General features: G+C 65.4%; 53 protein-coding genes and 1 pseudogene (2 of these 54 only partly in view). 37 read left to right on the top strand and 17 right to left on the bottom strand.

The window, feature by feature from the left end:
* A protein-coding gene (locus tag BBJ41_RS25530; protein ID WP_069750372.1) for a tetratricopeptide repeat protein crosses the window boundary here: on the bottom strand, nt 1-741 show its 5' portion. The gene continues 12 nt to the left of window position 1, outside the view; only the first 741 of its 753 coding nucleotides appear in the window; the start codon lies at nt 739-741; its stop codon lies off the left edge, out of view.
* A gap of 246 nt (nt 742-987) precedes the next feature.
* A pseudogene (locus BBJ41_RS25525) lies at nt 988-2,408 on the bottom strand (aminotransferase-like domain-containing protein).
* 272 nt (nt 2,409-2,680) lie between these two features.
* Here BBJ41_RS25525 and BBJ41_RS25520 point away from each other — a divergent pair.
* Complete coding sequence (locus tag BBJ41_RS25520; RefSeq protein WP_069749023.1) at nt 2,681-4,093, top strand: discoidin domain-containing protein; 1,413 nt, start codon at nt 2,681-2,683, stop codon at nt 4,091-4,093.
* A 232-nt stretch (nt 4,094-4,325) separates the two neighbouring features.
* Here the strand turns inward: BBJ41_RS25520 and BBJ41_RS39595 are convergent, their stop codons facing one another.
* From BBJ41_RS39595 to BBJ41_RS39585, 3 genes are read right to left on the bottom strand one after another with little or no spacing between them, the layout of a single operon-like run.
* Nucleotides 4,326-4,790 carry an OmpA family protein gene (locus BBJ41_RS39595; protein ID WP_236872070.1) on the bottom strand — a complete coding sequence of 155 codons (465 nt, stop codon included), beginning with the start codon at nt 4,788-4,790 and terminating at the stop codon, nt 4,326-4,328.
* Nucleotides 4,777-5,424: a M35 family metalloendopeptidase gene (locus BBJ41_RS39590; RefSeq protein WP_083281975.1), complete on the bottom strand. Its 648-nt coding sequence runs from the start codon at nt 5,422-5,424 to the stop codon at nt 4,777-4,779. The genes BBJ41_RS39595 and BBJ41_RS39590 overlap by 14 nt, the downstream gene beginning before the upstream one ends.
* 4 nt (nt 5,425-5,428) lie before the next feature.
* The gene (locus tag BBJ41_RS39585; protein ID WP_083281974.1) at nt 5,429-5,965 is read right to left on the bottom strand and encodes a PAAR domain-containing protein; all 537 of its coding nucleotides are present in this window, start codon (nt 5,963-5,965) and stop codon (nt 5,429-5,431) included.
* Between the two features lie 317 nt (nt 5,966-6,282).
* On the opposite strand from BBJ41_RS39585, the gene BBJ41_RS40645 reads away from it, so the two are divergent.
* Complete coding sequence (locus tag BBJ41_RS40645; RefSeq protein WP_156814869.1) at nt 6,283-6,504, top strand: hypothetical protein; 222 nt, start codon at nt 6,283-6,285, stop codon at nt 6,502-6,504.
* Between the two features lie 456 nt (nt 6,505-6,960).
* On the opposite strand, the gene BBJ41_RS25515 is transcribed toward BBJ41_RS40645, so the two are convergent.
* A complete protein-coding gene (locus BBJ41_RS25515) occupies nt 6,961-7,986 on the bottom strand; it encodes a GlxA family transcriptional regulator (protein WP_069749022.1) in 1,026 nt (341 codons plus the stop codon).
* 447 nt (nt 7,987-8,433) lie between these two features.
* Between BBJ41_RS25515 and BBJ41_RS25510 the strand changes: the two genes are divergently transcribed.
* From BBJ41_RS25510 to BBJ41_RS25450, 13 genes are all read left to right on the top strand, one after another.
* Nucleotides 8,434-9,708, top strand: coding sequence for a serine hydroxymethyltransferase (locus BBJ41_RS25510; RefSeq protein WP_069749021.1), 1,275 nt, complete (start codon nt 8,434-8,436; stop codon nt 9,706-9,708).
* A gap of 42 nt (nt 9,709-9,750) precedes the next feature.
* Nucleotides 9,751-10,722 carry a dipeptidase gene (locus BBJ41_RS25505; protein WP_069749020.1) on the top strand — a complete coding sequence of 324 codons (972 nt, stop codon included), beginning with the start codon at nt 9,751-9,753 and terminating at the stop codon, nt 10,720-10,722.
* Between the two features lie 140 nt (nt 10,723-10,862).
* A complete protein-coding gene (locus tag BBJ41_RS25500; protein WP_069749019.1) occupies nt 10,863-11,396 on the top strand; it encodes a DUF5943 domain-containing protein in 534 nt (177 codons plus the stop codon).
* 68 nt (nt 11,397-11,464) lie between these two features.
* A complete protein-coding gene (locus BBJ41_RS25495) occupies nt 11,465-13,528 on the top strand; it encodes an NADH:flavin oxidoreductase (RefSeq protein ID WP_069749018.1) in 2,064 nt (687 codons plus the stop codon).
* 3 nt (nt 13,529-13,531) lie between these two features.
* Nucleotides 13,532-15,457 (top strand): (Fe-S)-binding protein, encoded by a 1,926-nt coding sequence (locus tag BBJ41_RS25490; protein WP_069749017.1) that lies wholly within the window; start codon nt 13,532-13,534, stop codon nt 15,455-15,457.
* Nucleotides 15,458-15,461: 4 nt separating this feature from the next.
* A complete protein-coding gene (locus tag BBJ41_RS25485; protein ID WP_069749016.1) occupies nt 15,462-16,628 on the top strand; it encodes an electron transfer flavoprotein subunit alpha/FixB family protein in 1,167 nt (388 codons plus the stop codon).
* Entirely contained in the window at nt 16,625-17,410 is a 786-nt protein-coding gene (locus BBJ41_RS25480; protein WP_069749015.1) for an electron transfer flavoprotein subunit beta/FixA family protein, read from the top strand. Before BBJ41_RS25485 ends, BBJ41_RS25480 begins: the two co-directional genes overlap by 4 nt.
* A 52-nt stretch (nt 17,411-17,462) precedes the next feature.
* Nucleotides 17,463-18,704, top strand: a complete 1,242-nt coding sequence (locus BBJ41_RS25475) for an aromatic ring-hydroxylating oxygenase subunit alpha (protein ID WP_069749014.1) — start codon at nt 17,463-17,465, stop codon at nt 18,702-18,704.
* Between the two features lie 31 nt (nt 18,705-18,735).
* Nucleotides 18,736-19,884, top strand: a complete 1,149-nt coding sequence (locus tag BBJ41_RS25470) for an FAD-binding oxidoreductase (protein WP_069749013.1) — start codon at nt 18,736-18,738, stop codon at nt 19,882-19,884.
* Between the two features lie 134 nt (nt 19,885-20,018).
* Nucleotides 20,019-20,882 (top strand): glycine betaine ABC transporter substrate-binding protein, encoded by an 864-nt coding sequence (locus BBJ41_RS25465; protein ID WP_069749012.1) that lies wholly within the window; start codon nt 20,019-20,021, stop codon nt 20,880-20,882.
* Between the two features lie 226 nt (nt 20,883-21,108).
* Nucleotides 21,109-22,764: an APC family permease gene (locus BBJ41_RS25460; protein ID WP_069749011.1), complete on the top strand. Its 1,656-nt coding sequence runs from the start codon at nt 21,109-21,111 to the stop codon at nt 22,762-22,764.
* A gap of 206 nt (nt 22,765-22,970) precedes the next feature.
* Nucleotides 22,971-23,588, top strand: coding sequence for a TetR/AcrR family transcriptional regulator (locus BBJ41_RS25455; protein WP_069749010.1), 618 nt, complete (start codon nt 22,971-22,973; stop codon nt 23,586-23,588).
* Between the two features lie 166 nt (nt 23,589-23,754).
* Complete coding sequence (locus BBJ41_RS25450; protein ID WP_069749009.1) at nt 23,755-24,747, top strand: DMT family transporter; 993 nt, start codon at nt 23,755-23,757, stop codon at nt 24,745-24,747.
* Nucleotides 24,748-24,780: 33 nt separating this feature from the next.
* Here the strand turns inward: BBJ41_RS25450 and purU are convergent, their stop codons facing one another.
* Entirely contained in the window at nt 24,781-25,665 is an 885-nt protein-coding gene (purU, locus tag BBJ41_RS25445; RefSeq protein WP_069749008.1) for a formyltetrahydrofolate deformylase, read from the bottom strand.
* Between the two features lie 164 nt (nt 25,666-25,829).
* Nucleotides 25,830-26,735, bottom strand: coding sequence for a choline sulfate utilization transcriptional regulator (locus BBJ41_RS25440; protein WP_069749007.1), 906 nt, complete (start codon nt 26,733-26,735; stop codon nt 25,830-25,832).
* Between the two features lie 239 nt (nt 26,736-26,974).
* Here BBJ41_RS25440 and betC point away from each other — a divergent pair, with 239 nt between their 5' ends.
* From betC to BBJ41_RS25420, 4 genes are all read left to right on the top strand, one after another.
* Nucleotides 26,975-28,510 carry a choline-sulfatase gene (gene betC / locus BBJ41_RS25435; protein ID WP_069749006.1) on the top strand — a complete coding sequence of 512 codons (1,536 nt, stop codon included), beginning with the start codon at nt 26,975-26,977 and terminating at the stop codon, nt 28,508-28,510.
* A gap of 45 nt (nt 28,511-28,555) precedes the next feature.
* On the top strand, nt 28,556-29,521 hold the full coding sequence (gene choX / locus BBJ41_RS25430; protein WP_069749005.1) for a choline ABC transporter substrate-binding protein: 966 nt from the start codon (nt 28,556-28,558) through the stop codon (nt 29,519-29,521).
* Between the two features lie 257 nt (nt 29,522-29,778).
* Nucleotides 29,779-30,918 carry a porin gene (locus tag BBJ41_RS25425; protein WP_069749004.1) on the top strand — a complete coding sequence of 380 codons (1,140 nt, stop codon included), beginning with the start codon at nt 29,779-29,781 and terminating at the stop codon, nt 30,916-30,918.
* A gap of 328 nt (nt 30,919-31,246) precedes the next feature.
* A complete protein-coding gene (locus tag BBJ41_RS25420) occupies nt 31,247-32,497 on the top strand; it encodes an MFS transporter (RefSeq protein WP_069749003.1) in 1,251 nt (416 codons plus the stop codon).
* Between the two features lie 6 nt (nt 32,498-32,503).
* Here BBJ41_RS25420 and BBJ41_RS25415 read toward each other — a convergent pair whose 3' ends face one another.
* The 5 genes from BBJ41_RS25415 to BBJ41_RS25395 form a co-directional block, all read right to left on the bottom strand.
* Nucleotides 32,504-32,866, bottom strand: coding sequence for a YbjQ family protein (locus BBJ41_RS25415; protein ID WP_069749002.1), 363 nt, complete (start codon nt 32,864-32,866; stop codon nt 32,504-32,506).
* 129 nt (nt 32,867-32,995) lie between these two features.
* Nucleotides 32,996-34,249 carry a M20/M25/M40 family metallo-hydrolase gene (locus tag BBJ41_RS25410; RefSeq protein ID WP_069749001.1) on the bottom strand — a complete coding sequence of 418 codons (1,254 nt, stop codon included), beginning with the start codon at nt 34,247-34,249 and terminating at the stop codon, nt 32,996-32,998.
* A 79-nt stretch (nt 34,250-34,328) separates the two neighbouring features.
* Nucleotides 34,329-36,041 carry a M36 family metallopeptidase gene (locus BBJ41_RS25405; protein WP_069749000.1) on the bottom strand — a complete coding sequence of 571 codons (1,713 nt, stop codon included), beginning with the start codon at nt 36,039-36,041 and terminating at the stop codon, nt 34,329-34,331.
* Nucleotides 36,042-36,522: 481 nt separating this feature from the next.
* A complete protein-coding gene (locus BBJ41_RS25400) occupies nt 36,523-37,467 on the bottom strand; it encodes a GlxA family transcriptional regulator (RefSeq protein ID WP_069748999.1) in 945 nt (314 codons plus the stop codon).
* 127 nt (nt 37,468-37,594) lie between these two features.
* On the bottom strand, nt 37,595-38,557 hold the full coding sequence (locus BBJ41_RS25395; protein WP_069748998.1) for a helix-turn-helix domain-containing protein: 963 nt from the start codon (nt 38,555-38,557) through the stop codon (nt 37,595-37,597).
* Between the two features lie 243 nt (nt 38,558-38,800).
* Here BBJ41_RS25395 and BBJ41_RS25390 point away from each other — a divergent pair, with 243 nt between their 5' ends.
* The 13 genes from BBJ41_RS25390 to csgH all read left to right on the top strand — a co-directional run bounded on the left by BBJ41_RS25390 (nt 38,801) and on the right by csgH (nt 49,603).
* Nucleotides 38,801-39,958, top strand: coding sequence for an amine dehydrogenase large subunit (locus BBJ41_RS25390; RefSeq protein ID WP_069748997.1), 1,158 nt, complete (start codon nt 38,801-38,803; stop codon nt 39,956-39,958).
* 7 nt (nt 39,959-39,965) lie between these two features.
* Nucleotides 39,966-40,526 carry a MauE/DoxX family redox-associated membrane protein gene (locus BBJ41_RS25385; protein ID WP_069748996.1) on the top strand — a complete coding sequence of 187 codons (561 nt, stop codon included), beginning with the start codon at nt 39,966-39,968 and terminating at the stop codon, nt 40,524-40,526.
* Nucleotides 40,523-41,149, top strand: a complete 627-nt coding sequence (gene mauD / locus BBJ41_RS25380; protein ID WP_069748995.1) for a methylamine dehydrogenase accessory protein MauD — start codon at nt 40,523-40,525, stop codon at nt 41,147-41,149. Before BBJ41_RS25385 ends, mauD begins: the two co-directional genes overlap by 4 nt.
* Before the next feature lie 39 nt (nt 41,150-41,188).
* Complete coding sequence (locus tag BBJ41_RS25375) at nt 41,189-41,737, top strand: methylamine dehydrogenase light chain (RefSeq protein WP_069748994.1); 549 nt, start codon at nt 41,189-41,191, stop codon at nt 41,735-41,737.
* On the top strand, nt 41,734-42,234 hold the full coding sequence (locus tag BBJ41_RS25370) for a c-type cytochrome (protein WP_069748993.1): 501 nt from the start codon (nt 41,734-41,736) through the stop codon (nt 42,232-42,234). The genes BBJ41_RS25375 and BBJ41_RS25370 overlap by 4 nt, the downstream gene beginning before the upstream one ends.
* 32 nt (nt 42,235-42,266) lie before the next feature.
* Nucleotides 42,267-42,770 carry a c-type cytochrome gene (locus BBJ41_RS25365; protein ID WP_069750371.1) on the top strand — a complete coding sequence of 168 codons (504 nt, stop codon included), beginning with the start codon at nt 42,267-42,269 and terminating at the stop codon, nt 42,768-42,770.
* Between the two features lie 25 nt (nt 42,771-42,795).
* A complete protein-coding gene (locus BBJ41_RS25360) occupies nt 42,796-44,301 on the top strand; it encodes an aldehyde dehydrogenase family protein (protein ID WP_069748992.1) in 1,506 nt (501 codons plus the stop codon).
* An 832-nt stretch (nt 44,302-45,133) separates the two neighbouring features.
* Nucleotides 45,134-45,697: a CsgE family curli-type amyloid fiber assembly protein gene (locus tag BBJ41_RS25355; RefSeq protein ID WP_167362219.1), complete on the top strand. Its 564-nt coding sequence runs from the start codon at nt 45,134-45,136 to the stop codon at nt 45,695-45,697.
* 37 nt (nt 45,698-45,734) lie between these two features.
* On the top strand, nt 45,735-46,163 hold the full coding sequence (locus BBJ41_RS25350) for a curli assembly protein CsgF (protein WP_069748990.1): 429 nt from the start codon (nt 45,735-45,737) through the stop codon (nt 46,161-46,163).
* A gap of 101 nt (nt 46,164-46,264) precedes the next feature.
* Nucleotides 46,265-47,125, top strand: coding sequence for a CsgG/HfaB family protein (locus BBJ41_RS25345; protein WP_083281972.1), 861 nt, complete (start codon nt 46,265-46,267; stop codon nt 47,123-47,125).
* A 26-nt stretch (nt 47,126-47,151) separates the two neighbouring features.
* Nucleotides 47,152-47,688 carry a hypothetical protein gene (locus BBJ41_RS25340; protein ID WP_156814868.1) on the top strand — a complete coding sequence of 179 codons (537 nt, stop codon included), beginning with the start codon at nt 47,152-47,154 and terminating at the stop codon, nt 47,686-47,688.
* Between the two features lie 105 nt (nt 47,689-47,793).
* Complete coding sequence (locus BBJ41_RS25335; RefSeq protein ID WP_083281971.1) at nt 47,794-49,167, top strand: beta strand repeat-containing protein; 1,374 nt, start codon at nt 47,794-47,796, stop codon at nt 49,165-49,167.
* Nucleotides 49,168-49,282: 115 nt separating this feature from the next.
* Complete coding sequence (gene csgH / locus BBJ41_RS25330; RefSeq protein ID WP_069748986.1) at nt 49,283-49,603, top strand: curli-like amyloid fiber formation chaperone CsgH; 321 nt, start codon at nt 49,283-49,285, stop codon at nt 49,601-49,603.
* Between the two features lie 55 nt (nt 49,604-49,658).
* Here csgH and BBJ41_RS25325 read toward each other — a convergent pair whose 3' ends face one another.
* Complete coding sequence (locus BBJ41_RS25325) at nt 49,659-50,108, bottom strand: DMT family transporter (RefSeq protein ID WP_069748985.1); 450 nt, start codon at nt 50,106-50,108, stop codon at nt 49,659-49,661.
* A 126-nt stretch (nt 50,109-50,234) separates the two neighbouring features.
* Between BBJ41_RS25325 and BBJ41_RS25320 the strand changes: the two genes are divergently transcribed.
* The gene (locus tag BBJ41_RS25320; RefSeq protein ID WP_069748984.1) at nt 50,235-51,125 is read left to right on the top strand and encodes a LysR family transcriptional regulator; all 891 of its coding nucleotides are present in this window, start codon (nt 50,235-50,237) and stop codon (nt 51,123-51,125) included.
* A gap of 304 nt (nt 51,126-51,429) precedes the next feature.
* Here the strand turns inward: BBJ41_RS25320 and BBJ41_RS25315 are convergent, their stop codons facing one another.
* On the bottom strand, nt 51,430-51,735 hold the full coding sequence (locus tag BBJ41_RS25315; protein ID WP_069748983.1) for a DUF4148 domain-containing protein: 306 nt from the start codon (nt 51,733-51,735) through the stop codon (nt 51,430-51,432).
* A 277-nt stretch (nt 51,736-52,012) separates the two neighbouring features.
* On the opposite strand from BBJ41_RS25315, the gene BBJ41_RS25310 reads away from it, so the two are divergent.
* The 4 genes from BBJ41_RS25310 (at nt 52,013) to BBJ41_RS25295 (ending at nt 55,407) form a co-directional block, all read left to right on the top strand.
* Nucleotides 52,013-52,222, top strand: coding sequence for a hypothetical protein (locus BBJ41_RS25310; protein WP_069750370.1), 210 nt, complete (start codon nt 52,013-52,015; stop codon nt 52,220-52,222).
* 354 nt (nt 52,223-52,576) lie between these two features.
* Complete coding sequence (locus BBJ41_RS25305) at nt 52,577-53,254, top strand: response regulator transcription factor (RefSeq protein ID WP_069748982.1); 678 nt, start codon at nt 52,577-52,579, stop codon at nt 53,252-53,254.
* Between the two features lie 79 nt (nt 53,255-53,333).
* A complete protein-coding gene (locus BBJ41_RS25300; protein ID WP_236872149.1) occupies nt 53,334-54,665 on the top strand; it encodes a HAMP domain-containing sensor histidine kinase in 1,332 nt (443 codons plus the stop codon).
* Between the two features lie 58 nt (nt 54,666-54,723).
* The gene (locus tag BBJ41_RS25295; RefSeq protein ID WP_069748980.1) at nt 54,724-55,407 is read left to right on the top strand and encodes a response regulator transcription factor; all 684 of its coding nucleotides are present in this window, start codon (nt 54,724-54,726) and stop codon (nt 55,405-55,407) included.
* A gap of 86 nt (nt 55,408-55,493) precedes the next feature.
* Here BBJ41_RS25295 and BBJ41_RS41265 read toward each other — a convergent pair whose 3' ends face one another.
* Nucleotides 55,494-55,649, bottom strand: a complete 156-nt coding sequence (locus BBJ41_RS41265) for a hypothetical protein (protein ID WP_167362218.1) — start codon at nt 55,647-55,649, stop codon at nt 55,494-55,496.
* A 94-nt stretch (nt 55,650-55,743) separates the two neighbouring features.
* Nucleotides 55,744-55,880: the 3' portion of a DUF4148 domain-containing protein gene (locus BBJ41_RS25290; protein ID WP_069748979.1), read on the bottom strand. The gene runs 136 nt beyond the window's last position; the window shows 137 of its 273 coding nt (coding positions 137-273); its start codon lies beyond the right edge, outside the window — the gene reads right to left on this strand; its stop codon occupies nt 55,744-55,746.

The raw sequence follows: 55,880 nt of genomic DNA, 5'->3' as shown, positions 1-55,880 counted from the left end.
ATAGAGCTTCGCGATGTCCGCGTTGCTGGGCACGGTGTGCCGTGCATGGCTCGCGTGCACGCTCACACGGCGGATCGCATGCGTGCGATGCGCGGGATCGTGATTGCCTCGCCAGTCCGCCACGCGCACCGCGCCGGCGTGCTTCCGGTCAGGTTCGCGCATCGGCGGCGCGGCCTGCGCGACCGCAATCCGGCCGGCGTGTTCGCCGGCATTCGCGATGTCGCGCCGAGCGGCCGCTGCCTGCGTTCCGTCAGTCGAATGAAACGGATAGACAGGCGCGGGCAGGACCGGCAGCGCCGGATCGTTCGAGGCAAGGAGGCCACTGCCGATCACTGCCGCCGGCGTACCTGCGCCGCGACAAACGGGATCGGCCTTGCACGTCCGGTCGACCGTCACGTAGCCGCCGACCAGCAGCACAAGCGTCACGATACTCAGGAGCGGCGCGCTCGATGCGCGAGGGCGCCGGAAGGCCGCGTTGCGAAGTGTCCGCGCGATGCGCGACGACCACCTCTGGAAGGGCGGCAGCGCATGCGTCGCGTGTTTGGGGGCCGACGTGTTGCGAACCGGATCGAATGGCCCGTTCCATTGTTTGCAGACCGGGCAGTGCTCGAATGCGCGGAACGCCACGAAGCCGCATTCCCGGCAGCGGCAGCACGCGGCGCGTCGCGATTCGACACGCGCAATCAGCACGGCGCGCCAGACATCGCGCGTGTGGGCATTCCGGTTGGGCAGGACGCGCATCGTCGGAAGCGGGCAGGTGTTGTCAGCGGTGCGAACGATCGCCGGCCGCCGAGACTTCCGGTCCGCGCGCGCGGGCTGCATACGACGCTCGTTCGCATTCGGTGCTCAAGTGATTCTCCATAGCGTCGGACACGCGGAACGCGTTCGTCCGGGGTTGTCTTCCGCTTCATTCTTTGTCGCTCGCGCGCGAAACGCAAGGCGCACGTCCGTCATCGCGATCCGCGCAGGCCGATCGCAAGTTCCGTGCTAATCGTTCTGCCGCTGCCGGGTGGCGAGCGTCCCGATGGTCTGCATCGCGCGCTCGACTGCCGGCGTCCACGGCCGGCCGTAGTTGAGCCGCAGATAACGGCGGAATCCGCCGGTGGCTGAAAAGATCGGGCCGGGCGCGATGCTGACGCCGCTTTCCATTGCATCGCCGAACAGGTGCATCGCATCCACGCGTGGCGGCAGTTCGATCCACAGGAAATATCCGCCGTGCGGCGTGAACACTTCGGTTCCGGCCGGAAAATAGGCGCGAACGGCGGCGAGCATCTGCGCCTGGTGCGCGGCGAGGTTGCGCCGCAACTTGCGCAGGAAGCGGTCGTATGCGCCGTCGCGCAGGTAGCTCGAGATCGCCATCTGCGCAGGCACGTCGGCCGACGGCGCGCTCGCGCCTTTCGCTTGCCGGATCTGCCGCACGTAGCGCCCGGCCGCGACCCAGCCGATCCGGAACCCGGGTGCGAGACACTTCGAGAACGAACCGCAATGCAGGACGAGCCCGCTGTCGTCATACAGTTTCGCGGGACGCGTGGGGACCGTGCCGAAGTGCAATTCTCCATACACGTCGTCCTCGATCAACGGCACGCCGCGCGACGCGAGCAGGTCGATCAGCGCGCGCTTGCGTTCGTCGGACAACGTCGCGCCGGTCGGATTGTGGAACGACGTCATGAACCAGCAGGCGCGCACCGGGTGCGTGTCGAGCGCCTCGGCGAGCGCGTCGAGGTCGAGGCCCGTGCGCGGGTCGACCGGGATTCGACGGCCTTCAGATGCAGGCGCTGTACGGCCTGCAGCACCGCGTGGAAGGCCGGCCGCTCGATCGCGACGATGTCGCCCGGCCGCGTCAGCGCCTGCAGGCTGAGCGTCAGCGCTTCGAGCGCGCCGGTCGTGATCACGATCTCGTCCATCGGCAAGGCCGTGCCCGCGTTCAGGTAGCGCAACGCGATTTCGCGGCGCAGCGCGTCGTGGCCGGGCGGCAATCCGGACAGCAGTTTCGTGCGGTCCATGGTGCGAGCCGCCGACGCCACATAGCGCCACAGGCTGCTCATCGGAAACAGCGAATAGCTGGCGAATGCCGAGCCGAGCGGGACGATGTCCTCGCATTTCAGGGAATCGAGCAGGCGGAACAGCGGATCGCCGTTGCCGGTTGGTGCGGCGGCCGATTTGCGCGGCGGCTCGTGGCCGAACCTGACGTGTTTGTCTTCGAGGTTCGCAACGAAATAACCGGACCGTGCACGTGCGACGATCAGACCCTCGCTTTCGAGCGCGTAGTACGCACGAAATACGGTGGACGGGCTCACGCCATACGCGCGGCAGGCCGCGCGCACGGTAGGGATGCGCGTGCCGGCCGCCAGGTCGCCGCGCCGGATCGCATCGGCGATCGTCTGTGCCAGCGCCGCATATCGCTTCATGCCAGCCCTCCGGCCACTCGGGCGTTGCTGAAAAAAGAGTAGCACGGCACCCGTCGTGCGCAATCGCGCCCCAAGCGCTGATCCGCATGTTTTTGACGCGCTGTGATCCTTTTCTTTCGTCTGACGAGCGGGCATCCTCTCACATCGCAAATCTTGTTCCCGATGTCCGACTCATGCGGAGTTCGCGCTGCCCGACAGCGGATCCGCAGCGCCCGTGCGTCCTGCGCGGGATCTTGTCCGAGGCGTCCTGACCCTACCCGGAATCATTCAGCGTGAAATCGAAGACCCTCGTCGCCGGCCTGGTGGCTGGCATCGCCGTCAGCCTGTCCGGCGGCAACGTGCAAGCCGCGTGCATCAACAATCCCGCAGCCCAGCCGAACGCATCGTTTCCCGCTGCGTTGACCGGCAAGCTCGTCTATCACAGCTACGTCAAATACGGCGACGGCACGAGCCAGTTGTTCCTTTACGACTTTGCGGCGCATACGCTCACGCAACTGAGCAAGAGCGCGTGGGGCATCACCGATCCGATGAACGGCGTGTTCAGCCCCGACGGCAAGTGGCTCGCGTTCATGGGCATCAGCAACGGCGCATGGAACGTGTTCATGCTCCAGCTCGGCGCCGGCACGCCGCCCGTCAACATGACGAACAGCACGGGCGCCACGCGCAACGAGGACCCGAAATTCAGCGCGGACGGCAAGACGCTCGTGTTCAAGCAGAACGGCGACGTCAAGCAGGCGACGCTGTCGTACACGAGTGCGGGCCCGGTGTTCACGTCGGTCGTGAGCCTGACGAACGCGCCGGCCGGCGCCGAATACTCGATGCCGTTTCTCGCGCCGGACGCGAGCGCCGTGTACTACGCGACCGGCACCGGCGCGAACATGGGGCTGATGAAGCGCACGATCGCGACCGGCGCGACCGCCGTGTTCGATCATCCCGCCGGGCTGCAGACGTACTACCCGATCGTGCGCGCGGACGGCACGGTGTTCTATGCGCGCTGGAAGGATGCGGGCCAGGCCGACCAGATCTATACGAAGACCGCGGACCCGGCTTCGACGCCGAACCAGCTGGCGATCAACGACTGCGTGAGCAACAACTCGGACCCGGCGCCGGTGAACGGCACGAACTACGTGTTCTTCTCGTCGACGACGGCGGGCGGCTATCAGCTCTACGTCGGCGACGTGACGACCGGCCAGCGCTGGAGCCTGTCGCAGTTCGGCGTGAATGCCGATACGACGAAGGCCAAGCTCGGCTCGAGCTACTACGGCGGCCCGGCTGCCGCGCAGCCGACGCTGCTGTCGCAGGGGCGTCCGGCCGCCGCGTCGGCGAGCTACAACGCGTCGATGACGCCCGACAAGGCGTTCGACGGCAACACCACGGGTACGCGCTGGGATTCGCCGGAAGGCGCGGGTGTCGATCCGCAATGGATCTCGGTGGATCTCGGCGCGACGAAGCACATCGATCACGTCGATCTGTACTGGGATGCGGGCGCGCTCGTCTACCAGATCCAGACGTCGAACGACAACGTGAACTGGACGACGATCTACGCGACGAGCAACGGCGGTTCCTATAGCCACGTCACGCTGCCGAATCTCAACGGAAGCGGCCGTTACGTGCGGATGCTCGGCACGAAGCGCGCGACGCAGTGGGGCTACTCGCTCTATGAAATGCAGGTGTGGGGATCGTAAGCGAGAACTGGAAGCGGCCGTCAGTGCCTTGGCATAGTGTCGGCCCTATTGTTGCTGCGATCACTGATACGTCGCAGATTCCGGTATCGCGATAGTTCGCGAAACCGACGGGCGCGCATTCCGTCGATCCTGGGAGCCACGCTGACGGGGCGAGGAAAGACGTGTGAGAAGGCGCTGGAACGGCAGGAAGAAGACGGCCCGCCTTGCGCGGGCCGGTCTGCTTTGTGTAACGTCAGTGCGTCTTGGGTATCGGGTTTAGGTTCGGGCAACAGTGATTGGGACACCCGGGGCCGAACGTGATCTCGACGCGCCGCCCGGTATCGTCAAACTCGCTGGCGGGAAACGGCAATTTGTAGATTCTCGCAATGACGGAATTTCGTTCGCCTCGAACCGAAAATTGATCCAATGCGGTTTTGACATTCGCCGCACGCCGTTGAGCAAGGGCTTTCGGGTCTCTCTCCGTCGGTTCCGCCAAACCGACAACCGAAACCGCATCGACAATGGAAAAGCGTTGGCGCATATCGGCTGACCATACTGACAGCTTCGCCAATTCGGCGATAGATAGGTCGCTCGAATCGCTGTCGAATCGAACATCAAAATCCCAACCGGGCAAGTTCGACGGACCATCGCACGCGAATGCCGTGTGTGTGCAGCTCAACGCGAGCGCGACGGCAGTTAGCAATTTAGTCAATGTCAACGACGTACCCCGCGATGCTGTCGGCGTTGTTGATTGCCAAGTCTGGATTTGATCGCCCCCAACCGGGGAGCAACGGGGTAATCGTGTATTGGTCATCGGTTGACGACATAGTGTCGCGGAAATGGGTTGCTTCGTGAATGATAGTTGATACGTGAGAATCAGCATTAGCAGTCCACGGGCGCATCGTGCAGAATCGTGCGCTGATCGCGATCGTATGTGTCGTGGTGTCCGGCGCACATACATGAGCAGCTTCATTGGACGTCCCGCGTGGATGCGGCGTGCATCCCGTCGCCAGATCGCCATCACTGCCGCTGCGAACGACGTTGTTTTCGTTGAATGCTCGAACTACGCCAAGTACCTTAGTTAAGCCGGTGAGCAAGTGCATTCGCGTTCTCTCATCGTCTCGACCGAACCACTTGAACACTCGATCCTTGTCGTTCTGTGACCACTTTTTCAGATCCGCGATGCGGATCGTCAATCGATCGACTGCACGCCCCTGGGCCACAGAAAACATCTTGCGGAACTCCGAGTTGGTCATGTTTTCGCAGATCGGCCGCAAGTCAACGTCTGCAAAATGCAGCGATCCTTCGATGGTGTTTGTCGTTGTCTCGGCAACGGTAGTTTGATTCCCCATCTTCTCAATCCTCGATTACAAGCTTCAAAGTCTGCGCACCTTCGGTCCGCACACGCGCAGTACGACCGTGCCGATCGCTCACACCGGACGCAAGCACTGCTCCGGATCGATCCTTGATCCAATAGCGCACGTTGCTTAACAGTTGCTTTGTCCGCGCGTCGCGGATCACGAACTGATCGTCATTGATACCCGACCCGGATGCGGGTCTCGTGGGAGCGTATGCCGAGCGCGCAGCAAACGGATTTATGGCATTGCGGCCGCCGTCGCCCCCGTAGAAAATTGTGCTGTCGCTACCCGCGATTAGCCGGTTTTGCCCGCATGGGCAGAGTACGACGTCACCATCGAGAGCAACACATCGCCCGTGGTGAATCATGCGATGTGCACTGCCCAATATCAGGAATTTCCCCTCGCAATTTCCGCATGTCGCCTTGTCGCCATCCAGGGCGACCTGTTTGCCGTGATTGACCATCGTGGACGTAACGGCAATGACGACGCCGCCTGTCGTCGTCGGGTCTCCATTTCTGACTGCTCGTTTGCTCATGGCCTTTTCCTCAATCGAAATTGGTAAAGACCCAATCGGCTGAATTGGGAGCTTGGATCGCGTATTGATCGATTGCATCGGGCGAGAAGATCTGCGAGGTGTGTCGCTGCTGCACCGTCGCGTAACGCGGCATCGATAAGTGAAGAAAATATGGGAATGTGGCGTGTTTTTTTGTCATAGGCCCGGACATCTCATGTATGGACGAGCTATGGAGGGTCGCCGGTGATGATTGGTTTGTATATGGGACGTGTATGATTGTTATTAGGAATCCAACTGAAGATTGAACTCATTGACGACCAGTAAGGCGGAGAACGAGGATGAGTGCTCAATCGAGCGCTGAATTCCGCTACGTACGTGGAGACGTGCGCCGCAATCCCGGACCTGATCGTTTGCTGTCGACGCTCATCGTCCACAAGAAGATGAAAGTTGATTCATGGATCACCGATGAAACGCATTGGGGATTCGACATTCAGCGTGTGCGGCGGAATGGGGCGACGGTGATTGAGACGGGCAAGGAATGGGCTCGCTCGCCGAATTGATGAATCATTCGCGGCCAACGGCGTGTGCAACGCGGTGGTGATGGCGTCGTGAACCTGTTCCTTCAATCGCGGCTCGAACTGCACTCGGCGGCGGAAACGCAGTGATTCCAAGGAAACTGCGAACGCATGGCAGACGTGATTGCGCTTATCGTCGCGCTGGGTGACAGCGGACGAGATCGCGTGATGGACGCGGAGTTTCTACTCGGGGGAAATTCCAGGCTCGAACGGGCAGTGCGGTTCAGCGTGACGCCGCCCCGATCCCCGGCGAACGCCCCGTGACTGGAGCGAACCGGGAAGGCGGAGAGTCGTACTGCTGCAGTAATGCGGTCAGGTGAGGTGACTCAGACGCATCGCGCTGAAAGTTGTCACCTCTGCGTAGCGTTTGCGATCGTGCTTCTACAACCTCTCGGCATCAGTCTTCACGACCGCATGATGTGTTACCGCGCAACGCGCGCTTCACGCATGCAGCACATGCGCCGGAAACGCCGGCGCAGCGCTCGCCGCACCCGGTGCGAGCGGCGCAACCTGCTTGCGTCGTTCGCGCGTCGGCGCGACGCCGAATGCGTCGCGATAGCTCTTGCTGAAATGGCACGCCGACTGGAAGCCACACGCCATCGTGATGTGCATGATCGACATGTCGGTCTGCAGAAGCAGCTCGCGCGCGCGGCGCAGCCGCAGCGTCAGGTAGTAATGCGTGGGCGTCATCCCGAGGTGTTCGCGGAACAGGCGCTGCAGCTGACGTTGCGACATGTTCGCGAGCCGCGCAAGCTCCTCGCGCGACAGCGGCTCCTCGATGTTGTTCTCCATCAGCGCGATCACTTCGAACAGCGACTTGTTCGCCGAGCCGAGGCGCGCGACGAGCGGCATGCGTTGCTGCGCGCTCGTGTCGCGCACGTGTTCGACGATGAACTGTTCGGCGATCTGCGTGACGCGCGCGGTGCCCACGCGCGCGGCGATCAGGTTCAGCATCATGTCGAGCGGTGCGACGCCGCCCGTGCACGTGATGCGGTCGCGGTCGATCACGAACAGCTCCTTCAGGAAGCGCGTATCCGGAAACTCCTCCTTCAGCGCCGACATGTTCTCCCAGTGGATCGCGCAGGCGTAGCCCGCGAGCAACCCCGATTTCGCGAGCGCGTAGGTGCCCGTGCACAGGCTGCCGAGCGGGATGCCCGCACGCGCGAAGCGGCGCAGCGTCGAAAGATGGGCGGGCGTGGTCGCGCGCTGCACGTCGACGCCGCCGCACACGAACACGATGTCGGGTTGCCCGACGCATTCGGCCGGGCCCGTGTCGACCGTCAGGCCGTTGCTCGCCGTGACCGGTCCGCCGTCCGGGCTGATCACCGACCAGCGGTAGAGCGGCTGACCGCTCAGGTAGTTCGCCATCCGAAGCACCTCGATCGCATTGGTGAACGCGATCATCGTGAAGTTCGGTAACGGCATGAACGCGAAGTGGGACAGCGACGCTGTGCGGTCGGGCGACATGGGGAGCGTTCCTTGAATCTCTAATAGCTTTTCGCCCGGGGGCACGGGTCGGGCTGCGGTATTGTGGGAGCGAGCGCAACAAGCGTGCCATACGGCTAAACCCTAGCTCCATACGTTGTATGGGCGTCAGGCCGATGCTGCACTGCACCGTATCCGGGACGCGCTGCACTTCCACCGGGCGGCGAAGGCACTGCCGGAGTGCGTGTCCATAGGTGAACAGCAGGGGCCGGTTTTGTCGGTCATCCGAAAAAGCACGACCGGTCACTTGTATAAAACGGACGCGCATGGCGGAAAAGGCAAAGAACGCGTCTAAATTCATCAATCCGCCGAAAATCCGAACGACAAGAATAGAGCCGTCGGCAGCCTTGCATCGGGCAAGCAGGAAACCCAGGCAGGGCGGGCCTTGAGCTTCGGTTGCAGCCCTTTATTCTTCGTCACGGACGCACTATGTCGAATACCCAGCCTTTCTTCTCGCAGCCCCTTGCCGAGCGCGACGCGCCGGTGCGCAGCGCCATCCTGAAGGAACTCGAGCGTCAGCAGTCGCAGGTCGAGCTGATCGCGTCGGAAAACATCGTGTCGCGCGCCGTGCTCGAAGCACAGGGCTCGGTGCTGACCAACAAGTATGCGGAAGGCTATCCCGGCAAGCGCTACTACGGCGGCTGCGAATTCGCGGACGAAGTCGAGGCACTGGCGATCGAGCGCGTGAAGCAGATCTTCAACGCCGGTTATGCGAACGTGCAGCCGCACTCGGGCGCGCAGGCGAACGGTTCGGTGATGCTCGCGCTGGCGAAGCCGGGCGACACCGTGCTCGGCATGTCGCTCGACGCGGGCGGCCACCTGACGCACGGTGCGAAGCCGGCGCTGTCGGGCAAGTGGTTCAACGCGGTCCAGTACGGCGTGAACCGCGACACGATGCTGATCGATTACGACCAGGTCGAGGCGCTCGCGCAGGAACACAAGCCCAACCTGATCATCGCCGGCTTCTCGGCGTACCCGCGCGCGCTCGACTTCGCGCGCTTCCGCGCGATCGCCGACAGCGTCGGCGCGAAGCTGATGGTCGACATGGCGCACATCGCGGGCGTGATCGCCGCGGGCCGCCACGCGAACCCGGTCGAGCATGCGCACGTCGTCACGTCGACCACGCACAAGACACTGCGCGGCCCGCGCGGCGGCTTCGTGCTGACCAACGACGAGGATATCGCGAAGAAGATCAACTCGGCCGTGTTCCCCGGCCTGCAGGGCGGCCCGCTGATGCACGTGATCGCCGGCAAGGCCGTTGCGTTCGGCGAAGTGCTGCATGCGGACTTCAAGACCTACATCGACAACGTGCTCGCGAACGCGCAGGCGCTCGGCGAAGTGCTGAAGGCAGGCGGCGTCGATCTCGTCACGGGCGGCACCGACAACCACCTGCTGCTGGTCGACCTGCGTCCGAAGGGCCTGAAGGGCGCACCGGTCGAACAGGCGCTGGAGCGTGCGGGCATCACCTGCAACAAGAACGGCATTCCGTTCGACACCGAGAAGCCGACCGTCACGTCGGGCATCCGCCTCGGCACGCCGGCCGGCACGACGCGCGGCTTCGGCGTCGCGGAGTTCCGCGAAGTGGGCCGCCTGATTCTCGAAGTGTTCGACGCGCTGCGCGCGAACCCGGAAGGCGACCACGCGACCGAACAGCGCGTGCGCCGCGAGATCTTCGCGCTTTGCGAGCGCTTCCCGATTTACTGATCGACCCCCACACAAGAGCAGAGACTGGAGCGAGAGGCAGATATGAGTACGCTGCATCAGGACAGCATCATCATCGACGGATTGAACATCTCGAAGTTCGAGAAGCCGGTGTTCGAAGACATGCGCAAAGGCGGCATCACGGCCGCGAACTGCACGGTGTCGGTGTGGGAGAACTTCGCCAAGACCGTCGACAACATCGGCGTGATGAAGAAGAAGATCCGCGACAACGGCGAGCTGCTGACGCTGGTGCGCACGACGGACGACATCTTCCGCGCGAAGAAGGAAGGCAAGACCGGGATCATCCTGGGCTTCCAGAACGCGCATGCGTTCGAGGACAACCTCGGCTACATCGAGGCGTTCCACGACATGGGCGTGCGCGTCGTGCAGCTTTGCTACAACACGCAGAACCTGGTCGGCACGGGCTGCTACGAGCGCGACGGCGGCCTGTCGGATTTCGGCCGCGAAGTGATCACCGAGATGAACCGCGTCGGCATCATGGTCGACCTGTCGCACGTGGGCGGCAATACGTCGTCGGAAGCGATCACGTTCTCGAAGAAGCCGGTGTGCTACTCGCACTGCCTGCCGTCGGGCCTGAAGGAGCATCCGCGCAACAAGAGCGACGCGCAGCTGAAGGAGATCGCCGACGCAGGCGGCTTCGTCGGCGTGACGATGTTCGCGCCGTTCCTGAAGCGCGGGATCGAAGCGACGATCGACGACTACATCGAAGCGATCGATTACGTCGTGAACCTGATCGGCGAAGACGCGGTCGGCATCGGCACGGATTTCACGCAGGATTTCGCGAAGGAATTCTTCGACATGCTGACGCATGACAAGGGTCGTTATCGCCAGCTGACGAACTTCGGCAAGGTGATCAACCCGGACGGCATCCGCACGATCGGCGAATTCCCGAACCTGACCGCGGCGATGGAACGCGCCGGCTGGAAGGAGTCGCGCATCCGCAAGATCATGGGCGAGAACTGGGTGCGCGTGTTCAAGGACGTGTGGGGCGCGTAAGCGCTTCGTCGAGCCGGACCGCTTCCAGCGATTCAAACATTAAAAAATCGGGACGTGCCCACGCAAGCTGCGCGGGCGCGCGGACGATGTCGTGCCTGCGCCCGAGCTGCGCGGCCACTTTTCCTCACGGAGTCACCACGATGCAACCGCAACTGCCGATCAACGTCGATCCCGATACCGGCGTCTGGACTACCGATGCGCTGCCGATGCTGTACGTGCCGCGTCACTTCTTCACGAACAACCACGTCGCCGTCGAGGAAGCGCTCGGCGTCGAAGCCTATGCCGAGATCCTCTACAAGGCCGGCTACAAGTCCGCCTACCACTGGTGCGACAAGGAAGCGAAGCTGCACGGCCTGACCGGCATGGCGGTGTTCGAGCATTACCTGAAGCGTCTTTCGCAACGCGGCTGGGGCCTGTTCTCGATCATCGAGGCCGACCCGGCCAGCGCGCGCGCGAAGATCGAGCTGCGCCACTCGTCGTTCGTGCTCCAGCAGCCGGGCAAGGAAGGCAAGCTTTGCTACATGTTCGCCGGCTGGTTCGCCGGTGCGATGGACTGGGTCAACGACACGACGCCGGAAGGCAACGGTGCGCCGCGTGCGCATTCGAAGGAAGTGCAGTGCGCGGCCGAGCATCACGACCACTGCGTCTTCGAAGTGTCGCCGATCGCGCACTGACGCACTGACTCACCGATACAAAACAACACCCGCAACACGAGACATTCGAACGCCAGAGGTCGCCAGCGATGCGTTATCCCCACCTGTTCAAACCCATGCAGCTGAACCAGCTGACGCTGCGCAACCGGATCGTCAGCACCGCGCACGCGGAGGTGTATGCCGAGCCGGGCGGCCTGCCGGGCGACCGCTATATCCGCTACTACGAAGAAAAGGCGAAGGGTGGCGTCGGCCTGGCGATCTGCGGCGGCTCGAGCCCCGTGTCGATCGACAGCCCGCAGGGCTGGTGGAAATCGGTGAACCTGTCGACCGACAAGATCATCGATCCGCTCACGCGTCTCGCCGACACGATGCACAAGCACGGCGCGAAGATCATGATCCAGGCGACGCACATGGGCCGCCGCTCGTCGTTCCACGGCGAGCACTGGCCGCACCTGATGTCGCCGTCGGGCGTGCGCGAACCCGTGCACCGCGGCAACGCGAAGATCATCGAGATCGAGGAAATCCGCCGCATCATCGGCGATTTCGCGGCGGCTGCGAAGCGCGTGAAGGCCGCCGGCATGGACGGCATCGAAATCTCGGCCGCCCACCAGCACCTGATCGACCAGTTCTGGAGCAAGCGCTCGAACCATCGCACCGACGAGTGGGGCGGCAGCCTCGAGAATCGCCTGCGCTTCGGCATCGAAGTGCTGACGGCGGTGCGCGAGGCGGTCGGCAAGGATTTCTGCGTCGGCCTGCGCATGTGCGGCGACGAATTCCACGAGGACGGCCTCGACCACGAAGCACTGAAGGAAATCGCACAAGCGATGTCGGAGACGGGCCTGATCGACTACCTGAGCGTGGTCGGGTCCGGCGGCGACACGCACAACACGATCGCGAACTGCATGCCGCCGATGGCGCTGCCGCCGGAGCCGTTCGTGCACCTCGCGGCCGGCATCAAGTCGGTCGTGAAGATTCCGGTGATGCACGCGCAGAGCATTCGCGATGCGGGCCAGGCCGAGCGCCTGCTCGCCACCGGCATGATCGACCTGGTCGGCATGACGCGCGCGCAGATCGCCGATCCGCACATGGTGATCAAGATCCGCGACGGCCGCGAAGACGAAATCAAGCAGTGCGTCGGCGCGAACTACTGCATCGACCGCCAGTACAACGGCCTCGACGTGCTCTGCATCCAGAACGCCGCGACGTCGCGCGAATCGACGATGCCGCACGTGATCGAGAAATCGCGCGGCCCGAAGCGCAAGGTGGTGGTGGTCGGCGCGGGGCCCGCAGGCCTCGAAGCGGCGCGCGTCGCGAAGCTGCGCGGCCACGACGTGGTGCTGTTCGAGAAGAACGCGGAAGTGGGCGGGCAGGTGATGATCGCCGCGAAGGCGCCGCAGCGCGAACAGATGTCGGGGATCATCCGCTGGTTCGACATGGAAACCAAGCGCCTGGGCGTCGATCGCCGCCTGGGCGTCGCCGCCGACGAGAAGATGATCATGGCCGAGAAGCCGGACATCGTCGTGCTCGCGACGGGCGGCTCCAGCTTCACGTGGCAGGTGCCGGGCTGGGGCGTGGCCGAAGGGCTGGCCGTCAGCTCGTGGGACATCCTGACCGGCAAGGTCGAGCCGAAGCAGAACGTGCTGCTGTTTGACGGCGTGAGCACTCATGCGGGCGCAGGCGTGGCCGACTTCATGGCGAGCCGCGGCTCGAAGGTCGAGGTCGTCACGCCCGACGTGAAGGTGGCCGACGATTGCGGCGGCACGACTTTCCCGATCTTCTATCGACGTCTGTACGCGTTCGGCGTGATCCCGACGCCGAACACGATGCTCGATCGCGTTTATGAAGAAGACGGCAAGAAGATCGCCGTGCTGCGCAACGAGTACACGGAAGAACTGGAAGAGCGCGCCGTCGACCAGGTGGTGATCGAGAACGGTTCGTCGCCGAACGACGAGCTGTACTGGAAGCTCAAGCCGGAATCGCTGAACCGCGGCCAGATCGATCCGCACACGCTGTTCGCGGCCGAGCCGCAGCCGTGCCTGTCGGAAGAACTCGGCAACGGCCGCTTCCTGCTGTTCCGTGTCGGCGATTGCATCTCGATGCACAACGTCCACGGTGCGATCTACGACTCGCTGCGTCTCGTGAAGGATTTCTAAAAGATGAACCCGTCCTTCCTCATTACCGCCCTGTTGTGGCTGTCGGTGGCGGGGCTCGCGTTCGCGGTCGCGAAGCGCTCGTCCTACTGGCGGCTCGGCCGCGCCACGGCGCCCGGCTCGTTCGGCGTCGCGAACCTGTTCGCGATCCCGAAGCGTTATTTCGTCGACCTGCACCACGTGGTCGCCCGCGATCCGTACATCGCGAAGACCCACGTGGCGACGGCCGGCGGCGCGATCGGCGCGCTTGCGCTGGTGTTCATCAACTACGGCCTCGCGATCTACTCGCCGTGGCTCGACAAGCTGATCTTTCTCGCGGCGCTCGCGATGCTGGTCGGCGCGGTGTTCGTGTGGCGCCGTCGCGCGGCGAAGGATGTGCCCGCACGCCTGTCGCGCGGCCCGTGGAATACGCTGCCTTGGCTGCTCGGTTCGTTCGCGCTCGGCCTCGTGCTGTTCATGCTGGTGCCGGCCGGCGCGATGTCGGGCGCATTCGCGGTGCTCTGCGCGCTGCTGATCGGCGTCGGCGCATTCGCGATGACGGTCGGCGCGGCGAAGGGCGGCCCGATGAAGCATGCGATCGCGGGCCTGCTGCACCTCGCGTTCCACCCGCGTCAGGAGCGCTTCGCAGCCACACGCGAATCGTTCACGGGCAACGGCATGGCCACGCCGCCGACCGCGCTCAAATTGCCGGACATCGAGCACCAGGAGTACGGCGTCGCGAAGCCGGTCGAATTCCGCTGGAACCAGCTGCTGAGCTTCGACGCATGCGTGCAGTGCGGCAAGTGCGAAGCCGCGTGCCCCGCGTTCGCGTCGGGTCAGCCGCTGAACCCGAAGAAGCTGATCCAGGATCTCGTCGTCGGGATGGCGGGCGGCACCGATGCGGCCTATGCGGGCAGCCCGTCGCCGGGCCTCGCGGTCGGCCAGCATCGCGGCGAGCCGAACGGGCCGATCGTGTCGGGCCTCATCGAGGAACAGACGCTGTGGTCGTGCACGACCTGCCGCGCATGCGTGCAGGAATGCCCGATGCTGATCGAGCACGTCGACGCGATCGTCGACATGCGCCGCAACCGCACGCTCGTGCACGGCACGGTGCCGGGCAAGGGCCAGGAAGTGCTCGCGAACCTGCGCGAGACGGGCACGATGGGCGGCTACGACACGGCTGCGCGCTACGACTGGTCGGTCGACCTGAGCGCGCCCGTCGCGCAACCCGGCAAGCCGGTGGACGTGCTGTTCGTTGCGGGCGAAGGCGCGTTTGACATGCGTTACCAGCGCACGCTGCGCGCGTTCGTCAAGGTGCTGAACAAGGCCGGTGTCGACTACGCGGTGCTCGGCTCGACCGAGACCGACACGGGCGACGTCGCTCGTCGGCTCGGCGACGAAGCGACGTTCCAGCAGATGGCGAAGCGCCTGATCGGCACGCTCGGCGAGCTGTCGTACAAGCAGATCGTGACGGCCGACCCGCACGTGATGCACAGCCTGCGCAACGAATACCGTGCGCTCGGGCTGCGCGTGACGGTCAAGCATCACACGACCTATCTCGCGGAACTGGCCGAGAGCGGCAAGATCGCGCCGAAGGCCGTCGATGCGCTGCGCGAAAAGCGCACCACGTATCACGACCCGTGCTACCTCGGCCGCTACAACGGCGAGACGGAAGCGCCGCGCAAGCTGCTGAAGACGATCGGCATCCAGGTGGTCGAGATGGAACGCAACGGGATGCGCGGCCGCTGCTGCGGCGGGGGCGGCGGTGCGCCGCTGACCGACATCCCGGGCAAGCAGCGCATTCCCGACATCCGCATCGCCGACGCGCGCACGATCGGCGCGGACGTGGTCGCGGTTGCCTGCCCGAACTGCACGGCGATGCTCGAAGGCGTCGTGGGCCCGCGCCCCGATGTGCTCGACGTGGCCGAACTCGTTGCCGCCTCGCTGGAGTGAATCGATGAACACGATCAAACGAATCGATCCGCGCCGGCCGTTCATCATCACGGCCGCCGGGCTGAAGCGCATCACGCTCGGCGAGGAAGGCAGCGCCGACGCGAGCGCCGCGCACTGGTCCGCGCATGGCCACGCGGCCGCTGCGAAGCTGCCGCGCGCGGTGCAGGACCCGAAGCACGTGATGCTGGTGGTCGCGCACAGCGAACGCGGCGCGCTCGACGATCATGCGCGGCAGGCGATCGCCGCCGCCGCCTTGCTTGCCGATTCCCATACCGAAGTCGCGTTGCTCGCCTTCGGCGAACTGAAGGACGACGTGGCGGAACTGGGCGTCGACAAGCTGGTTGAACTGGCCGGTTTCGACCGCCGCGCGTTCGATCCCGAAAGCGAGTTGCAAGCCTTGCAGGCATGTGTCGCGGCACTCGCGCCGAAACACGTGTTCGTGCCCGACAACGCGACGGGCGACGGCGATCTCGGCCGGCGTTACGCGGCAGCCGCCGGCGCGAGCGTCGCGACGAACGTCGTCGAGATCGACGCGAAGCATGTCGGCGCATATGCGCAGGCCGGCCGGGCGTTCGCGACGCGCGGGCTGCCCGACGTGATCCTGCTCGCGCAGAACGCGGTCGACGCGAAGCTGCCGTTCGTCGGCGCGGGCGAGCGCCTGGCGGCCGACTTCATCCGCCCGGCAGGCGACGCCGCGCAACCGTATCGCGACCTCGGTCTCGAGGAAATCGACGCGGCGCAGGTCGCGCTCGAGGAAGCCGATTTCATCGTGTCGGCCGGCAACGGCGTGTCCGACATCGGCGCGTTCGAGCGTCTGGCCGGCGCCTTCGGCGCGGCGATCGGCGCGAGCCGCGTCGCGGTCGACAACGGCCACTTCACGCGCGACAAGCAGGTCGGCGCGACCGGCAAGACGGTGGAGGCGAGCGTGTACATCGCGTTCGGCATCTCCGGCGCGGTGCAGCACTTGCAGGGGATCAAGGACTGCCGTCACGTGATCGCGGTGAACCTCGACGGCAGCGCGCCGATCGCGAAGCGCGCGAACCTGACGGTGGTGGGCGACGCGCAGGCGACGATCGCCGCGCTGATCGAACAGGTGCAGGCCGCGCGTGCCGCGCGCGGACAATCGCCGGCCGCGGTCGGCGCCCGTGAACCGGAAGGAGTCGCAGCATGAACGCCCCCCGCCAGTTGCAACGCATCGCGGTGCTCGTGTCCGTCGGCCGGCACCCGGTCAGCGGCGTCGCGCGCTACAGCCGCAACGACGCGGCCGCGCTCGAAACCGGCCGCCAGCTCGCGGAACGGCATCGCGCGCAGCTCGACGTGATCCATGCAGGCGATCCCGCGAATGCGGCGCTTGCCGAATATCTCGCGCTCGGCGCGCGGGAGGTCGAGGTGCTGGCCTGCCGCGACGGCGATGACGCCGTGCGCGCGCTCGCCGCGCGCGTCGACGGATACGACCTCGTGCTGACCGGCACGCGCGCCGAGGGCGCGTACGACACCGGGATGCTGCCGTATCGCGTCGCGGCGGCGCTCGGCTATCCGCTCGTCGGCTCGGCCGTCGACGTGACGATCGAAGGCGGCCGCGCGGCGGTCCGGCAATTCTTGCCGAAAGGTTTGCGGCGGCGCGTCGACGCGGCATTGCCGGCGGTCGTCGCCGTTCATCCGCTCGCCAATGCCGAGCCGCGCTACGCGTATGCGCGGTTGCGCGCCGGCGCGATCCGGCCGGCGCTCGCCGCGGCCGGCGCGGACGCCGATGCGGCCGCGTGGAAGGTCGGTCCGATCGAGCGTAAACCCGTAAAACTGGTCGCCGCCGAGAAGCGCTCCGGGCATGCCCGGATGCTGTCCGCGACGACGACCGAAAGCCGTGGCGGCAACGTCGTAAATGAAGGGAGTTCGGTCGAAAAAGCACAAGTGATCCTCGCGTATTTGCGCGAGCATCAGCTCATCGACTACTGATTTTGATGCCTGTCGGCAAGAACCCAGGGATGCAAGGAATCCGGAGCAAACGATGAAAGTATCGGCAGACATTCGTGCATTGATCGAGCGGCGCAAGGAAGGGCACAGCCTCGATGCGCCGTTCTACACGAGCGAGGACATTTTCGCGCTCGACATGGAGGCGATTTTCCGCCAGCACTGGATCCAGGTGGCGATCGAGCCGGATATTCCCGAGCCGGGCGATTACGTGACCGTGGAACTGGGGAGCGATTCGATCCTGATCGTGCGTGACGACGACATGGCGATCCGCGCGTTCCACAACGTGTGTCGGCACCGCGGCGCGCGCCTGTGCAACGAAGACAAAGGCTCGGTCGGCAACATCGTGTGCCCGTACCACAGCTGGACGTACAACCTGACGGGCCAGCTGATGTTCGCCGAGCACATGGGCGAGAAGTTCGACCGTTGCAAGCACAGCCTGAAATCGGTGCACGTCGAGAACCTCGCGGGCCTGATCTTCATCTGCCTTGCCGACGAGCCGCCGGTCGACTTCGCGAAGATGCGCGCCGAGATGGAGCCGTACCTGCTGCCGCATGATCTGCCGAACACGAAGATCGCCGCGCAGATCGACATCATCGAGGAAGGCAACTGGAAGCTCACGATGGAGAACAACCGCGAGTGCTATCACTGCGTCGCGAACCATCCGGAGCTGACGATCTCGCTGTACGAATACGGCTTCGGTTACCAGCGCTCCGATGCGAATGCCGAAGGCATGGACGCGTTCGCGGAGACGTGTATCCGGCGCGGCAAGGAGTGGGCCGAGATGGGCCTGCCGTCCGCCGAGATCGAAAAGCTGCTCGACGTGACGGGCTTCCGCACGCAGCGGCTGCCGCTGGACCGCCATGGCGAATCGCAGACGCTCGATGCGAAGGTCGCGTCGAAGAAGTTGCTCGGCGGATTCGACAAGGCCGACCTCGGCGGGCTGTCGTTCTGGACGCAGCCGAACTCGTGGCACCACTTCATGAGCGATCACATCGTGACGTTCTCGGTGATCCCGCTGTCGGCCGGCAAGACGCTCGTGCGCACGAAGTGGCTCGTGCACAAGGATGCGAAGGAAGGCATCGACTACGACGTGAAGAACCTCACGGCCGTGTGGAACGCGACCAACGACCAGGATCGCGCGCTCGTCGAATTCTCGCAGCGCGGCGCGACCAGCAGCGCGTACGAGCCGGGCCCGTATTCGCCGTACACGGAAGGTCTCGTCGAAAAATTCTCGGCCTGGTACATCGGCCGGCTCGCCGAAAAAACCGGCGCATAGCAGATTAGCGGATTAGCAAGCGGAGTCAGACATGATGCGAGATGCGGCCAATTTCGAGCCGACGGAAAGTCGGGTCACGCGCCCGGCGTTCTGGAACGCCCTTCCCGAACGCTGGACGAGCGACGTCGAGGAAACGCTGGTGTGCTGCCAGGTGCGGCAGGAAACGCACGACGTGAAGAGTTTCTTCTTCCGTTCGCCGCAAGGCCGTTCGTTCTCGTTCGAGCCCGGGCAGTTCCTCACGCTCGAGCTCGACATCGACGGCGAAACGATCAACCGCTGCTACACGATCTCGTCGTCGCCCGCGCGGCCGCACACGGTGTCGATCACGGTGAAGCGCGTGCCGGGCGGCAAGGTGTCGAACTGGCTGCACGACAACCTGCAGCCGGGCGCGTCGGTGCGCGTGCTCGGCCCGGCCGGCGAATTCACGTGCGCGCGGCATCCGGCGCGCAAGTACCTGTTCCTGTCGGCCGGCTCGGGCGTCACGCCGCTGATGTCGATGAGCCGTGCGCACCATGATCTCGCGGAAGATCGCGACATCCTGTTCGTGCACAGCGCACGCACGCCGGACGACATCATCTTCGCGCGCGAGCTCGACCTGATCGCGTCGAACCATACGAATTTCCGCACGTCGTTCGTCGTCGAGCGCGTGGGCGCGCGCACGAACTGGCCGGGCGTCACGGGCTTCCTGACGCTGCCGCTGCTGAAACTGATCGCGCCGGATTTCATGGAACGCGAAATCTTCACGTGCGGCCCCGCGCCGTACATGAAGGCCGTGCGCGACCTGCTCGACGAAGCCGGTTTCGATCGCAAGCAGTATCACGAGGAAAGCTTCTCGTTCGAGACGCTCGCGCAGACTGCGAGCGACGAGCTGCTCGCCGATCTCGCACCGCCGGCCGAAGGCGGCGACGCGGCGACGAAGCAGTTCACGGTCAGCTTCGCAAAGAGCAATCGCGAAATCGCGTGCGGCTCGGAGCAGCACGTGCTCGACGCCGCGCGTCAGTCGGGCGTGCGCTTGCCCGCATCGTGCACGCAGGGCATGTGCGGTACCTGCAAGGTGAAGCTCGTGTCGGGGCAGGTCGAGATGAAACACAACGGCGGCATCCGCCAGCGCGAGATCGATCAGGGGATGGTGCTGCTGTGCTGCAGCAAGCCGCTGTCGGATCTCGTGATCGACAAGTAGTCGAAATACGCCATCGGCTGGCCCGGGGGCGTCGCCTCCGGACAAGCATCCGTCGGAAAACAACGATACCGCGGAATTGTGGTTGAAGAACCTAGAGAGACAACGCGCGCAGGCGCACATCAAGGAGATCGACCATGAAGCTGTTCGGAAAACTGTTGTGGACCGGCGCACTGTCGGCGATGGTGGCGCTGAGCGCGTCGGCGCTGGCCGATACGAAGCCGACGCTGAAGATCGGCTACGTCGAAGGCTGGGACGACAGCGTCGCGACCACGAACGTCGCAGCCCGCGTCATCGAGAAGAAGCTCGGTTATCAGGTCCAGCTCGTGCCGGTTGCCGCCGGGATCATGTGGCAGGGCGTGGCGCGCGGCGATCTCGACGCGACGCTGTCTGCGTGGCTGCCGGTCACGCACGGCTCCTACTGGGACGAGTACAAGAACAAGGTCGTCGACGTCGGCGCGAATTTCCCGGATGCGAAGATCGGCCTGATCGTGCCGGCCTATGTGAAGGCGAAGAGCATCGACGACCTGAACGCGGAGAAAGGTAACTTCGGCGGCCGGATCGTCGGCATCGATGCGGGCGCCGGCGTGATGCGCAAGACCGACGACGCGATCAAGAGCTACGGGCTGAACTACACGCTGATGCCGAGCTCGGGCAGTGCGATGGCGGCTGAGTTGTCGCGTTCGGTCAACGCGAACAAGCCGGTCATCGTCACCGGTTGGGCGCCGCACTGGATGTTCGCGAAGTGGAAGCTGCGCTTCCTCGAGGATCCGAAGAAGGTGTTCGGCGGTGCCGAGCACGTCGACAGCGTCGTGAATCCGGGGCTCGAAACGAAGGCCAAGCCGGTCGTCGCGTTCCTGAAAAAATTCCAGTGGAAGCCGGGTGAAATCGACAGCGTGATGCTGGCGATCCAGAACGGCTCGAAGCCGGAAGCGGCCGCCGATGCGTGGATCGCGGCCCATGCCGACCGCGTGAATGCGTGGACGGAAGGCGCGCAGTAAGTACACGAAGGATTCATCAGACGAACAATCAAAGAAACATGCCGGGAATGGCACGCAGGAATCCGAAATATTCGTGATGCAATGCGGCCATATCCCGGAATTGTTTTTCCGATTCTGCAAGAAAGTGCGTAAGTTGTTACACTACGACCCTTGTGCGGAGTCATCTGCTTTGCATCGGACCAGAGTAAGCGCTGAAGCGCTAACTCTGCTCGAGAGGAGGAATTGGATGAGTCAGGCAGGACTGCGTGCTAACCGCACCAGTGACGTTGAGGCAACCATCTCACATGATTCGACGGGCCATACGCTGCATCGTGGCCTGACTTGGAAAGACGCATTCTGGGTGACGAGCGGCGTGCCGGCAGGCGTGCTGTTCACGATCGGCGGCGTATGCGCGACGATCGGCCAGCCCGCGTGGGCGATCTGGATCGCCGCGATCACGATGGGGCTGATCCAGAGCGCGACTTATGCGGAAATATCGGGACTATTTCCCCATAAATCGGGTGGCGCGTCCGTGTACGGCGCGATCGGCTGGGTTCGCTACAGCAAGCTGATTGCCCCGGTTTCCGTGTGGTGTAACTGGCTCGCGTGGTCGCCGATGCTGGCGCTCGGCTGCGGTCTCGCGGCGAGCTACGCGCTCACGAGTCTCTTTCCCGCCGATGCGGCGGTGCTGCACTGGCAGCTCAAGGTTGCGGATCTCGGGTTCATCAAGCCGGGTCTGTCCCTGCGGATCAACGCGACGTTCATCATCGCGACGATCCTGCTTCTCATCACGTTCAAACTTCAGCACAGCGGCGCGTCGAAGGCTGCGCGTACGCAGCGCATTCTCGGCATCGCATCGCTCACGCCGCTGCTGATCGTCGGTATCGTGCCGTTCGTCACCGGCGACGTGCCGATGTCGAACCTGCTCCCGCTGCTGCCGCTCGGTCACGACGCGCACGGCAACGTCACGGCCGCGACGTTCGGCTCGTGGAACGGGCAGGGCGTCACGATGGCGCTCGGCGCGATGTTCATGGCCGGCTGGGCGTCGTACGGCTTCGAAACGGCCGTCTGCTACACGCGCGAATTCCGCGATCCGCGCCGCGATACCGCAAAGGCGATCTTCTGGTCGGGCGCACTGTGCCTCGTCGTGATGACGCTCGTGCCGATGGCGTTCCAGGGCGCGCTCGGCACGCAGGCGATGCTCGATCCGTCGATCGGCGACGGCACCGGCGTGGCGGCCGCGATGGCGAAGATCGTCGGCGGCGGCGCGTGGGTCGCGAATGCGGTGGTCGTGATGCTGATGCTGTCGATCCTGCTGATCGTGATGACGTCGATGATGGGTTCGTCGCGCACGTTGTATCAGGCGTCCGTCGACGGCTGGCTGCCGAAGTACCTGTCGCACGTGAACGAGCACGGCTCGCCCACGCGCGCGATGTGGACCGATCTCGGCTTCAACCTCGTGTTGCTGATGATGTCGGACTACATGACGGTGCTGTCGATCTCCAACGTCTGCTACATGTTGTTCGTGTTCCTGAATTTGCAGTCGGGCTGGATCCACCGGATGGATCGCGGCAACTGGGATCGTCCGTTCCGCTGCCCGACCTGGCTGCTCGTCGGCGGCGCGATCTGCGGCTACGCGAACCTCGTTTATGTCGGCGCGGGGGCGAACCTGCAGGGCGAAGGCACGCTGCGCAACGGGCTGATCGCGATGCTGCTGATCGTGCCGGTGTTTCTCTATCGCCACTACTGGCAGGATCGCGGCCGGTTTCCCGCGCAGATGCAGCGCGACATGGAGCTCGAAGTACCGAAGCGCGCGATGTGGCTGAACCTGATGCCTTACGCGGCGCTGATCGGCGCGGGGCTGACGATCTGGCTGTCGTATTACTTCGCTTGGGTGAAGTGACGCATCGGGCCGTGTAGCGGAGCGCCGCGTCCGGAAACCGCACACGGGCGTTGCGATCGGCGTCGCGGCAGGCAACGAAGCCCGACCGGCTTGCAAGCGGTCGGGCTTTTGTCATTCATGGCCGGCGGCGTCGCTGGCATGCGCAGCGCAATCACGCGATCACGGGCGCTTGATTTTGGGAACGATCGGTTCTAATATCCGCTTCCATGAGCCCGACCTCGACACCTCCCGGCTCCCGCGACAGGGGGCGACCACGCGAATTCGATACCGACGTTGCCGTCGAGGCGGCGGCGCGCGTGTTCTGGGAGCAGGGCTACCATGCGACGTCGATCGACACGCTGTGCGAAGCGACCGGGGTGTTCCGCGGCAGCCTGTACAGAACGTTCGGGGACAAGCACGGGTTGCTGGTGGCTGCGTTCGACCAGTATGCGGAAGGCGCGGTGGCGCGGCTCAAGGAACGCCTCGCCGGGGATCTTCCGCCGCGCGACACGCTGCGCGAAGCGCTCATGTATTACACGAGGATTGGCGCCCGCCTGTCGGAGCGGCGCGGTTGCTTCATCACGAACGCGGCGATCGAACTGCTGCCCGGCGACGAAGCGCTGCGCCCGCATATCGAATCGACACTGCTGCGCATCGCCACGCAGCTGAGCCTCGCTGTGGCGCGCGGCCAGCAGTCGGGTGATTTCGATCGGAATCTCGATCCGGAGGAAGTCGGCCGGTTCCTGCTGTGCCTGGTCCAGGGCATGCGCGTGCTGGGGAAATCAAGTGCATCGGAGTCGGAGCTCGTCTCGATCGTCGATATCGCGATGCGCGCACTGACCTGATTTTTTTGATTATTTTGAGAATGATCGGTTTCAAATGATGAGCCTTCCGGAGGCTGCTGTCGAGATCGGGAAAGACGGGTAAAGGACTCAAGGAACGGTAAAGCACACCGTCGCGGCGCGTTGCCGCATCGGCATCGTTTGTCGACTAATTTGGGAATGAACAGTCATGAATGGCGCAACTATCGCAATGCCCGGCGCGAGCGCGTACGGGAAGGGCATCGTGGCGTGCGTGAGCGCGACGATCCTGATGGGCGTGATGTTCCCGGTGATGACCGATGCGTTGCGGTACATCGATCCCTTTACGTTCACGTCGTTGCGTTACCTGATCGCCGGCACGGGCTTCATCGTGTTGCTGCGGATCGTCGAGGGGCCCGGTGCATTCCGGCCGGCCGGCGAATCCTTGCCGCTCGCGTGGCTGCTCGGATCGATCGGTTTTTGCGGGTTCGGATCGTTCGTGTTCCTGGGCCAGCAACTGGCCGGCGAAGAAGGGGCGCTTGCCGCGTCGATCATGATGGCGACGCAGCCGATGATGGGGCTCCTGCTCAACGCGCTGGTGCGGCGCGTCGCGCCCGCACCGGTGTCTGTCCTGTTCGTCGGGCTGTCCTTTACCGGCGTCGCCCTCGTCATCACGCGCGGCGACGTGATTGCCGCACTGCACGAACCGCAGCACTACGCAGCCAATGCGCTGATCGTCGTCGGTGCGTTGTGCTGGGTCGTCTACACGTTCGGCGCGGCGCGCTTCACCGGCTGGTCGGCATTGAAATACACGACCGTCACGACATGGCTCGGATTGACCACGATCGTCGCGGTCAATCTGGTGCTGATCGCCACGCACCGGATCGCGGCGCCATCGTTGGCCGACGTGCGCGCGGTCCTGCCGCATCTCGTGTACATGGGGCCGGTGGCCGGCTTCGGTGCGATCCTGCTCTGGATGACCGGCAACCGCAACCTGGGGCCGATGAACGGCGTGCTGTTCATGGACATCGTGCCCATCACCGCCTTCATCATTTCCGCGTTCACGGGCGTGGTGCCCAACCGCGCGCAGATCGCAGGCGCCGCGCTGACGGGCGTGGCGCTGATCCTCAACAACCTGTACCTGCGGCGTCGGGCGCGGCGAATCGGCACGGCGCCTTCGCGCGTGCCGCCGGCGTCCGCGTGACGAGAGGGGGGGGCCGCTCGCAGCGGGCCGGCCTTACGAAAACACCACCGTCCGATCGCCGTTCAGGAACACGCGCCGCTCGATGAACGCCTTCACCGCGCGCGCGAGCGTGATGCTTTCCACGTCGCGCCCCACCGCGAGCAGTTGCTCCGGACGCAGCGCATGATCGACGCGCTCGACGACCTGCTCGATGATCGGGCCTTCGTCGAGATCGTCGGTGACGAAGTGCGCGGTCGCGCCGATCAGCTTCACGCCACGCGCATGCGCCTGGTGATACGGCTTCGCGCCCTTGAAGCCGGGCAGGAACGAATGATGGATGTTGATCGCGCGGTTCGCGAGCTTCGCGCTCGTCTCCTGCGACAGCACCTGCATGTAGCGCGCGAGAATCACGAGCTCGGCGCCGCTCGATTCGAAGAAGTCGAGCCACTGCGCTTCCTGCTGCGCCTTCGTATCGGCCGTGATCGGGAAATGCCGGAACGGCAGCCCGTGCTGCGCGGCGAGCGGCTCGAAGTCGGGATGGTTCGACACGATGCCGACGATGTCCATCTTCAGCTCGCCCATCCGCCAGCGGAACAGCAGGTCCGCGAGGCAGTGCTCGAGCTTCGACACCATGATGAGTACCTTCGGCCGCGCGTTCACGTCGTGGATCGCCCATTGCATGTCGCCGTCGTCGCCACCCAGGCCGGCCGCGATCGGCGCGAATTCGTGGCGCAGCGCGTCGATCTGCAGCGTTTCATCCGTCGGATGAAACACGCAGCGCACGAAGAAGCGGTTGCTGAGATCGTCGTCGAACACGTTCAGCGCATCGACGTAGCAATGATGGCGATCGAGAAAGCCGACGACGGCGGCGACCTGGCCGGCCGCGCTCGGGCACGACAGTGTCAGGACGAATTGATCGGGGCGGTGCTCGGCGGTCATGAGACTCCTCGGATGGCATGGGGCGCACGGCCGTGCGGCAGCGCACGAAAACGCCGCGCCGCGCGGGTAGCGGGAGGCTCAAGTAAATCAGGACGATTTTGGGGAGGATAGAACCAACGCGCCGTGTGGCTGGTATCGGCGCGCCAGCGGGCGGGCGCGGCCCGCTACGCGCTCGCGCACGCGTCGAGCAGCCAGCGGCGGAATACGTGGGTCGCGTCCGGTTCGGGCCGCTGCGGCGGGCGCACCAGGAAGTAGCCGCGCGACGTGACGACGGGCGCGTCGACGAGCTTCACGAGCTGGCCCGACGCGACGAGTTCGTCGACGAGCGGCGACCAGCCGAGCGCGACGCCTTCGCCGAGCAGCGCAGCATGGATCACGAGCGCATAGCTGTTGAAGGTCACGCCGCGCGCGGTGGCCGGCGCGTCGAGGCCGTGCGCGTCGAACCAGCCGGGCCACGACAGCCAGCGTTCGGGGCGCGTCGGCTGCACGTGCAGCAGCGGCAGCGCGAGCACGTGGTCGGCGCGCGCGACTTCCGGGTGTGCGTCGCGGAACGCGGGCGAGCATACGGGCGTGACGGATTCCGGAAAGAGCCGCGCGGCCGTGCACGACGGCCAGTGGCCGTCGCCGAACAGGATCGCGATGTCGCCGTGATCGCGCTGCGCATCGTAATCCTGTGACGTGACCACCCGCACGTCGACATCCGGCATCACGCGCTTCAGTCCGGCCAGGCGCGGCATCAGCCAGTACGTCGCGAAGCCGAAATCGGTGACGATCGTGAGCGCGCCGTGCTCGCGGCGCGCGCGCAGCGTCGCGGTGGCGCCGCGCAACGTGTCGAGGCTCAGCCGCACCGCTTCGTACAGGCACTCGCCGTCGCTCGTCAGCGTGACGCCGCGCGGGCTGCGCTCGAACAGCGGCACGCCGAGCTCGGCTTCGAGCTGGAACACCTGCTGGCTCACGGCGGGCTGCGTCGAACCGAGTTCGCGCGCGGCGGCCGTGAAGCTCGCGAGCCGGGCGGCCGATTCGAACGCACGCAGCGCCTGCATCGACGGTAACGGTTCGGATTTCGACATAAGCCCCTCTAATGGCCCCATAAGGGCAGGACGCCTTCCCGGCCGGATTCGGGCGGGAGATAGTGCATCGGACGGCACGGCACGCGAGCCTCACGGCAGCCGCCAGGGCCTTCCGCGATTCTAGCCAGTCGCGGCACGCGTGCGCGGCACTTTCTTCGGGCCGCCTCCGTCATGCCGGACGTCCCGCCGCGCGAGCGGCGCGCCGTTCCATTCGAACACCGCTTTCCCCACGACCGCCGATGACGAACCCGACACCCAACATCCTGATCCTGATGGCCGACCAGCTCACGCCGTTCGCGCTGCCGGCCTACGGCAACCGCGTCGCGCGCACGCCGACGCTCGACCGGCTCGCCGCGCAAGGCGTGGTGTTCGACGCCGCGTATTGCGCGAGCCCGCTGTGTGCGCCGTCGCGTTTCTCGCTGCTGACGGGCAAGCTGCCGTCCGGGATCGGCGCCTACGATAACGCCGCCGAATTGCCGGCGCAAACGCTGACGTTCGCGCACTATCTGCGCGCGGGCGGCTACCGGACGATGCTGTCCGGCAAGATGCACTTCTGCGGGCCGGACCAGCTTCACGGCTTCGAGGAGCGGCTCACGACCGACATCTATCCGGCCGATTTCGGCTGGGTGCCCGACTGGGACAGCCCGACGGAGCGGCCGAGCTGGTATCACAACATGAGTTCGGTGCTCGATGCGGGCCCATGCGTGCGCACGAACCAGCTCGATTTCGACGACGAAGTCACGTTCGCCGCGAAGCAGAAGCTGTACGACGTCGCGCGCGAACGCGCGGCCGGGCACGACGCGCGGCCGTTCTGCATGGTCGTGTCGCTGACCCATCCGCACGACCCGTATGCGATCACACGCGAGTATTGGGATCGCTACAGCGACGACGAGATCGACATGCCGGCCGTGCGGCTCGACGCGGCCGACAGCGACCCGCATTCGCAGCGGCTGCGCTTCGTCTGCGAGAACGACCGCACGCCGCCGACCGATGCGCAGATTCGTGCGGCGCGCCGCGCGTACTACGGCGCGACGTCCTACGTCGACACGCAGTTCGGCAGCGTGCTCGCCGCGCTCGAACAGTGCGGATTCGTCGACGACACGATCGTGATCGTCACGTCCGACCACGGCGACATGCTCGGCGAGCGCGGGCTCTGGTACAAGATGACGTTCTTCGAGGGCGGCTGCCGCGTGCCGCTGATCGTTCATGCGCCGGGCCGCTTCGGCGCCGCGCGCGTGCGCGGGCCGGTGTCGCATGTCGACCTGCTGCCGACGCTCGTCGACCTGGCCGGCGCCGCGCCCGCCGGCGGCTGGCCGGACCCGGTCGACGGCGCGAGCCTCGTGCCGCACCTGAACGGCACGCCCGCGCACGATGTCGCGCTCGGCGAATACCTCGCGGAAGGCGCGGTCGCGCCGGTCGTGATGATCCGCCGCGGCGACTGGAAGTACGTGCATTGCCCGCTCGACCCCGACCAGCTCTACAACCTGTCGGACGATCCGCGCGAGCTGACGAACCTGGCCGGTTTGCCGGAAGCCGCCGACGTGCTCGCGGCGTTCCGCACGCAAGCCGCGCAGCGCTGGAACCTGCCCGAACTCGACCGGCAGGTGCGCGCGAGCCAGCGGCGCCGGCGCTTCCATTACGCGGCGACGACGCAGGGCCGCATCCAGGCGTGGGACTGGCAGCCGTTCACCGACGCGAGCCAGCGCTACATGCGCAATCACATCGACCTCGACACGCTCGAGGCGATGGCGCGCTTTCCGCGCGTCGGGCGCTGAGCGTCCCGCATCGCGATCATTGACGAACGACGGAGGAAGCTGGCGATGGAACGACAATGCAATGCAGCAATCCGGATCGGCGCGGCGCTTGCCGCGGCCGCGTGCCTGATGGTGGCGCAGGGCGCGCAGGCGGCCGATCCGCAGACGTGCGGCGACGTGAAAATGGCCGCGCCCGGCTGGACCGACATCGACGCGACGAACGCGATGGCGGGTGTCGTGCTGAAGGCGCTCGGCTACCGGCAGGACGTGGCGAACCTGTCGGTGCCGATCACGTATCAGGGGCTCAAGAAAGGGCAAGTCGACGTGTTCCTCGGCAACTGGATGCCCGCGCAGGCGCCGCTCGTGAAGCCGTTCGTCGATGAAAAATCGATCGACGTGCTGCACGCGAACCTGAGCGGCGCGAAGTTCACGCTCGCGGTGCCCGATTACGTCGCGGCCGCGGGCGTGCACACGTTCGCCGATCTCGCGCGCTACGCGGACCGCTTCGGCGGCAAGATCTACGGGATCGAGCCCGGCGCGCCGGCGAACCAGAACATCAAGCGGATGCTGTCCGACCATGCGCTCGGCACCGCGAACTGGTCGCTGGTGGAATCGAGCGAGACGGGCATGCTCACGCAGGTCGAACGCGCGGTGCGCGACAAGCGCTGGATCGTTTTTCTGGCGTGGGAACCGCATTTGATGAACACGAAGTTCCATCTGACCTACCTGTCCGGCGGCGATGCATATTTCGGCCCGAACTACGGCGGCGCGACGGTCAATACCGTCACGCGTTCCGGATTCGCCGACCAGTGCGCGAACCTCGCGCGCCTGTTCCGGCAGATGACGTTCTCCGTCGATGTCGAGAACCGGATGATCGCCGACATGCTCGACAACAAGATCTCGCCCGCGCTCGCAGCGCAGCACGCGCTGAAAGCCGACCCGGCAAGGGTTGCCGGCTGGCTGGACGGCGTGACCACAGCCGCCGGCGCGCCGGGCCTGCCGGCCGTTCGCGCGGCCCTCGACAGCCATTGACCCGGCCTTCTGGCGGCCGGTTTTTACCGCGCCGCCTGTCTACGTGTTTTCCCGACCGGTCGCATCGTGACCATTTGGTGTCGCCTTCAGACGGGTGATGCGAAATATGGGTTTGTATTTTTCGCCAATGGCTGCGTTATTGCGCAAAACGAAATGCCGAAGCCATCGGACGTACTGAATTCGAATCCACCGGCGTATCGCGGCGCGCGCCGGGAAGCGGTTCTTTCCATCGAACGGTTCAGGGAGGGTGGTCGACAATGAAGCAAACGAAAGTTGCCGTAGCCGCCGCGCTTGCATGCGCGGCCTGCATTCCCGCCATCGGGCATGCGCAGAGCAGCGTGACGCTGTACGGGATTCTCGACGCGGGCATCACGTACGTGAACAACACCGGCGGCTCGCACGTGGTGAAGTTCGACGACGGCGTCGCCTACGGGAACCGCTTCGGCCTGAAGGGCACCGAAGACCTCGGCGGCGGTCTGAAGGCCGTGTTCACCCTCGAGAGCGGCTTCCGCCTCGGCAACGGGCAACTCGGCTTCGGCGGCGCCGAATTCGGCCGGCAGGCGTATGTCGGCCTGCAGAACGACTGGGGCACGCTGTCGTTCGGCAACCAGCTCGACATCACGAACGAACTCGTGTCGATCTACAACATCTCGGCGTGGGGCAGCGGTTATGCGATCCACCAGGGCGACTTCGACCGCTTCAACGGCGACCGCTTGCCGAACTCGGTGAAGTTCCTGTCGAACGACCTCAGCGGCTTCAAGTTCGGCGCGATGTACTCGTTCGGCAACGTCGCGGGCAACTTCCACCGCAACAGCGCATGGAGCGCGGGCGCGAGCTACACGAAGGGCGACTTCTCGATCGGCGCCGCGTACACGCGCCTGAACAACCCGAACGGCATCTACGCGTTCGACCCGTACGCGATGATCGGCACGCACACGTTCCTCGGCCAGCAGACGGTCACCGTCGATCCGGCGACCGGCGCACGCACCGACCTGTTCGCGAACACGCCGATGGACGTCGACAGCCAGGGCACGTTCGGCATCGGCTCGAGCTACACGATCGGCAAGCTGACGCTCGACGCCAACTTCTCGTACACGACGATCAAGGGTTTCGGCCAGTCGTCGCACATGCAGGTGTATGAAGGCGGCGGCCTGTACCAGTTCACGCCGGCGCTGAGCCTGATCGCGGGCTACCAGCACACGCGCTTCGAAGGCCATCACTGGAACCAGGGCACGGCGGGCCTGCATTACCTGCTGTCGAAGCGCACGGACGTGTATATCTCCGGCGATTACGTGCGCGCGTCGCAAGGCGTCGATGCGGTGGTCGGCTACAGCTTCACGCCGTCGACGACGCAGACGCAGGCCGACGTGCGGATCGGGATGCGGCATTCGTTCTGAGCGGGGTGGTGTGGGGCAATGACTTCTTCAGCGAGGTCTCTCTTTGGCGCGAACTGCGGTTCGCGCTTTTTTTTTTGTGCGGCGGGTTGGGTCGGTGAAGGATCGGGTTGAGGGTGGACGCGCGCGTCGGCACCGGGCTGACGGGGCCCGCGATCGGCGTGATGACGCGTGACGTGACGCGGATGGGGGGCCATGCCGCTTGCCTGCGTGCCGGCATACGTGCGGACGTGCGGGGTCGATTTTCCGCATTTGCCCTATCATCGCCACTTGGCAATGACCCGACCGGTGGCGCATACGGGCTTCACGCACCGCCGGCCGCCAGACCCCGATGACCACGCCCTTACCCGACTCCAGCCCCGTCTCTCCCTTACCCGCGAACCTGTTCCGCCACGCGCCGTTCCAGCGCTTCTGGGGCACGCGCGTGATGTCGTCGCTGGCTTTCCAGATCCTGTCGGTCGCAATCGGCTGGTATGTCTACGCGCTCACGCACAGCGCCTTCGCGCTCGGTCTCGTCGGCCTCGCGCAGTTCGTGCCGATGTTCGCGCTGACGCTCGTCGTCGGGCAGGTGGCCGACCGCTACGACCGACGGCGCATCGCGACGATCTGCCAGGGCGTCGAGGCGCTGGCCGCCGGCGTGTTCCTGCTCGGCGCCGTGCAAGGGTGGCTGGCCGCGCCGGCCGTCTATGCGCTCGCGGCGGTGGTCGGCACGGCCCGCGCGTTCGAGTCGCCATCGGTATCGTCGCTGCTGCCTGCCGTCGTGCCGCGCACCGACCTGCCGCGCGCGACTGCGTTGTCGACATCCGCGAACCAGGCCGCGCAGATCCTTGGTCCCGCATTCGGCGGTTTGCTCTACGGTCTCGGCGCGCCGGTCGCCTTCGGCACGAGCGTCGTGGCATTCGCGATCGCGGCGATGCTGAGCGGCACGATTCCGCTGCGCAGTGCGCCACCCGCACGCGAGCCGGTCACGCTGCGCTCGGTGTTTTCGGGAATCGCGTTCATCCGGCGCGAGCCGGCGATTCTCGGTGCACTGTCGCTCGACCTGTTCGCGGTGCTGTTCGGCGGCGCGACCGCGCTGTTGCCGATCTACGCGCGCGACATCCTGCAGGTCGGGCCGTGGGGGCTCGGCGCATTGCGTGCGGCGCCCGCGGTCGGCGCGCTCGCGGGCACGCTGTGGCTCACGCGCTTTCCGTTGAGGGGGCGGCCGGGCCGTGCGATGTTCGGCGGCGTGATCGCGTTCGGCATCGCGACGATCGTGTTCGGGTTGTCGCGGCACTTCGCGCTGTCGCTCGTTGCGCTGGCCGCGCTCGGCGCATCGGACGTGGTCAGCGTCGTCGTGCGCCTGTCGCTGGTGCAACTGCGTACGCCCGACGACATGCTCGGGCACGTGAGCGCGGTCAATTCGCTGTTCATCGGCACGTCGAATCAGCTCGGCGAATTCGAATCGGGCGTGACGGCCGCATGGTGGGGCGCGCCGACGGCGATCGTCGTCGGCGGCGCGGCGACGATCGCGGTTGCGCTTACGTGGATGCGGCTGTTTCCGCAACTGACGAACATGAAGTCGCTCGAGCGCGACGCGTGACGCGCATCACGCGCCCTGCGTCACGCGCACGGCCGTGCCGTAGCAGATCACTTCGGTCACGCCCGAGCCGATCTCGGTCGAGTCGTAGCGCATCGCGACGATCGCGTTCGCGCCGAGCTTGCGCGCGTCCGCGAGCATCTTGTCGAATGCCTGCTGGCGGGCTTTCTCGCACAGCGATGTATAGAGCGTGATGTTGCCGCCGAAGATCGTCTGCAGCGATGCGCCGAACGAGCCGACGATCGAGCGCGAGCGCACGATGATGCCCTGCGCGACGCCGAGCGCGCGAACGGTCGTGTGGCCGGGCAGATCGAATGCGGTCGTGACGCGGGCGGGCGAGAGATCGTCGAGGGAGCCGGTGATGTCGGTCATGGCGGGAGGCGCGTGGCGAAGTGGTCGAACGACGATTCTATCCGGAAGGGGAAAACGCGCTGAAACGGTCGCCCGCGCGGCGGGCGCCCGTTTCTTCCTTGCAGCGAACGACGGCTCGATGCGAAACGGTCAGGGTTTGACCGTCGCGCCGCTCACGCCGCCGAGATCGACCGCATAGGCCAGCGCGAGCTTGCCGAACTTCAGCGCATGGTTCGCCTGCCGGTCCGAATTCTCCAGCGTGTCGTTCACGGTATGGATGTACGGGCTGTCGTTCTGGTCGGCCTCGAACGGGAACGATGCCGGATAACCCTGCGCATTCCACGACGCGTGATCCGAGCACGCATACCCGCACTGCGACGTGCCGATCGCGAGTTCCGGCAGGTAGGTCTTCGCGAGGTTCGTCAGGTAAGTGTTCTGCGCGGCGTTCGTGTAGTCGGTGATCAGATAGATATCCTTCGGATCGCCCTTGTAGTTCGTCATGTCGAGCTGCAGTACGCCGACCACGTTCGCATTCTGTGCGCGGAACTGCTTCGCGATCGCCTTCGATCCGAGCAGCCCGGCTTCCTCGGCTGCATACCCGACGAACTTGATCGTCCGCTTCGGCCGGTAGTCGTTCGCCAGCAGCACGCGCAGCGCCTCGGTGAGGCTCGCGATGCCCGACGCGTCGTCGTCCGCGCCGGGCGAGCGCGTGTTCTCCGTCGTGCGGCCGACGGTCGAATCGAGGTGGCCGCCCAGCACGACGGTGCCCGCAGCCGGATCGCTGCCGCGAATCGTCAGGATCACGGACTTCTGCGGAAAGCCCGTATGCGCGAACTGCTCGACGGTGATGTCGGCGCGCGAGCCTGCCAGTTGTTTCCATTGCAGCGCGAGCCAGTCCGACGCGGCCACACCGTGCGACGTCGTGTAGTAGCGGTTCGTGAAGCCGGACAGCGACGTGATCGTGCCGACGATGTTGCTGGCCTGAAGTTGCTGGAGCCACGTGCCGATCTGCGGCGCGTTCGACACCTTGTACACCGGCGCCGCGGCCAGCTTCGCGAGCGACGCGGGTAACGGCTGCAACGCCTGGCGCGCTTCGGCGAACGAGTCGTGCACGACATAACCGGGCCCGTGGCCGCGCGTGTGGTGGACGGCGTGCGCAAGCTCGCCGAGCTGCGCCTCGTCGATTTCGACGACGTGAACGGTTTCGCGGCGCGCGGCGCCGTCGGCCGTCTTGCCGGCGTCGACGGTCGTGCTGTATTGCGCGGTCGCGCCTGCGTCGATGCGTTGAAGCTGGCGGAACGCCGCATCGCCGAGCGTGATCCACACGGGCGCCGCATGCGCGGCGGCGGTCAACAGGATGCCGCCCAGCGCGGCGCTCAGATGGGTGAGTTTCAGAGTAGGCATGTTCGATCTCGCGAGGGTAACGATGTCGAGGAGGAGGGCGCGCCGCAGGTCGTGCGATGCGCCCCCGCCTGCTGCGGAATTACGATTTCTGCGGCACGGTCACGCCGTACGTGCAGCTCTTGTTGTACGCATTGCCGATCGCCGTGAGCTGCGCGTTGCTGTAGCCGAGCGCGGAGGCGGCCGTCAGCACGGCCTGCGCGGCGGCCTTCTGGTTGGTCGAGCCGTTGGTCATCGACAGCCCTTTCAGGAACGCCTTGTCCATCGCCTGCGCGCCGATCGCGTCGCGCGCGACGAGGTTGCACGATGCCCAGTACTGGCCGGCCGTGTGGATCTCCGCGCCGCGCGCCTGCGCATAGGTGCGCCCGACGTTCCAGTTGGTCACGCGGCCGCCCCAGTATTCGTTGTGGCCGTCCCAGTTGTAGACCCAGTGGTACTGCGCGTCGGTCGGGCTCCACTGGTTGAAGTCGCGGCTGTATGCGGCGGCGAGATAGTCGCCGGTGCCTTCCGACAAGCCTTCCTGTTGCGACAGGCCGCCGTTCGTCACCCAGTCGTGGATGCCGTGGCCGAGCTCGTGGATCACGACGTCCGCATCTTCCGCATCGTCGACGCCGCCTTGCCCGAACGTCAGCCGGCCGCTGCTCGACGAGTACGACGAGTTGTCGTCGCCCGATTCGCCGTGCGGGTCGTATTGCACGCCGCCCGTGTACTGGTACGGCAGCGCCTTGATGCCGAGCGTCTGGTTCACGTAGCGCAGGAACGTGTCGATGTGGTAGTACGCGTTCACGGCCTCGAAATACAGGTTGCCGCGCGTGAACTCGAAGGCGGGCGTCGATTGCACGGGGCAGGCTTTGTCGAGCGGCGCATCGAAATCGACGCACACCGCATACGGGCCCGACAGCGTGTAGCGCGAGCCCGATTGTGCAAGATCCTTCAGCGTCACGCGTACGCGCGCGGCGGTGAGCTGAGACGAATCGGCGTCGTTGTTGTCCTTGTAACCGGCGCTGCCGTAGCTGCTTTTCGTCGAGGACAGCGGATCGGGACGGAACACGAAACCCGTGCCGTCGGTCGCGTAGAACGCCTTGTCCTCGGCGCGCAGCACTTCGCCGCTGCCCGAATCGATCAACAATTCCCAGTCGCCTTTCGGTCCGTCCTGCGGGCGGCCGCGCACCTTCCACGCGGTATGCGTGCCGGCCTTGTCGACGAACGCGACGAGCTGTGCGTCCAGGTTCGTGAAGCCGCTGACGCCGAGATACGCGCGTGCGCGGTCGAGCGCCTGCTGCTGGTCGACGGCCTGCGTCTTGCGCGTCGTCGCGACCACGCCGTTGATCGTGTTGCTCGCGACGTACAGGATGCGGCCGTCCTTCGCGACGGTCACCGCGATGTCGCTGCCGTACACGGGCAGCCCGGCCGACTGCTGCTGCAGGCGCACGACGGTGAAGTCGGCATCGTTGCGCTCCGATGTGACGACGAGGCTCGCGAGTGCGGCCGGGTCGAGCCCGAGCTGCGTCGCCTGCGACGCGACGAAGTCGCGCGCGGTGGCGGCGGGTGTCGCGGCGGCCTTCTTCGTGTGGTATGCGGGGTTGTACAGCGTGACGGCGACGCCGTCCGCGCGGAACTGCCCGGCGGCCGTATCGGCCTTCGCGGCGGGCGGCGCGACGCCGCGCGTCAGGCTTTCGCGCAGGCTCGTCGCCTGCGGGTTCGAGACCTTGGTATCGGCCAAGGCGCCGCCGACGATGCCGAAACCGAGCGCGAGACCCAGGGCGAGCGGCAATGCTTTGCGTGATGTCTGCATACGTGATCCTCATCTCAACGGTTGGACACGCCCGTGCGCTCGTGGCGCGCAGGCACGACACGGCCCGCGCGCCGGTTCGATGGAACCGGTGCGGCGAGGCGGTGTTGGGAGCGACGACTGACTAAGGAAACCTAAGTGTCAAGTCGAAACGAAAACGCAGGGAGGCGGCGGGGCAGGGAAGCGAACGGCAGGCAGGTGCGGCAACGGCGAAGCGAGCATCGTCATGTCATACCCCTCGGATCGGCATTGATGTCGGTTCGGCAGCCCGTGTGGTGCGACGTGCGTCGCGACCCGGCTCTCATCTCGTTAGGCTGCCTATCTAATTGCGAGGTATGTTACAGAATATTTTCGAGATCATTGCAATATATTTTCGACGGTAATCTCGGTCCGCCGATCAATCGCCGGCATTGTTCAGCGAACGGCAGGAAACGCTGCAGGAACGCGCAATACCGCGCCGGATTGTGATTAAAGCGCGCGACGATCAGCGCGTTGCGCGCCGGTCGCTGCGCGGGCTCATGCCGAACCGCGCACGATACGTGCGGGAAAAATGTGACGGCGATTCGAACCCGCACGCGACGCACACCGACGTGATGCTCATGTCGGTCTGCTGCAGCAGCTCGCGTGCGCGGTCGAGGCGCAGGTTCAGGTAGAAATGCGTCGGCGTGTCGTTCAGCGTCGCGCTGAACAGCCGTTCGAGCTGGCGCCGCGTGATCGATACGTCCTGCGCGAGCGCGTCGGAGCCGAGCGGGTTTTCCATGTGCCGCTGCATCGTGCCGATCACCTGGATCAGCTTGCGGTTGTGCACGCCGTAGCGCGCGGCGATTTCGAGCCGCTGGCTGTCCGAGCGCTGGCGGATGCGGCTGACGACGAACTGCTCGGAGATCGCCGCGGCAAGATCGGCGCCGTGCCGCCGCCCGATCAGGTCGAGCATCATGTCGATCGACGCGGTGCCGCCCGCGCACGTGATGCGCCGCTCGTCGATTTCGAACAGCTCCTGCGTCGCGTTCAGGCCGGGATAGCGCTCGCGGAATGCGGCCAGCGCTTCCCAGTGCAGCGTGAGAGGCTGTGACGCGTCGAACAGCCCGGCTTCCGCGAGCACGAAACTGCCCGTATCGATGCCGCCGAGCGTCGCACCGTGCCGGTGCTGGCGGCGCAGCCAGTCGCCGAGTGCGCGCGTGTAGCACACGAGCGGATCGAAGCCCGCGACGACGAACACCGTGTCGACCTGCGCGACGTCCGCGCACGCAGCTTCGGCGGCCACCGGAATGCCGTTGCTCGCGGCGACGGGCGCGCCGTCGGCGCTGATCACGTGCCAGCGGTAGAGCTCGGTGCGAAAGCGGTTCGCGACCCGCAGCGGCTCGACCGCGGACATGAAGCCGAGCGCGGAGAAGCCGGGCAGCAACAGGAAGTGAAAATCCTCGGGCATCGGAGCAGGGGATGGAATCCGGTGGTCGTCACGCATCGCGCGACGCGGCGATCGGGCGGGCGCACGTCGCGCCCGGTTCTCGCGCGTCGAACGGTCAGCGAAAGATTATCGCGGGTTTTGCGGACGTTCAGCGGATTTTTGCGCCGCGTACGGACCGGCGCGCCGTGGTCGACGGCAGCTCGCCGAACTGGGCCTTGTACGCGTTCGCGAAATGCCCGAGATGGATGAAGCCCCAGCGCGCGGCCGCGTCGCTGATCGGCAGGTCGGCCTGCCGCGTATCGAGCAGCAGGCGGCGCACCTGCGACAGGCGCAGCGAGCGCACGTAGTTCAGCGGGCTCGTCTGCACGACCGACTGGAAACTGTTCTGCATCGTGCGCCGGCTCACGCGCAGTTGCGCGCACAGGCTCAGGATGTCGACCGGCGCCTCGGGGTGTTCGATCACATGGTCGTGCACGCGGCGCACGATGTCGGCGCGGCACGCATGCGTGAGCCGGCTCGGCGGCTCGGGCATCCGGTAAGTGAGGAGATCGACGAGCACGTTGCCGATGTCGCCGCGCAACTCGCGCTGGGCACGCGCATCGATGAACGCATCGGGTGTGGAGAGCAGGCGTTCGAGCTGCGTGGCGATCTGCAGGCTCGCGCGCATCAGCACGGCGGCCGGCATCTCGGCGACGCCGCGCCGAAGCGTGGTTTCGTCGAGGCGGACATCGGCCGCATCCTCGACCTGCTGCATCAGTTCGGCATCGATGACGACGCCGATCAGCGACATGTTGTCCGGCGAGTGCAGTTCGAACGGTGCGCCGCCGCGCGCCATCACCATTGTGCCGCGCTCGATGCGCGCGCCGCCGAACGCGAACGCGCCTGAGCCGGTGAGCGGCATGCCGAACACCGTATGGCCGGGCGGCAATCTTCCGCGTTGGATGATGCGGACGTTCGCGGCTTCCTGGAACAGTTGCACGCCGTCCAGCACGGCATGCTTGACCGCGCTGCGATACGCGCCCGGGCCGATCTGGTCGTAGCGCTGATTCCAGCCGCGCAGCGCCTCGGCATGCCGGTCCGCGTCGTCGAACATCTCGTGAAACACGAACACAGCGCCTCCGGGCGATCGAGCAGGACCGCGCAAGATTAAACCGACCGTGCGGTCGGCGCAATAAGGTCGAGCGCTATTCCGCGCGTATTCGTCAGAGGGTCGGAAGCCGCTTGCACGCGCGCCTTTCAGGCGGATTTCCAATATCCCGAATCGGCACGCACGCGTTGCCGGTCCGGGTGCTGACGGGATTTATTGTCGAACTACAGTCGCCCCACATTACGTGATTCCCCAACTGGAGGCGACATGAGGACAAGGCGACGAACCGCGGCGCTCGCGGCGACGCTGGCGTTCGCTGCGGCATGGCTCGGCAGTGCGCGCGCGACGGAGAAACCCGAAGAACTGGTCGTGCAGAAGATGCCGCCGTGGCATCCGCACGAGGTCTATATCGTCGACATCTCGATGCCGTCGATGACCGACGGGCGCATCTACGTGTACGACGCCGACGCGAAGAAACTGCTCGGCCAGATCGACGGCGGCTTCGGCCCCGGGCTCGCGATCTCGCCGGACCACAGGACGAGCTTCGTCGCGACGACCTACTTCTCGCGCGGCTCGCACGGCACGCGCACCGACGTCGTCGAGATGACGGACAACACGACGCTCGATCATGCGGGCGAGATCGTGATTCCGGCGAAGCACGGGCAGCATGTGCCGTCGCCGTACAACACCGCGTTCAGCGCCGACGGCAAGCGTCTGTACGTGGCGAACATCACGCCGGCCGCATCGGTGACGGTGATCGACGCCGTCTCGAAGAAGGTGCTCTCGGAGATCGACACGGCTGCGTGCGTGCTCGCGTATCCGTCGGGCAACGACCGCTTCACCGCGCTGTGCGAAAGCGGCAAGGCGCTGACCGTCACGCTCGGCGCGAACGGCAAGGAAACGAAGCGCACGATGTCGGACGCGTTCATCGACGTCGACAAGGACCCGGCGTTCGTCAACGCGTCGCCGTACAAGGGCGGCTACCTGTTCACGACGTTCCGCGGCAACGTGCGCAGCGCCGATTTCAGCGGCGACAAGCCGGCGTTCGGCCCGTCGTGGCCGCTGCTGACGGAAGCCGAGCGCGCCGAAGGCTGGCGCCCGGGCGGCATGCAGCAGACGGCCGTGCAGGCGAAGCAGAACCGCTACTACGTGCTGATGCACAAGGGCGACGAGCACTCGCACAAGGACCCCGGCACGCAGGTCTGGGTGTACGACCTGGCGTCGAAGCAGCGTGTCGCGCGCTGGGATCTCGCACAGCAGAAGATCGATCCGCTCGTGTCGATCCAGGTCAGCGCGGACGACAAGCCGCTGTTCTACGGCCTGACCGGCACGTCCGACCTCGTCGTGATGGATGCGTCGACCGGCAAGCTGCAGAACGTCGAGAAGCAGATCGGCAATACGTCGTCGCTGCTCGTCAACCCGTGAGGCCGCGATGACCCTCGATCCCGTACTCGCCACCAGCGCGCAGGCCGGCGCGGCCGTCGTCGTGCTGCTCGGCGCCTTCGCGAAGATGCGCCGGCCGGCCGCGTTCCGCCAGGCGCTGGCCGGCTACCGGCTGTTGCCCGACGCGCTGACCGCGCCCGCCGCGTTCGCGATTCCGCTGGCGGAAGCCGTCGGCGCCGCGGCGCTGCTGTTTCCCGATACGCGCATGGCCGGCGCGATCGGCCTGATCGCGCTGTTGCTGGCCTTCGCGGCCGGGCTCGCGATCAACATCCTGCGCGGCCACACCGACATCGACTGCGGCTGTTCGGGCTTTGCCGCGACACGTGCGGCGTCGGACGCGCCGCGCGGCATCGGCTGGCTGCACGTCGGACGCGCACTGCTGCTCGTTGCGCTGGCCGCGACCGCGCTCGTCGAGCCGGGCACGCGCGCCGTCGTGTGGTTCGACTACCTGACGTTGTTCTTCTCCGTACTGCTGATCGTCTGTGCGCTGCTTACCGTCGACGTGCTGCTCGCCAACGTACCGCGCCTGTCCCACCTGAGGAATTCATGATGCAAACCGCTCTCACCGTTTCCACCGCCCTGCTGTGGGTGGCCGTCCTCGCGCTCGGCGCGATCTGTCTCGCGCTGGTGCGCCAGATCGGCATCCTGTACGAACGCATCATGCCGGCCGGCGCGCTGATGATCGACAAGGGGCCGGCGGTCGGCGCGATCGCGCCGACGTTCGAGCTGACCGACATCCGCGGCTCGCAGGTGAAGGTCGGCGGTATCGACGCGGCGGGCAAGGCGACGCTGCTGTTCTTCCTGTCGCCGACGTGCCCGGTCTGCAAGAAGCTGTTGCCGCTGCTGCCGTCGCTGCAGTCGAGCGAATCGACGCCGGTCAACGTCGTGCTCGCGAGCGACGGCGATCTCGACGAACACACGCGTTTCGCGCAGAAGCAGAACCTCGGGCGCTTCCCGTACGTGCTGTCGCAGGAGCTCGGCCTCGCGTACCAGATCGGCAAGCTGCCGTATGCGGTGCTGCTCGACGAAACCGGCACGGTGCGCGCGAAGGGGCTCGTCAACACGCGCGAGCATCTCGAGAGCCTGTTCGAAGCGAAGGAGCGCGGCGTCGCATCGCTCCAGCAGTTCGTGCACGGCGATCACAGCCACGACGCTCACGCGCAGCACGCATGACCGGCCGAACCTTTTTCAACGTCAGGGGAGAACAACGACATGGGCCTGTTTGATTCATGGTTCGAGCGGTCGGCGCGCGGCGTCGCGCAGCACAGTTCGCGGCGCAGCGCGATGGCCAGGCTCGGCAAGGTGCTGGTGGGATCGGCGATGCTGCCGCTGCTGCCAGTCGACCGCACCGCGTATGCGGCCGATGCGGCGTCGGGCGCGTCGGCGGCTTCCGGCGGCGCGGCTGCATCGGGCGCGAGCGACGATCCGATGAGCTGCGATTACTGGAAATACTGCGCGATCGACGGCTGGTTGTGCAGTTGCTGCGGCGGCACGTCGAGCAGTTGCCCGCCGGGCACGACGCCTTCGCCGATCACGTGGATCGGCACCTGCCGGAATCCGCACGACGGGTCGGACTACATCGTGTCGTACAACGACTGCTGCGGCAAGACGTCGTGCGGCAAGTGCTTCTGCAATCGCAACGAGCGCGAGAAGCCGCTGTACAAGCTGTCGCTGAACAACGACATCAACTGGTGCATGGCGAACGGTAATTCGAATTACCACTGTTCGGTTTCGGTTCTGCTCGGAGCGGCAAAGCAATGAAAGTGAAGCAAGCAGGCAAGATCGCGGCCGCCTGTATCGCGACGGTCGCGGCCATCGCGTTGCCGGGCATCGCCGGCGCGCAGCAGGCCGTGCATTACCCGGCCGGCAAGAGCGTGTTCGACGCGCAGTGCGCGGTGTGTCACCAGGCGGGCGGCAAGGGGCAGGACGGCCTGGCGCCGCCGCTGACCGAGTATCCGGGCAAGTACTCCGCTGCTGCGCCGGGCCGCGTGCAACTGGTCGCGACGTTGCTGCACGGGATGTTCGGCGAGATCAAGGTGCGCGACAAGAGCTACAACTTCAAGATGCCGTCGTTTGCGAGCGCGAGCGACGACGATATCGCGAACGTGCTCAACTACGTCGTGTTCGACCTCAACGCGAAGCACGGCGGCGCGAAGCCGTTCACGGCCGCCGATATCCGCGCGGCGCGCGCAACCGAAATGGACGGCACGGCCGTTCATGCGCAACGCGAGACGGTGATCAAGGGGCTGGGCCTGTGAAGGTCGCCCGTGCATCGCGCGCTGGCGAGCCGATGCCGGGCGCCCGGCACGTGCCGGCGAAGGCAGTGGTGCGGAGCGCTCGCCTGGCGCCGCTGCTGCTGGCCTGCGCTGCCGCCTGCGCGGCCGCGTCGCCCGCGCAGGCTGAAAGCGCGGCCGATGCGGTGCTTGCGCGGCAGCATTGGGTGCTCAATTGCATGGGCTGCCATACGGCGACGGGCGGCGGCATTCCCGGCAAGGTGCCGCCGCTGTCGAACTCGCTCGGTTATTTCACGCATCTGCCGGCGGGCCGCGAATACGTGATGCGCGTGCCCGGCGCATCGAATTCGGCGCTGTCGGATCAGGAACTGGCCGACGTGCTCAACTGGGTGCTCACGACGATGAACCGCGACGCGCTGCCGCGCGATTTCAAGCCTTATACGGCGGCCGAAGTCGCCGCGCACCGCCGGCCCGCCTTTTCCGACGTCGCGACCGTGCGCGCTGGTTTGGTCCGCGCGCTGCACGAACGCGGCATCGACGGTGTGACCGACCGCTACTGACCGACTCATTCAAGGAAAAAAGATCATGGAGACGAACGACACCTTCCCGTTGCTCGATGCAACACGCGCGTTCCTCGCGAAGCCGAAGAAGATGCTGGTCGGCGCGGAGTGGACCGACGGCGCGTCGGGCCGCCTGCTCGACGTCGTGAACCCGGCCGACGGCACCGTGATTTCGCGCGTGCCCGAGGCGGACGAGCGCGACGTGCAGCAGGCAGTCGCCGCCGCGCGACGCGCATTCGATGCGGGGCCGTGGCGCACGGCGAAGACGACCGACCGCGAGCGCCTGCTGCTGACGCTTGCCGACCTGATCGAAGCCAATGCGCGCGAACTCGCCGAAATCGAATCGCTCGACAACGGCAAGCCGGTGATGGTCGCGCAGGGGCTCGACGTCGCGATGGCCGCGCAGTGCTTTCGCTACATGGCCGGCTGGGCGACGAAGATCGAAGGCAGCGTGATCGACGCGGGCATGCCGTATCTGCCGGACAGCGAAGTCTTCACCTATACGCGCAAGGAACCCGTCGGCGTGGTCGGCGCGATCATTCCATGGAATTTCCCGCTGCTGATGGCCGCATGGAAGCTCGCACCCGCGCTCGCGACCGGTTGCACGGTCGTGCTGAAGCCCGCGGAAGACACGCCGCTGAGCGCGTTGCGGCTCGGCGAACTGATCCAGCAAGCCGGCTTCCCGGATGGCGTCGTCAACATCGTCACCGGCTACGGTCATACGGCCGGCGCGGCGCTGTCGCGCGATCCGCGCATCGACAAGATCGCGTTCACCGGTTCGACGCAGACGGGCAAGACGATCGGCCATGCCGCGCTCGACAACATGACGCGGATGTCGCTCGAACTCGGCGGCAAGTCGCCGGTGATCGTGCTGCCCGACGTCGATCTCGACAAGGCCGCGCTCGGCGTCGCGAATGCGATCTTCTTCAACCAGGGGCAGGTGTGTACGGCCGGCTCGCGCGCGTACATCCATGCAAAGGTGTTCGACGGCGTGATCGAGCGTGTCGCGCAGATCGCCGCGAGCCTGAAGATCGGCCCGGGCATGGACCCGTCGACGCAGATCGGCCCGCTCGTGTCGGCGAAGCAGCGCGAGCGCGTGTGCGGTTATATCGGCTCGGGATTCGACGAAGGCGCGCGCGCGGCGGCAGGCGGTCGCGCAATCGACGGGCCGGGCTTCTTCGTCGAACCGACCGTGCTGGTCGATACGACGCATGCGATGCGGGTCGTACGCGAGGAAATCTTCGGGCCGGTGCTCGTCGCGATGCCGTTCGACGACGTCGATACGGCCGTGCAACTCGCGAACGACACGCCCTACGGGCTCGGCGCGAGCATCTGGTCGAACGATCTTTCCGCGATTCACAAGCTCATTCCGCGCATTGCGGCCGGCACCGTGTGGGTTAACTGCCACTCGATGCTCGACAACGCGATGCCGTTCGGCGGGATGAAGCAGTCGGGCTTCGGCAGGGAGCTGGGCCGCGCGGTGATCGACCAGTTCACGGAAAGCAAGTCGGTGATGATGAATTACGCGTAAATGCGGGCGGGCGTTGCTGCGGGTCGGGAACGCGCGCACCGGCATTATGTATACAGGCAACGTGCAGACGACCGGCAACCGTCGGTGACGGTCGGGTTGAAGCACCGCGTCTGATAGCCGCGGGCGCGGCAGGGATTCACGTGATCGCATCGGCGCTTTCCTGTACGGTAATAACGAGCCGTTTTGGGTTGTGAGCGTTGTCGTACGCGGCTCTTCGCCGAAACCGGGCCGACGCGAAATTCACGTTATTTCCCCGTGACTTAAAGCGCTCTCTTAAATAAATAAAATAACTATATTCGCACTGCTTGCCGTGCATGCTTTGAAGTGCCACGCTCGCGACATATTCATCATATCAACAGATGTTTATTGACCGGCCGTTCGGACTTGCGCCAGATGGCAGAACCGGCTTTGGTCTGACGATTATCCTTTCGTGACACGACGTTACGCCGTGTCGTTACGGATGTGCCCGTGCCGGGACGTTACGTTACGTGCCCCGAGGTTTTCAAACGCAGGAAAAATCAGCATATTGATATGAAGTTATGCTGCGAACGATCGTTCAAATAAGAATGCTTATTATCGATTTATGGTTCGCAAACGTTTTACATGAAAAAAATCTTGTAATTCGAAATGGTTGTCTTTCGGGAAAATAACGTGCGGTAAATCGATTCTCGCCAGGCACGCCTCTTGCTCCTTCAACGACCCATGTGCCGCATCGCGCTCGACGAAGGCCGGTTAAAAACGAAACACAAGCCGGCGTCATAGATCGTACAAATCAAACCGGGGGTTGGGGAAAATGAAATCGAGTTCAGGCCTGCTGACTGCAGGATGCGCGTTGTTGTGCCTGTCGATATTGGCGACGGCCCGCGCGCAGGACACGATCGACCTCTCGCCGTCGGGTGCCGCGCCTGTCGGCCATCCCATCGCTCCGCCATCGACGCTGCTGAATTCCGAGCGTGCGATGGAGCCGCCTGCGCCGGCCGCGAATCCGGGCGTCACCGTGGCGCCGAAGCCGCCCACCGGCGCCGCATCGCGCGCTGCCCAAACTGCTTCCCGCAAGGTGCTGCCCGAAGACCGGCTCGGCGGTACCGTCACCACCGACGCCGTCACGCTCGCCGGCCGCGATTTCTATACCTATTTCTCGCGCGCATGGACGGAGATTCCGTTGAGCGAACGCTACGTGATCGCCGTTCACGAACGCCCGTCGGGGCGATACGGCAGCCTGATCTGGGTCGAGTTTCAGCAGAAGCGCGTGTTTCAGACCTTCCTGCCGATCGCACGCTCGAACGTCCGCGGGGTGGCGGAGAGCGCCGCCAACCTGGCCTTTCAGACCGTCATCCAGGATGACCTGTCGAATCTGCTGTTTCCCGATGCCGATCTGGCGAAAGACGAGATTTAATCAACGAATGGTGTGAAGGAACGAGGAGAGCCTTGATATGAAAAGGAAAAAATTAGTCCTACTGATTGCGATGATGTCGGCGTCGACGTTTGCGTCGGCATCGGCGCTCGTCTATACGCCGAACAACCCGAACTTCGGCGGCAATCCCGCCAATGGCCCGAACCTCCTGAACGAAGCCAACGCGCAGAACAAGCACACCGATCCTTCGCTGTCGTCATCGGGGTTGAGCTCGCAGTCGTCGCTCGACCAGTTCAACGCGCAATTGCAGCAGGCGATCCTGTCGCGCGTGGCCAGCTCGGTGACCAACTCGATCGTCGGCACCAATGGCGAGCTCAAGCCGGGGACGATCAGCACGGGCAACTTCACGATCGTCGTGAGCCAGGCCGGCAACGGCAACCTCCAGGTGACGACGACGGACAAGACGACGGGGGCGACCTCCACGTTCATCGTGAGCAACGGCCAATAAATCGAAAAAGCGATCGGGAAGACCATGAAAAAAATGACTCACACCGCGCGCCGCGCGACGGGGATCACGCGCGCCGCACTGGGGCGGCGCTGGTGCTGTCGATGGTCGGATGCGTCACGCGCCCGATGCCGGCCGCGAGCAACGCGACGCTGACGCCGCCGACGCGTACCACGCGCGACCTGACCCACCTGCCGCCGCCGAAGGGGAAGATCGTCGCCGCCGTGTACGGCTTTCGCGATCTGACGGGCCAGTACAAGGCATCGCCGGACAGCTCGTTCTCGTCGCAGGTCACGCAAGGCGGCGCGTCGTTCCTCGTCAAGGCGATGCGCGACTCGGGCTGGTTCACGCCGGTCGAGCGCGAGAACCTTCAGGATCTGCTGACCGAAAGAAAAATCATGCGCGCGGTCGACGGAACGGACGCGAAGAAGGCGCAGAACGACGGGATGGCGCCGCTCATGCCGGCCAACATCGTCCTCGAGGGCGGCATCGTCGGCTACGACACGAACGTGCGCACCGGCGGCGCCGGCGTGGCCTATCTCGGGATCAGCGGGTCCACTCAATACCGGATCGATCAGGTCACGGTCAACCTGCGCGCGATCGATATCCGGACCGGCCAGGTGCTCAACAGCGTATCGACCACCAAGACCGTCTATTCGTATCAGGTCGATACCGGCATCTATCGCTTCGTCGGATTTAAGGACCTGCTGCAGGCGGAAGCCGGGCTGACGCGTAACGAGCCCGCGCAGATCTGCGTCAACGAAGCGATCGAGTCGGCGCTGACGCACCTGATCGTCCAGGGCGTCGAGAACCAGACCTGGGTGCTGAAGAACGAGCAGGACTGGTATGACCCGACGATGCAGCGGTATCTGCAGGAAGACCGGCAGTACGCGCAGGACATGGAGGACGCCAATACGGCGTACGACCCGCAGAAGGTCGATCGCCAGGGCGTGTCCAGTCATTAACCGGCATCAGGCCGCGGAGAAACAGGATGAATCGACAGCGTAATCAACGTGTGCGCGCGCGTCTCGCGTGGCGGGTGCTGGCAGCGGTGTCGCTCGCTGCGGCGGCGCAGGCCGCGGCAGGTGCGCCGGTGCCTTTCGACGATCTGGGGCCGCCGGAGCCCGCGTTCGACTACAGCAACATCGTATCGGTCCGGCAGGTCGGCAGCGGCAACGCCGTATCGCTCGACCAGGCCGGCAGGAACGGGGCGTTGCTCGGGCAAGCCGGCTACGGCAATTCGATCGTCGCGCGGCAGATCGGCGCGCAGAACTGGGTGGTCGCGTCGCAGGCCGGCAGCGGCAACACGCTGAACGCGACCCAGCGCGGCACGGCCAACACGCTGGTGGTGCAGCAGAACGGCGCAGGCAATTCGGTCGACGCGACGCAGAACGGCACGTCGCTGTCGGCGCGCGTCACGCAGAACGGCAGCAACAACTCGGTGAACCTCGTGCAGGGCGGTTCGAACACCGGGATCCAGGTGATTCAGTCGGGCAACGGGGCGCGGGCCACGGTGCTGACGCATTGATGCAGGTGTGACGTGTTGTAGAAGGTGGGGGCAACCTCAACTGGCGGGGGTGTCGGGAAAGGCCAGTCTTTTCCGGCAAATTTTCTTTCGAATCAGGAGCAAAAAATGATGGTGACCAAGTCTGCAATCGCAATGGCGGTGTTGGCGTTCGCGTCGGCCGCGGCACATGCCGATTCGTCGGGCAACACGGTGAACGTGAACCAAACCGGTAACTACAACATGGCGACCGTCGAGCAGACGGCGACGACGGGCGATTCGGTGTCGATTACGCAATCCGCGTTTGCTTCCCCGCCGCTGTATCCGTTCGTCGCTTCGGTGTCGACGACGGGCGGGTCGGGCGATACGACCGTGATCCAGCAGTTCTCCGGTTGGGCGCAGCCGTACTCGAGCGTGAACGTGACGCAGACGGGCACCTCGAACGAGAAGAACTACGTGAACCAGTTCGGCGGCGGCGACTTCTCGGCGAACGTGACCGAAACGGTGTCGGCCTACACGGGCGGTGCGCAGTACGACACCAACACCATCAACCAGTACGCGTTCGGCAACAGCGCATCGATCTCGCAGCAAGGCGGCGGCTGGAACACGGTCACGATCAATCAGGGCTCGTCGAGCCAGTTCGCGGCGCTCAACAACGCGACCGTGACGCAGGCCGACACGATCGGCAACAACGTCGGCATCACGCAGACGGGTGTGCTCGGCACGGCGACCGTGCAGACGAACTGGGGCGGCGGCAACACGACGTCGATCACGCAAACGGGCGGCTTGACCAACGCGACCGTGACGCAGCTCGTCGAGGTCGGCGACAAGGTCACGACGACCCAGAACGGCACCGAGACGGCCAACGTGAATTCGTCGTTCGGCGGCGGCAACACGACGACGATTTCGCAGTCGGGCGGCGTGAGCGGCAACACCGCCACGGTGAACCAGTTCGCGGCGATCGGCAATACGACCTCGATCACGCAGACGGCCGACAACAACAATGCGACGGTGAACCAGTCGTTCGATTACGCCGATGCCGCGACGATCAACCAGTCGGCCGCGTCGAACACGGCTGCGATCACGCAGCAGTTCGGTTACGGGAACACCGCGACCATCACGCAGACCGCCGCGAACAACATCGGTACGATTCTGCAGACCGGTTCGTCGAACTCGAAGGCATCGATCGAGCAGGATTCGGCGAGCAACTTCGCGTACGTGACGCAGTCCGCGTCGAACTCGACGCTGTCGGTGAACCAGTCGGGGGATGTCGGCAACCTGGCCAACGCAACGCAGTTCGGTGCGGACGATACGCTGGCGCTCGTGCAGATCGGCGGGTCCAACATCATCAACGCGTCGCAAGTGTCCGGTACGGGTAACCAGGGTTACGTGACGCAGATCGGCTACAACAACAACGCGACGTTGCAGCAGCAAGGCAGCTACAACTACGCGAACATCAGCCAGAACGGCTTCAACAACACCGCGACGATCAAGCAGCACTGAGCATCGCCGGTACGGGAGGAAAGCCGAACGGTCGCCCGTTCGGCTTTTTTTGTTTCATGCGCGGCCGGCGTATCGCGTTGTGCGCCGATCGCGCGTCGTTCGACACGGAGCGATCATGGTTGGAATTCACGATCTGAATGCCTATTTCGACATTGCCGCCAGTGCTGGCGGCGTGAACATCGTGCCGCATGTGCGCGCGGCCGCGTCGCTCGATCTGTCCTATCGCCTGCTGGTGACGAAGGCCGGCGGGACAGGTTCGGTCACGCTCACCCGCTCTGGCCAGTCGCGGCTCGCCGACGGTGAAGACAAGCCGCTCGGGACGATGCAACTGAGCGTCGGGCCGGACGATACCTGCCACGCGACGCTCGTCGTGAGCGTGAACGGCGAGCACGCGGAATACGTGGCGGACTGCAATCCGCACCGCGCGTCGGGCTGAACGGTCGGCGCGACCGGGATTCGATGCCCGGCCGGGCACGCGTTCGCTTCGCGTGTCACGCGCGCACGAGCACGACGCCGACGATGAGGCATGCGGCGCCGGCGATGCGGATCAGGCCGGCCGAATGCTGCCGGACGCCGAACAGGCCGAAATGATCGAATGCGAGCGCGCCGACCATCTGCCCGACGACGATCAGCGCAAGCGTCGTCGCCGCGCCGAGCCGCGGCACCATCAGCACCGCGACGCCGACGAACACGGCGCCGAAAAACCCGCCTGTCCAGCTGAACCACGAGCCTGTCGCCGGGAGCACGCCGCCGAGGCGCGGCGACGGCGCGAGCATCGCGACGGCAAGCATCACGATCAGGCCGACGAGATAGCTCACCGATCCGGCCCACCACGGTGAACCCAGTTGCGCGCGCAGGTTCGCGTTGAGCACTTGCTGCAACGCGACGCTGACGCCGGCGGCAACGACGAGAAGGTACGACAGAAGGGTAGTCGCTGACATCGAATGCTCCGGAAGGCGCTGGCTTTCATCGCGATTTCGCGATTTCGGCCCGGAAGACTTCCATTCTGCGGAGCACCCCGGTATAAGACAAATATCAAATTCGGCGCTTATCCATCTCGTTTCGGCATGCCATCCCTGAGGCAAATCCAGTACTTCCTGACCGTGGCCGATCTCGGCGGCTTCACGCCGGCCGCGGCCGCGCTCTACATCGCGCAGTCGGCCCTCAGCAGGCAGATCGGTCAGCTGGAGGACGAACTCGGGTTCATGCTGTTCGAGCGCGAGCCGAGGGGTGTGCGGCTCACGCCGGCCGGGGCCGTGTACCGCGATCGCGTCGCGTCGGTTCCGGCGATGCTGACCGCCGCCGCCGACGAAGGCGTGCAACTGTCGCGCGGCGAAGCGGGCGTGCTGCGGCTGCTGCATTCCAGCACGATTCCCGTCAACAGCCTGATGGCGGATCTCGACCGCTTCATGCGCGATTGCCCCGGCGCGCGCATCGATCTCGACCGGGCGTCGTCGGAGGAACAGGTATCGGAAATCGCGAACGGCAATGCGGATGTCGGCATCGTCCGGTTGCCGGTGCTTCGGCGCGATGCGCGGGTGCGTTTCGTCGAACTCGCGGCCGAGCGGCTGTGCGTTGCATTGCCGGTCGATCATCCGCTCGCCGGACGAAAGCGCATGACGATATCGCGGCTGCAACGGGAACCGTTCGTATCGGCCGTGCATCGCGAGCGGGGCGGTCTGGCGCGCGTCGTGCTCGATCTTTGCCTGAAGCGCGGGTTCGTGCCGACCGCCGCCAGAATCGTGTCGCCGAAGACATCGATGCTGAATCTCGTCGCGGCCGGGCAGGGCATCGCGATCGTGCCGCGGCGGATGGCCGGTCTCGGCGTCGACGGTGTCGCATTCGTGCCGATTTCGGATGACGATGCGAAGTCGGTTTGCGCGCTGGTGTTGCCGATCGAACCTACCGTGCTCGCGCAGGCTTTTGCGCGGATCGTGGCGCCTCGGATGAAGGGTTGAAGGCGGGGAGCGTTGCGGACGCATCTTCTCGTCGTCCGATGTCGACCAGGGAGCACCGCGGGTATTCTCATGGCTTTCGTGCAGCGGCTCCCGGAGTCACATCCGAAGCGATTCGGCCGCATCGACGCGAACCTTCGACCATGCAGTCGATTCATGGCGCGGCATCTCGCTGTATTTCAAGGTCGGCCACTACGTGCAGGACAAACCCGCGGATGGCCGCACACGGTGATCGGCCGGCTCATGAAAAAAAGCGCGCGGCCGTCAGGCACGCGCGCAAACTCGGAGATCGGTTGCCGGTAGCGTGTCAGTTGCCGTTCGATGCGACGGTATTGGCCGCGCCGGCGCAGTCCTTCTGATACTGCTGCATCAGGCGCGCCTGCGCCGAGTCGATATCGTCCGGGTAACTGCTCTCGTCGCCCGACGACGGGTTGTAACCCACCGCCTCCAGTTCGTTCAGCTCGTTGATCAGTTGCCGATGGGAGACCGGGCCTTTCGTGTGGACGAACGGATAGTCGTTGCACTGCGCCGACGTGAGCTTCGGCGCAGCGTGCGCGGAGACGCTCAATACCAGCAGGGCGGCACAGGCGAGGTAACGGGCGGGGTGATTCATCTTCGACTCCTGGGAAGCGTTGTGAACGGGCCGTACGGTGGGATGCCAACGTCGACTGCAGGACGTAGGTTAGGCACCGCGCCGTATCGAAACGGCAGCGCGAAGATGAAACAAGTTTTATGCGGATTCGCCGTGCCGGAGGGCCGCGTCGCCGCGCGCACCGGACGTTAAAGAATCCTTCACGTGCGTGCTGCCGAATGGTTAGCGGCACATGCGTATCGTCGAGCCGGTGATCAATCGGCGCTGCGCATGGCGCGGCCCGCATCGGGGTAATGCAATGAAAACGATCGTCAGGATGGCCGCGCTCGTCGCGCTGGTGTGCTCACCGGCGCTGGTGTTCGCGAAGGTTCAGGGAACGGGGCTCGCGATTGCCGATGCGACGCTCGCGCATACGAAGGTCGAACGCCTGCATCGTGCGGAGGATGCCGCGCATCGTGTCGCATCCCGTCGAGTCGACAAGGCTGAAGGGGCGCCGCAACAGGGTTGATTGCACGCGTCGTTTCCAGCGGTCGAAGGCGATCGACCGCAACCGTGCGCGCCTGATGGCAGCGGGCCGTGCGGCATCGTGTCGCAACGCTTCGAGTGCGGGACCGTTCGCGGGCACCTGCCGCCCCGGCGGGCAATGGCTGCGCCGCGGCATCGCCGTATATGAAATTTTCTTCATGAAGTCGACGCGCACGATTTACGCACGCGCGTGTAGTCTCCATCCGAACGCGATCGGCCGTCGGATGTCGAAGCGTGCACTGCCCTTCGCTGAAGACGAGAATCGTATATGGCACCATCAATTTCGCCGGGTAACCAACCGGCCCTGCCCAACAAGCCGGCCGAGAATGGTGCGGCCATGGCGCACGTACTCACGATCGAAGACGACGAAATCACCGCGAACGAAATAGTAAGAGAGCTGAAAGGCCGCGGCTTCACGGTCGAATGGGTCGCGAACGGACGCGACGGCATGGCCCGCGCGCTCGGCAACGAATTCGACGTGATCACGCTCGACCGGATGTTGCCCGTCGTCGACGGCCTCACGATCCTGACCACGATGCGCAGCGTCGGCGTGCGCACGCCCGTGCTGATGCTGAGCGCGCTCGGCGATGTCGACGAACGGGTTCGCGGCCTGCGTGCGGGCGGTGACGATTACCTGACCAAACCTTTCGATCCCGAGGAAATGGCGGCGCGCCTCGAGGTGCTGCTGCGCCGGAGCCAGAGCGCGCCGGCGCCGTTCGACACGACCCTGAGCGTCGGCCCGCTCAAGCTCGACCTGATCTCGCGCAAGGTGTTTCGCGACGGCGAGGAAATCGCGCTGTTGCCGACCGAATACCGCGTCCTCGAATACATGATGCGCAACGCCGGGCAGACCATCACGCGGACGATGCTGTTCGAGGCCGTATGGGGTTATCACTTCGATCCCGGCACCAACCTGATCGAAGTGCACATGGGCCGGCTGCGCAAGAAGATCGATCCGCCCGACGCGAAGCAGATGATCCAGACGGTACGCGGTGCCGGCTACATTCTTGGCTGAGTCCGTTACCTTGACGTCCTCCGTGAATCACGTCCAGCCGGCGCCGAAGCGGCGCTGGTACTCCAGCACGTTCCGGCTCGTGTCGGTCTATGCCGTGACGTTTTCCGTCTCGGTCATGTTGTTGCTCGGTTTCATCGCATCGGTCATCACGCACGACATGGAGCGCGAAACCGATACGGTGATCGACTGGCAGATGCTCTACTTCGATTCGATCGAGGACAGCCAGTTGCCTGCCGCGATCCAGCACCGGATCGAGCACGAGCACATGCACACCAACTATTACGGGCTCTTCACCGCCGACGGCAAGCATATCGCCGGCGACGTGCTGGCGATGCCCGACGGCATCCGGCCGGATCGCAACGGCGTGACGCTCGATCACACGATGACGATCGCCGGTGACCAGGTGCCGCCGGTCGTCCGCACGATGGCGGAGCGGCGCGCCAACGGCGACGTGCTGGTCCTCGGGCGCGACCTGACGCACATCCTGAGGATTCGCGCGGCGATCATCCAGGCGTTGGTCGGCGGCGGGCTGTTCTGCCTCGGCGCGGGCGTGGTCGGCGGCCTGATCCTCAGCGTTCGGCAGATGCGGCGCCTGAAGGAGGTCCGGCGTATCACGCAGCGCATCGCGCAGGGCGACCTCGGGCAGCGGCTGCCGATCGGCGGGCATGACGAAATCGACCTGCTGTCGCATCTCGTCAACCACATGCTCGAGGAAGTCGAGCGCCTGATGAACGAGGTGAAGGGCGTTTGCGACGGCATTGCGCACGACCTGCGTACGCCGCTCGCGCACGTGCATACGCTGCTCGCGCACGCGGCGGAGCGCGCGGACGGGCTCGACGATGCCGCGCTGGCGAGCCTCGTCGCGCGTGCGCGCAACGAGACCGACGTGCTGCTCAGCCGGTTTCGCGCGATGCTGCGCATTGCCGAAATCGGTTCGTTGCAGCGGCGCGGCGGATTCGCCGAGCTGGCGCTGGAGGATCTCGTCACGGACGTCGGGCAACTGTTCGAGCCGCTCGCGGACAGCCGCGCCATCCATTTCGTGGTGCTCGTCGAACCCGTCACGCCGATTCACGGTGACCGTGCGCTGCTGTTCGAGGCGCTCACCAACCTGCTCGACAACGCGCTGAAGTACACGACGTCGGGCGACACCGTGCGCCTGGAGCTTCATGACACGCCGTCCGGCCCGCGCATCGACGTGGTCGACAACGGCCCGGGTATCGCGGCAAACGAGCGCGAGGCCGTGTTGCAGCATCGCTACCGCAGCCGCCGTACCGGCCATCTCGCGGGAGCCGGGCTCGGCCTGAGCATCGTATCGACGGTCGTCAACGTGCACGACTTCACGTTGCGCATCGGCAATGCCGAGCCCGGCACGCGCGTGACGATCGAATGCTGGCCGAGGTCGCTGGCATGACGGTCGTTCGCATGCGCTTGCACGTGTGTGCGTATTCCTGCAAAGAGGCCGATTGACGATGCGTGTCCTGCTCGTGACTTCGCCGCACCCGGAAGCATCGTGGCTGCACAAGGCGCTGCAGGAGAGCGGGCACAGCCTGCAGCGTGCCGACGATCTGCGCGACGGCCTGTTCCTCGCATCGCAAGAGGCGTTCGACGCGATCGTCGCAACGGCCTTCGAGCCGGGCAGCGATGCGGCGCTGATCGCGATGCTGCCGCGTTTCGTTGCCGACGGCCGTGGCGCGGCGCTGGTGGTGCTGATCAGCCAGGCATCGGCGCGCGAGCGCATCCGTGTGTTGCGCGCGGGCGCCGACGCGTGCTTCGGCGCGCCGTATTCGTTCATCGAACTGCACGAGCGCCTGCAGGCGTTGCAGCGGCTGGCCGGGCCGCGTGACGCGGAAGGCCCGGTCGCGGCGGCGTCCGCCGTCGAGATGCTCGTGCGCGAACTCAAGGACGGCAAGCTGCGCCTGGCCGTGACGCGCCGCGAATGCCTGTTGCTCGAATGCCTGATGCGCCACCCGAACGCGCCGGTGCCGCGCGATCAGTTGATTCGTTACGTGTGGCAGGACAAGGAGGACGTCGATCCATCGAGCGTCAATCTCGTGGTGTCGCGGTTGCGCCGAAAGCTCGCGCGGTATTTGCCCGGTGTGCGGATCGATACGGTGAGTCGCTACGGCTATCAGGTGACGATACCGGATGCGTAACCGCGCGGCCGCGATGCGCGCCGCAGCACGAAAACGACGGGCGCCCTGCCGATGGCAGCGCGCCCGTCGCGCATTGACGAGCCAAATTACGACCCGAAGAACGGTACGCAGAAATCGGGCGGGCCGACACAATCGCCGGGGCCGTCGGGCTGCGCGGCGGCGCAGCCGGACAGCATGACGCCGGCAGCGATCGCGACGAGCGCGACGCGGGCGGAACGAACGAGCAACGGACGAAGCTTCATGACGGGCGGGCGAAACGGTTGAAAGGAGGCAGCGCCTCGGACGGCGCGCACAGCGCGGGCGGCGTGAGCCGGACCCCGCGCCAGGCCGCGCGCATCAATGCGAATAGAGCGTCGAGTCCAGGTATTTGAGCTGCCCGTCCTGTTCGGCATGCACGAGCTCCGCGTAGACTTCGGCGCGCGTCTTCTCGTGGATCGGCTGGCCATACGGTGGCACCCACTGGCCGTCGGCCC

The sequence above is a fragment of the Burkholderia stabilis genome, assembly GCF_001742165.1.
Lineage (GTDB): Bacteria > Pseudomonadota > Gammaproteobacteria > Burkholderiales > Burkholderiaceae > Burkholderia > Burkholderia stabilis.
This window is presented reverse-complemented; position numbering and strand designations above follow the sequence as displayed.

Excerpts from the sequence above, each read along its gene's own strand:
- BBJ41_RS25480 (WP_069749015.1), top strand. The coding sequence starts at position 16,625 with ATGAACGCCCCCCGCCAGTTGCAACGCATCGCGGTGCTCGTGTCCGTC.
- BBJ41_RS25470 (WP_069749013.1), top strand. The coding sequence starts at position 18,736 with ATGATGCGAGATGCGGCCAATTTCGAGCCGACGGAAAGTCGGGTCACG.
- BBJ41_RS40645 (WP_156814869.1), top strand. The coding sequence starts at position 6,283 with ATGAGTGCTCAATCGAGCGCTGAATTCCGCTACGTACGTGGAGACGTG.
- mauD (WP_069748995.1), top strand. The coding sequence starts at position 40,523 with ATGATGCAAACCGCTCTCACCGTTTCCACCGCCCTGCTGTGGGTGGCC.
- BBJ41_RS25420 (WP_069749003.1), top strand. The coding sequence starts at position 31,247 with ATGACCACGCCCTTACCCGACTCCAGCCCCGTCTCTCCCTTACCCGCG.
- BBJ41_RS25495 (WP_069749018.1), top strand. The coding sequence starts at position 11,465 with ATGCGTTATCCCCACCTGTTCAAACCCATGCAGCTGAACCAGCTGACG.
- BBJ41_RS25405 (WP_069749000.1), bottom strand. The coding sequence starts at position 36,041 with ATGCAGACATCACGCAAAGCATTGCCGCTCGCCCTGGGTCTCGCGCTC.
- BBJ41_RS25335 (WP_083281971.1), top strand. The coding sequence starts at position 47,794 with ATGATGGTGACCAAGTCTGCAATCGCAATGGCGGTGTTGGCGTTCGCG.
- BBJ41_RS25460 (WP_069749011.1), top strand. The coding sequence starts at position 21,109 with ATGAGTCAGGCAGGACTGCGTGCTAACCGCACCAGTGACGTTGAGGCA.
- BBJ41_RS25500 (WP_069749019.1), top strand. The coding sequence starts at position 10,863 with ATGCAACCGCAACTGCCGATCAACGTCGATCCCGATACCGGCGTCTGG.
- BBJ41_RS39590 (WP_083281975.1), bottom strand. The coding sequence starts at position 5,424 with ATGGGGAATCAAACTACCGTTGCCGAGACAACGACAAACACCATCGAA.
- BBJ41_RS25325 (WP_069748985.1), bottom strand. The coding sequence starts at position 50,108 with ATGTCAGCGACTACCCTTCTGTCGTACCTTCTCGTCGTTGCCGCCGGC.
- BBJ41_RS25365 (WP_069750371.1), top strand. The coding sequence starts at position 42,267 with ATGCCGGGCGCCCGGCACGTGCCGGCGAAGGCAGTGGTGCGGAGCGCT.
- betC (WP_069749006.1), top strand. The coding sequence starts at position 26,975 with ATGACGAACCCGACACCCAACATCCTGATCCTGATGGCCGACCAGCTC.
- BBJ41_RS39585 (WP_083281974.1), bottom strand. The coding sequence starts at position 5,965 with ATGAGCAAACGAGCAGTCAGAAATGGAGACCCGACGACGACAGGCGGC.
- BBJ41_RS25425 (WP_069749004.1), top strand. The coding sequence starts at position 29,779 with ATGAAGCAAACGAAAGTTGCCGTAGCCGCCGCGCTTGCATGCGCGGCC.
- purU (WP_069749008.1), bottom strand. The coding sequence starts at position 25,665 with ATGACCGCCGAGCACCGCCCCGATCAATTCGTCCTGACACTGTCGTGC.
- BBJ41_RS25370 (WP_069748993.1), top strand. The coding sequence starts at position 41,734 with ATGAAAGTGAAGCAAGCAGGCAAGATCGCGGCCGCCTGTATCGCGACG.
- BBJ41_RS25410 (WP_069749001.1), bottom strand. The coding sequence starts at position 34,249 with ATGCCTACTCTGAAACTCACCCATCTGAGCGCCGCGCTGGGCGGCATC.
- BBJ41_RS25375 (WP_069748994.1), top strand. The coding sequence starts at position 41,189 with ATGGGCCTGTTTGATTCATGGTTCGAGCGGTCGGCGCGCGGCGTCGCG.
- BBJ41_RS25295 (WP_069748980.1), top strand. The coding sequence starts at position 54,724 with ATGCGTGTCCTGCTCGTGACTTCGCCGCACCCGGAAGCATCGTGGCTG.
- BBJ41_RS25465 (WP_069749012.1), top strand. The coding sequence starts at position 20,019 with ATGAAGCTGTTCGGAAAACTGTTGTGGACCGGCGCACTGTCGGCGATG.
- BBJ41_RS25485 (WP_069749016.1), top strand. The coding sequence starts at position 15,462 with ATGAACACGATCAAACGAATCGATCCGCGCCGGCCGTTCATCATCACG.
- BBJ41_RS25455 (WP_069749010.1), top strand. The coding sequence starts at position 22,971 with ATGAGCCCGACCTCGACACCTCCCGGCTCCCGCGACAGGGGGCGACCA.
- BBJ41_RS25340 (WP_156814868.1), top strand. The coding sequence starts at position 47,152 with ATGAATCGACAGCGTAATCAACGTGTGCGCGCGCGTCTCGCGTGGCGG.
- BBJ41_RS25320 (WP_069748984.1), top strand. The coding sequence starts at position 50,235 with ATGCCATCCCTGAGGCAAATCCAGTACTTCCTGACCGTGGCCGATCTC.
- BBJ41_RS25350 (WP_069748990.1), top strand. The coding sequence starts at position 45,735 with ATGAAAAGGAAAAAATTAGTCCTACTGATTGCGATGATGTCGGCGTCG.
- csgH (WP_069748986.1), top strand. The coding sequence starts at position 49,283 with ATGGTTGGAATTCACGATCTGAATGCCTATTTCGACATTGCCGCCAGT.
- BBJ41_RS25310 (WP_069750370.1), top strand. The coding sequence starts at position 52,013 with ATGAAAACGATCGTCAGGATGGCCGCGCTCGTCGCGCTGGTGTGCTCA.
- BBJ41_RS25390 (WP_069748997.1), top strand. The coding sequence starts at position 38,801 with ATGAGGACAAGGCGACGAACCGCGGCGCTCGCGGCGACGCTGGCGTTC.
- BBJ41_RS41265 (WP_167362218.1), bottom strand. The coding sequence starts at position 55,649 with ATGAAGCTTCGTCCGTTGCTCGTTCGTTCCGCCCGCGTCGCGCTCGTC.
- BBJ41_RS25515 (WP_069749022.1), bottom strand. The coding sequence starts at position 7,986 with ATGTCGCCCGACCGCACAGCGTCGCTGTCCCACTTCGCGTTCATGCCG.
- BBJ41_RS25510 (WP_069749021.1), top strand. The coding sequence starts at position 8,434 with ATGTCGAATACCCAGCCTTTCTTCTCGCAGCCCCTTGCCGAGCGCGAC.
- BBJ41_RS25315 (WP_069748983.1), bottom strand. The coding sequence starts at position 51,735 with ATGAATCACCCCGCCCGTTACCTCGCCTGTGCCGCCCTGCTGGTATTG.
- BBJ41_RS25505 (WP_069749020.1), top strand. The coding sequence starts at position 9,751 with ATGAGTACGCTGCATCAGGACAGCATCATCATCGACGGATTGAACATC.
- BBJ41_RS25450 (WP_069749009.1), top strand. The coding sequence starts at position 23,755 with ATGAATGGCGCAACTATCGCAATGCCCGGCGCGAGCGCGTACGGGAAG.
- BBJ41_RS25345 (WP_083281972.1), top strand. The coding sequence starts at position 46,265 with ATGGTCGGATGCGTCACGCGCCCGATGCCGGCCGCGAGCAACGCGACG.
- BBJ41_RS25440 (WP_069749007.1), bottom strand. The coding sequence starts at position 26,735 with ATGTCGAAATCCGAACCGTTACCGTCGATGCAGGCGCTGCGTGCGTTC.
- choX (WP_069749005.1), top strand. The coding sequence starts at position 28,556 with ATGGAACGACAATGCAATGCAGCAATCCGGATCGGCGCGGCGCTTGCC.
- BBJ41_RS25360 (WP_069748992.1), top strand. The coding sequence starts at position 42,796 with ATGGAGACGAACGACACCTTCCCGTTGCTCGATGCAACACGCGCGTTC.
- BBJ41_RS25415 (WP_069749002.1), bottom strand. The coding sequence starts at position 32,866 with ATGACCGACATCACCGGCTCCCTCGACGATCTCTCGCCCGCCCGCGTC.
- BBJ41_RS25400 (WP_069748999.1), bottom strand. The coding sequence starts at position 37,467 with ATGCCCGAGGATTTTCACTTCCTGTTGCTGCCCGGCTTCTCCGCGCTC.
- BBJ41_RS25475 (WP_069749014.1), top strand. The coding sequence starts at position 17,463 with ATGAAAGTATCGGCAGACATTCGTGCATTGATCGAGCGGCGCAAGGAA.
- BBJ41_RS25490 (WP_069749017.1), top strand. The coding sequence starts at position 13,532 with ATGAACCCGTCCTTCCTCATTACCGCCCTGTTGTGGCTGTCGGTGGCG.
- BBJ41_RS25305 (WP_069748982.1), top strand. The coding sequence starts at position 52,577 with ATGGCGCACGTACTCACGATCGAAGACGACGAAATCACCGCGAACGAA.
- BBJ41_RS25385 (WP_069748996.1), top strand. The coding sequence starts at position 39,966 with ATGACCCTCGATCCCGTACTCGCCACCAGCGCGCAGGCCGGCGCGGCC.